Source organism: Streptomyces sp. NPDC043870 (assembly GCF_056435785.1).
Map to the genome: position 1 here is coordinate 255,272 of NZ_JBWKDT010000005.1, position 57,671 is coordinate 312,942.

General features: G+C 71.4%; 47 protein-coding genes and 1 tRNA gene (1 of these 48 cut by a window edge). 22 read left to right on the plus strand and 26 right to left on the minus strand.

Going from position 1 to position 57,671, the window contains the following annotated elements; translation table 11 throughout:
- Nucleotides 1-176: 176 nt before the first annotated feature.
- A complete protein-coding gene (locus AC0699_RS09385) occupies nucleotides 177-1,091 on the minus strand; it encodes a DMT family transporter (protein WP_478657948.1) in 915 nt (304 codons plus the stop codon).
- A gap of 57 nt (nucleotides 1,092-1,148) precedes the next feature.
- Nucleotides 1,149-2,090 carry an EamA family transporter gene (locus AC0699_RS09390; RefSeq protein WP_478657662.1) on the minus strand — a complete coding sequence of 314 codons (942 nt, stop codon included), beginning with the start codon at nucleotides 2,088-2,090 and terminating at the stop codon, nucleotides 1,149-1,151.
- A gap of 146 nt (nucleotides 2,091-2,236) precedes the next feature.
- Between AC0699_RS09390 and AC0699_RS09395 the strand changes: the two genes are divergently transcribed.
- A complete protein-coding gene (locus AC0699_RS09395) occupies nucleotides 2,237-2,749 on the plus strand; it encodes a MarR family winged helix-turn-helix transcriptional regulator (RefSeq protein ID WP_478657665.1) in 513 nt (170 codons plus the stop codon).
- A gap of 104 nt (nucleotides 2,750-2,853) precedes the next feature.
- On the opposite strand, the gene AC0699_RS09400 is transcribed toward AC0699_RS09395, so the two are convergent.
- Genes AC0699_RS09400 through AC0699_RS09410 form a run of 3 tightly spaced genes read right to left on the minus strand, consistent with a single transcriptional unit; the run spans nucleotide 2,854 to nucleotide 5,432 of the window.
- A complete protein-coding gene (locus AC0699_RS09400; RefSeq protein ID WP_478657668.1) occupies nucleotides 2,854-3,093 on the minus strand; it encodes a hypothetical protein in 240 nt (79 codons plus the stop codon).
- Between the two features lie 20 nt (nucleotides 3,094-3,113).
- Nucleotides 3,114-5,243, minus strand: a complete 2,130-nt coding sequence (gene malQ / locus AC0699_RS09405; protein ID WP_478657670.1) for a 4-alpha-glucanotransferase — start codon at nucleotides 5,241-5,243, stop codon at nucleotides 3,114-3,116.
- Nucleotides 5,244-5,432: a hypothetical protein gene (locus AC0699_RS09410; RefSeq protein WP_478657673.1), complete on the minus strand. Its 189-nt coding sequence runs from the start codon at nucleotides 5,430-5,432 to the stop codon at nucleotides 5,244-5,246. It lies immediately after the preceding gene.
- Nucleotides 5,433-5,683: 251 nt separating this feature from the next.
- Between AC0699_RS09410 and AC0699_RS09415 the strand changes: the two genes are divergently transcribed.
- Nucleotides 5,684-8,626, plus strand: a complete 2,943-nt coding sequence (locus AC0699_RS09415; protein WP_478657675.1) for a beta-N-acetylglucosaminidase domain-containing protein — start codon at nucleotides 5,684-5,686, stop codon at nucleotides 8,624-8,626.
- A gap of 616 nt (nucleotides 8,627-9,242) precedes the next feature.
- Here AC0699_RS09415 and AC0699_RS09420 read toward each other — a convergent pair.
- Entirely contained in the window at nucleotides 9,243-9,779 is a 537-nt protein-coding gene (locus tag AC0699_RS09420; protein WP_453663718.1) for an HNH endonuclease, read from the minus strand.
- 246 nt (nucleotides 9,780-10,025) lie between these two features.
- Here AC0699_RS09420 and AC0699_RS09425 point away from each other — a divergent pair, with 246 nt between their 5' ends.
- The 14 genes from AC0699_RS09425 to AC0699_RS09490 all read left to right on the plus strand — a co-directional run bounded on the left by AC0699_RS09425 (nucleotide 10,026) and on the right by AC0699_RS09490 (nucleotide 29,563).
- The gene (locus tag AC0699_RS09425) at nucleotides 10,026-11,081 is read left to right on the plus strand and encodes a mechanosensitive ion channel family protein (protein ID WP_478657679.1); all 1,056 of its coding nucleotides are present in this window, start codon (nucleotides 10,026-10,028) and stop codon (nucleotides 11,079-11,081) included.
- Nucleotides 11,082-11,311: 230 nt separating this feature from the next.
- Complete coding sequence (locus AC0699_RS09430; RefSeq protein ID WP_478657682.1) at nucleotides 11,312-12,529, plus strand: ROK family transcriptional regulator; 1,218 nt, start codon at nucleotides 11,312-11,314, stop codon at nucleotides 12,527-12,529.
- Nucleotides 12,530-12,601: 72 nt separating this feature from the next.
- Nucleotides 12,602-13,939 (plus strand): ABC transporter substrate-binding protein, encoded by a 1,338-nt coding sequence (locus AC0699_RS09435; protein ID WP_478657685.1) that lies wholly within the window; start codon nucleotides 12,602-12,604, stop codon nucleotides 13,937-13,939.
- A gap of 1 nt (nucleotide 13,940) precedes the next feature.
- A complete protein-coding gene (locus AC0699_RS09440; protein ID WP_478657687.1) occupies nucleotides 13,941-14,921 on the plus strand; it encodes a carbohydrate ABC transporter permease in 981 nt (326 codons plus the stop codon).
- Nucleotides 14,922-14,927: 6 nt separating this feature from the next.
- The gene (locus AC0699_RS09445; RefSeq protein ID WP_478657689.1) at nucleotides 14,928-15,842 is read left to right on the plus strand and encodes a carbohydrate ABC transporter permease; all 915 of its coding nucleotides are present in this window, start codon (nucleotides 14,928-14,930) and stop codon (nucleotides 15,840-15,842) included.
- Between the two features lie 9 nt (nucleotides 15,843-15,851).
- On the plus strand, nucleotides 15,852-17,159 hold the full coding sequence (locus AC0699_RS09450; protein WP_478657692.1) for a 6-phospho-beta-glucosidase: 1,308 nt from the start codon (nucleotides 15,852-15,854) through the stop codon (nucleotides 17,157-17,159).
- Complete coding sequence (locus tag AC0699_RS09455; RefSeq protein WP_478657694.1) at nucleotides 17,150-18,181, plus strand: N-acetylglucosamine kinase; 1,032 nt, start codon at nucleotides 17,150-17,152, stop codon at nucleotides 18,179-18,181. Before AC0699_RS09450 ends, AC0699_RS09455 begins: the two co-directional genes overlap by 10 nt.
- Before the next feature lie 224 nt (nucleotides 18,182-18,405).
- Nucleotides 18,406-19,857 (plus strand): hypothetical protein, encoded by a 1,452-nt coding sequence (locus AC0699_RS09460; protein WP_478657697.1) that lies wholly within the window; start codon nucleotides 18,406-18,408, stop codon nucleotides 19,855-19,857.
- Nucleotides 19,858-19,868: 11 nt separating this feature from the next.
- Nucleotides 19,869-21,014, plus strand: a complete 1,146-nt coding sequence (locus tag AC0699_RS09465; protein WP_478657699.1) for a glutamate ABC transporter substrate-binding protein — start codon at nucleotides 19,869-19,871, stop codon at nucleotides 21,012-21,014.
- Nucleotides 21,015-21,156: 142 nt separating this feature from the next.
- Nucleotides 21,157-22,443 carry a hypothetical protein gene (locus AC0699_RS09470; RefSeq protein WP_478657702.1) on the plus strand — a complete coding sequence of 429 codons (1,287 nt, stop codon included), beginning with the start codon at nucleotides 21,157-21,159 and terminating at the stop codon, nucleotides 22,441-22,443.
- 197 nt (nucleotides 22,444-22,640) lie between these two features.
- Nucleotides 22,641-25,289 (plus strand): serine/threonine-protein kinase, encoded by a 2,649-nt coding sequence (locus AC0699_RS09475; protein WP_478657950.1) that lies wholly within the window; start codon nucleotides 22,641-22,643, stop codon nucleotides 25,287-25,289.
- Between the two features lie 85 nt (nucleotides 25,290-25,374).
- A complete protein-coding gene (locus AC0699_RS09480) occupies nucleotides 25,375-26,760 on the plus strand; it encodes a protein phosphatase 2C domain-containing protein (protein WP_478657705.1) in 1,386 nt (461 codons plus the stop codon).
- A gap of 83 nt (nucleotides 26,761-26,843) precedes the next feature.
- Nucleotides 26,844-28,202 (plus strand): vWA domain-containing protein, encoded by a 1,359-nt coding sequence (locus AC0699_RS09485; protein WP_478657708.1) that lies wholly within the window; start codon nucleotides 26,844-26,846, stop codon nucleotides 28,200-28,202.
- 80 nt (nucleotides 28,203-28,282) lie between these two features.
- Nucleotides 28,283-29,563, plus strand: coding sequence for an FHA domain-containing protein (locus AC0699_RS09490; protein WP_478657710.1), 1,281 nt, complete (start codon nucleotides 28,283-28,285; stop codon nucleotides 29,561-29,563).
- A gap of 99 nt (nucleotides 29,564-29,662) precedes the next feature.
- On the opposite strand, the gene AC0699_RS09495 is transcribed toward AC0699_RS09490, so the two are convergent.
- Nucleotides 29,663-30,691, minus strand: a complete 1,029-nt coding sequence (locus AC0699_RS09495) for a methyltransferase domain-containing protein (protein WP_478657712.1) — start codon at nucleotides 30,689-30,691, stop codon at nucleotides 29,663-29,665.
- Between the two features lie 97 nt (nucleotides 30,692-30,788).
- Between AC0699_RS09495 and AC0699_RS09500 the strand changes: the two genes are divergently transcribed.
- On the plus strand, nucleotides 30,789-31,193 hold the full coding sequence (locus AC0699_RS09500; RefSeq protein WP_478657714.1) for a globin: 405 nt from the start codon (nucleotides 30,789-30,791) through the stop codon (nucleotides 31,191-31,193).
- Between the two features lie 97 nt (nucleotides 31,194-31,290).
- On the opposite strand, the gene AC0699_RS09505 is transcribed toward AC0699_RS09500, so the two are convergent.
- From AC0699_RS09505 to AC0699_RS09550, 10 genes are all read right to left on the minus strand, one after another.
- Entirely contained in the window at nucleotides 31,291-31,977 is a 687-nt protein-coding gene (locus AC0699_RS09505) for a DUF8010 domain-containing protein (protein WP_478657716.1), read from the minus strand.
- Nucleotides 31,974-32,414: an acyl-CoA thioesterase gene (locus AC0699_RS09510; RefSeq protein WP_469767693.1), complete on the minus strand. Its 441-nt coding sequence runs from the start codon at nucleotides 32,412-32,414 to the stop codon at nucleotides 31,974-31,976. Before AC0699_RS09510 ends, AC0699_RS09505 begins: the two co-directional genes overlap by 4 nt.
- Nucleotides 32,415-32,416: 2 nt before the next feature.
- On the minus strand, nucleotides 32,417-34,081 hold the full coding sequence (gene ettA, locus AC0699_RS09515) for an energy-dependent translational throttle protein EttA (protein ID WP_469767692.1): 1,665 nt from the start codon (nucleotides 34,079-34,081) through the stop codon (nucleotides 32,417-32,419).
- 224 nt (nucleotides 34,082-34,305) lie between these two features.
- Complete coding sequence (locus tag AC0699_RS09520) at nucleotides 34,306-34,854, minus strand: LppU/SCO3897 family protein (protein ID WP_478657719.1); 549 nt, start codon at nucleotides 34,852-34,854, stop codon at nucleotides 34,306-34,308.
- A gap of 112 nt (nucleotides 34,855-34,966) precedes the next feature.
- Entirely contained in the window at nucleotides 34,967-35,584 is a 618-nt protein-coding gene (locus AC0699_RS09525) for a hypothetical protein (RefSeq protein ID WP_478657722.1), read from the minus strand.
- A 344-nt stretch (nucleotides 35,585-35,928) separates the two neighbouring features.
- Nucleotides 35,929-36,477: a DUF1062 domain-containing protein gene (locus AC0699_RS09530; protein ID WP_478657725.1), complete on the minus strand. Its 549-nt coding sequence runs from the start codon at nucleotides 36,475-36,477 to the stop codon at nucleotides 35,929-35,931.
- Between the two features lie 320 nt (nucleotides 36,478-36,797).
- Nucleotides 36,798-38,204, minus strand: coding sequence for a Cys-Gln thioester bond-forming surface protein (locus tag AC0699_RS09535; protein WP_478657728.1), 1,407 nt, complete (start codon nucleotides 38,202-38,204; stop codon nucleotides 36,798-36,800).
- Nucleotides 38,205-38,416: 212 nt separating this feature from the next.
- Nucleotides 38,417-38,956: a single-stranded DNA-binding protein gene (locus AC0699_RS09540; RefSeq protein WP_478657731.1), complete on the minus strand. Its 540-nt coding sequence runs from the start codon at nucleotides 38,954-38,956 to the stop codon at nucleotides 38,417-38,419.
- A 199-nt stretch (nucleotides 38,957-39,155) separates the two neighbouring features.
- Nucleotides 39,156-41,237: a YfjP family GTPase gene (locus tag AC0699_RS09545; protein WP_478657734.1), complete on the minus strand. Its 2,082-nt coding sequence runs from the start codon at nucleotides 41,235-41,237 to the stop codon at nucleotides 39,156-39,158.
- Nucleotides 41,238-41,241: 4 nt separating this feature from the next.
- A complete protein-coding gene (locus AC0699_RS09550; RefSeq protein WP_478657952.1) occupies nucleotides 41,242-42,849 on the minus strand; it encodes a dynamin family protein in 1,608 nt (535 codons plus the stop codon).
- Between the two features lie 314 nt (nucleotides 42,850-43,163).
- On the opposite strand from AC0699_RS09550, the gene AC0699_RS09555 reads away from it, so the two are divergent.
- Nucleotides 43,164-43,236, plus strand: a tRNA-Arg gene (locus AC0699_RS09555).
- Nucleotides 43,237-43,917: 681 nt separating this feature from the next.
- Here AC0699_RS09555 and AC0699_RS09560 read toward each other — a convergent pair.
- Nucleotides 43,918-44,451, minus strand: a complete 534-nt coding sequence (locus tag AC0699_RS09560) for a GNAT family N-acetyltransferase (protein WP_478657737.1) — start codon at nucleotides 44,449-44,451, stop codon at nucleotides 43,918-43,920.
- 201 nt (nucleotides 44,452-44,652) lie between these two features.
- Between AC0699_RS09560 and AC0699_RS09565 the strand changes: the two genes are divergently transcribed.
- Together AC0699_RS09565 and pstS are read left to right on the plus strand one after the other, a co-directional pair.
- Nucleotides 44,653-45,024, plus strand: coding sequence for an ArsR/SmtB family transcription factor (locus AC0699_RS09565; protein ID WP_478657954.1), 372 nt, complete (start codon nucleotides 44,653-44,655; stop codon nucleotides 45,022-45,024).
- 261 nt (nucleotides 45,025-45,285) lie between these two features.
- Complete coding sequence (pstS, locus tag AC0699_RS09570) at nucleotides 45,286-46,431, plus strand: phosphate ABC transporter substrate-binding protein PstS (RefSeq protein ID WP_478657740.1); 1,146 nt, start codon at nucleotides 45,286-45,288, stop codon at nucleotides 46,429-46,431.
- Between the two features lie 221 nt (nucleotides 46,432-46,652).
- Here the strand turns inward: pstS and AC0699_RS09575 are convergent, their stop codons facing one another.
- Complete coding sequence (locus AC0699_RS09575) at nucleotides 46,653-46,967, minus strand: ArsR/SmtB family transcription factor (protein WP_478657743.1); 315 nt, start codon at nucleotides 46,965-46,967, stop codon at nucleotides 46,653-46,655.
- A 104-nt stretch (nucleotides 46,968-47,071) separates the two neighbouring features.
- On the opposite strand from AC0699_RS09575, the gene AC0699_RS09580 reads away from it, so the two are divergent.
- A complete protein-coding gene (locus AC0699_RS09580) occupies nucleotides 47,072-47,485 on the plus strand; it encodes an arsenate reductase ArsC (RefSeq protein ID WP_478657746.1) in 414 nt (137 codons plus the stop codon).
- A gap of 71 nt (nucleotides 47,486-47,556) precedes the next feature.
- Here AC0699_RS09580 and AC0699_RS09585 read toward each other — a convergent pair whose 3' ends face one another.
- The 7 genes from AC0699_RS09585 to AC0699_RS09615 form a co-directional block, all read right to left on the minus strand.
- Nucleotides 47,557-47,922, minus strand: coding sequence for an ArsR/SmtB family transcription factor (locus tag AC0699_RS09585; RefSeq protein ID WP_478657749.1), 366 nt, complete (start codon nucleotides 47,920-47,922; stop codon nucleotides 47,557-47,559).
- A 73-nt stretch (nucleotides 47,923-47,995) separates the two neighbouring features.
- A complete protein-coding gene (gene arsM, locus AC0699_RS09590) occupies nucleotides 47,996-48,784 on the minus strand; it encodes an arsenite methyltransferase (protein ID WP_478657752.1) in 789 nt (262 codons plus the stop codon).
- A gap of 123 nt (nucleotides 48,785-48,907) precedes the next feature.
- Entirely contained in the window at nucleotides 48,908-50,242 is a 1,335-nt protein-coding gene (locus AC0699_RS09595; protein ID WP_478657957.1) for a polysialyltransferase family glycosyltransferase, read from the minus strand.
- A 9-nt stretch (nucleotides 50,243-50,251) separates the two neighbouring features.
- Entirely contained in the window at nucleotides 50,252-51,217 is a 966-nt protein-coding gene (locus tag AC0699_RS09600) for a glycosyltransferase family 2 protein (protein WP_478657755.1), read from the minus strand.
- Between the two features lie 238 nt (nucleotides 51,218-51,455).
- Nucleotides 51,456-54,200, minus strand: coding sequence for a YfhO family protein (locus tag AC0699_RS09605; protein WP_478657758.1), 2,745 nt, complete (start codon nucleotides 54,198-54,200; stop codon nucleotides 51,456-51,458).
- Between the two features lie 527 nt (nucleotides 54,201-54,727).
- Nucleotides 54,728-55,387 carry a response regulator gene (locus tag AC0699_RS09610; protein WP_478657761.1) on the minus strand — a complete coding sequence of 220 codons (660 nt, stop codon included), beginning with the start codon at nucleotides 55,385-55,387 and terminating at the stop codon, nucleotides 54,728-54,730.
- Complete coding sequence (locus AC0699_RS09615; protein WP_478657764.1) at nucleotides 55,360-56,652, minus strand: sensor histidine kinase; 1,293 nt, start codon at nucleotides 56,650-56,652, stop codon at nucleotides 55,360-55,362. The genes AC0699_RS09610 and AC0699_RS09615 overlap by 28 nt, the downstream gene beginning before the upstream one ends.
- A gap of 81 nt (nucleotides 56,653-56,733) precedes the next feature.
- Here AC0699_RS09615 and AC0699_RS09620 point away from each other — a divergent pair, with 81 nt between their 5' ends.
- Nucleotides 56,734-57,671: the 5' portion of an AfsR/SARP family transcriptional regulator gene (locus tag AC0699_RS09620; RefSeq protein ID WP_478657767.1), read on the plus strand. 19 nt of this gene lie beyond the right edge of the window; the window shows 938 of its 957 coding nt (coding positions 1-938); it begins with the start codon at nucleotides 56,734-56,736; its stop codon lies beyond the right edge, outside the window.

Consider the following 57,671-nt stretch of genomic DNA (forward strand, 5'->3'; position numbering starts at 1 on the left):
CGACCACCCCGCCTAGACGCCGCGGGCCATGGGCACGCCCCCCCCCCCCCCCCCCCCCCCCCCCCCCCCCCCCCCCCCCCCCCCCCCCCCCCCCCCCCCCCCCCCCCCCCCCCCGGTGCCTGGGGCCGGGGGACGGCCGGTCACCGCCCCGCACCGCTCTCAGGCCCCGTGCCGCCTCACCGCCCCCGCGCAGCGCCCAGCGCCACCCCGCCCAGGATCAGCGCCAGGCACAGTGCCTGCACCGGCCCGAACGGCTCGTCGAGGATGACGAAGGAGAGCAGGGCCACGCAGACCGGCTGGAGGTAGTAGACGACGCCCGCGCGGGCCGCGCCGATCAGGGCGATCGCCTTGTTCCAGGCGAAGAAGGCGACGGCGGAGGAGAAGACGCCGACGTACACGAGCGGGCCGACGGTTTCCGCCGTGGGTTCGAAGCCGCCCTGTACGGCGAGGCTGATCGCGTAGGCGGGCAGCAGCATCAGCGCACCGAGCACGAACGTGCCGAGGAGGAAGGTGCGTCCGCCGAGTCCGGCGGGGCGGCGCCTGAGCAGGGCACTGTACGAGCCGAAGCAGACCGCGCCGGCCATGACCCACAGGTCGCCCGCAGCGAAGTCCAGGGAGCCCTTGCCGACGAGCAGCAGTACGCCGGCGCAGGCGATCAGCGTTCCGGCCACGCGCCGGGCGCCGAGGCGGGCGCCGCCGAGGCGTTCGTACACGGCCATCAGGGCCGGTGAGGCAGCCATGATCATGCCCATGTTGCCGGCGGTGGTGGAGACTCCCGCCTGGTTGACGAGGGTGTTGTAGACGGTGACGCCGAGCAGCGAGGCGAGGGACACGAAGCCCAGATGACGGCGGATCAGATGCCGCTGCCGCCAGGTCTCGCGGGCCGCGAACGGGGCGACGGCGGCGACAGCGATGATCCAGCGCCAGAAGGCGTGCTGTACGGGCGGGACGGAGTCGTGCAGGGCGCGGGAGGTGACGAAGCTGCCCGACCAGACCACCGTCGCGACGACCGCGAGGAGGATGCCGAGGCCGGAGGCCTGCTTCACCCTGCTCGCGGTGGTCGTCGCCTCACTGCTGCGGACGCGGTCCAGGACTGCCACGGTGTATCCCTCGCCTCTCTCCCCGGATGGGGATCTCGGTTGCGGGACCTACCGTCGCACCGCCCGAATACCCAGGTCCATCGAATCTTTTCGAGAATTCCTTTCAGCAGAACTGAATGGTTCGGAGGGGCGTGGAGCGATCTGGCCGACGATCGTGGCGGTGAACGCGATCACCATGCCGAGCAGCTGCACCGGTGTCAGGTCCTGGCCGAGCGCCGCCCAGCCGATGACGGCCGCGGTGATCGGCGAGAGCGGGCCGAGCAGCGTGACGGAGGTGGCGGTGAGCCGCTCGATGCCGCGGAACCAGAGCCAGTAGCTGACGGCGGTGTTGGCGAGCGCGAGATAGAGGTAGCCGGCGACGCCGCGGCCGTCGAGCGCGGGCGGGGCGCCCTCGACGAGGAAGGCGAACGGCGCGATCAGCAGTCCGCCGGCGGTGAGCTGCCAGCCGGCCATGACGAGCGGGCCGACCCCCTCGGGCCGGCCCCAGCGCTTGGTGAGCACGATCCCGGCGGACATCGACGCGGCGGACGCGAGCCCGGCGAGCACACCGACCAGATCGAGCGCGGCGCCCGCCTTGAGGACGACCAGGCTGACGCCGAAGGCCGCGGCGATGGCGGCGAGCAGCCCGCGTACGGTTGGCCGGTCGCCCAGCAGCAGGGTCGCGAGGCCGATGACGAACAGCGGCCCGACCGAGCCGACGACGGCGGCGACCCCGCCGGGCAGCCGGTACGCGGCGAGGAAGAGCAGCGGGAAGAACGCCCCGATGTTGAGCGCGCCGAGGACCGCCACCTTCCCCCACCAGACGCCGCGCGGCAGCGTGCGGGTGAGCGCGAGCAGGGCGAGACCGGCGGGCAGGGCGCGCATCACTCCGGTGAACAGGGCGCGGTCGGGCGGCAGGAACTCGGTGGTGACGACGTAGGTGGTGCCCCAGGAGACCGGGGCGAGGGCGGTGACGGCCGTGACGGCGACGGCGGCGTTGCGGACGGACATGGCAGCCCCTTCATGGGCGGCGGACGCGAACGACGAACAACAAACAACGAACGCGAGGTGGCTTGTCGCTAAGTAGCTTAGGGCTAAGCCACTTAGATGCAAGTCACTTGCTTGCCAGCAACCATGTCTGGGCCGAAACTGTTCCCATGACCTCCACTCCCGCCCCCACCCCGGATCCCGTGGACGCGATCATCGCGCAGTGGGCCGTCGTACGACCCGAGCTCGAAACCGTCCCGATGGCCGTCTTCGGGCGGATCTACCGCCTGGCGAACGCGATGGCCCTGCTCCACGACAAGGCGTACAAGCCGTACGGCCTCTCGCGCGGGGAGTTCGACGTCCTGGGGACGCTGCGGCGTTCCGGGGAGCCCTACACGCTCTCGCCCCGCCAGCTGTCCCAGACACTGATGCTGACGACAGGCGGGATGACCGGCCGGCTGGACCGGCTGGAGAAGGCCGGGCTGCTCAGCCGCAGCCCCGATCCGCACGACCGGCGCGGATTGCGGGTGACGCTCAGCGAGCGGGGCCGCGAGCTGGTGGACGGGGCCGTGGAGGCAGGGCTCGCGGCGCAGCGGGAGGCCCTGGGCTCGGCGCTCGACGAGGACGAGGCGGAGCAGCTCTCCGGGCTGCTGCGGAAGCTGCTGAGCTCGATGGGGGCCTGAGCCGCTCCCCGCCGGGGAACGCGTGAGGGCGCCGCACGGTACCGGGACCGTGCGGCGCCCTCACGAAGAGCGTGAAGAGTGCGTACTCGGGAAGGAGTGCGCGCTCAGGCCTGCTTCTTGGGCCTGTCGGACTTGTCGAGGACCATCACCAGGCCCACGATCACCAGGAACAGGACGATCGGCAACACGACGTACAGGCCGAGCGTCTCGGCCACACTCAGGCCGGGGCCCGGGTCGTCGCCGTCGTCGGGCATCAGCGCGAGCGCGGGGGACGACATGAGCAGCATCATCAGCGTCGTACCGGCCGCGACGGTGCCGGCGCGCAGGGCGTTCTTCTTGTCCACGGTGCAAACGTAGCGAACGGCTAGGAGGGGCGCGCGCCCGGGGTGCCCGTACGAGCTGCGGACGCCGGACGGAAGACCTCCATCAGGGCGTGCAGCCGGGGCGACGCGGCCAGCTCCTCCAGCGTCAGCGGGCGGCCCTCCGCGTCCCCGACGGGCAGCCGCCAGTTCGGGTACTGGTCCCAGGTGCCCGGCAGGTTCTGCGGGCGCCGGTCCCCCACGGCGTCCGGCAGCCAGACGCCCACCATCCGGGCGGGGGTGCGCAGCAGGAAGCGGTAGACGGCGCGGATCTCGCCCTCCTCGTCGCGGGTGCCCTCGGGCAGCAGTCCGAGCCGGGTCAGATACGCGAGCCACTCGGCGACCTCCGCGGAGTCCTCCCTACGCTCCTGCTCCAGCGGCCGGGTGAGCAGCCCCAGCCGGTGGCGCAGCGCCACGTGCTCGCCGGTGAGGCGGGCCGCGGTGGACGGCAGATCGTGGGTGGTCGCCGTGGCCACACAGCTCTCGCGCCAGCTCCCGGGGGCCAGCGGGCGGCCCGTACCGTCCCAGTCGCGCTCGAACCAGAGCACGGACGTGCCCAGCACCCCGCGGCGCGAGAGGACCTCGCGCACGCCCGGCTCGACCGTGCCGAGATCCTCCCCTATGACGACGGCGCCCGCGCGGTGCGCCTCCAGCACGAGGACGGCGAGCATCGCCTCGGCGTCGTACCGGACGTACGTGCCCTCGGTGGCCTCGGCGCCGCTCGGCACCCACCAGAGCCGGAACAGGCCCATGACGTGGTCGAGGCGCAGCGCGCCCGCATGCCGCAGCAGGCCGCGCAGCAGCCCGCGGTACGGGGCGTAGCCGGAGGCGGCGAGGACGTCCGGGCGCCACGGCGGCAGCCCCCAGTCCTGGCCGCGCGCGTTGAACGCGTCCGGCGGTGCGCCCACCGACATCCCGGCGGCGAACGCGTCCTGCTGCGCCCAGGCGTCCGCGCCGCCCGGGTGCACCCCGACGGCGAGGTCATGGACGATGCCGACGGCCATTCCGGCGTCGCGCGCGGCCGTGGACGCCGCGGCCAGCTGCTCGTCGGTCAGCCAGGCGAGCCGGCAGTGGAAGTCGACCCGGTCCATCAGCTCGCCGCGGGCCCGGGATGTCTCGGCGGAGCGCGGATCGCGGAGTCCGGCGGGCCAGGAGTGCCAGTCCGAGCCGTAGACCTCGGCGAGGGCGCACCAGGTGGCGTGATCGTCCAGCGCCTGGCCCTGCGCGGCGAGGAACGCGCAGTACTCGGCCCTGCGACCGGGTCCGAGCGGGACCCGCTGCACGAGCTCCAGGGCCTGGAGCTTGAGCTCCCAGACGGCGTCGCGGTCGATCAGCGCGCCCTTCTCCAGGACGGAGACCCGCAGCCCGGCCGCCTTCTCCACGAGCGCGTCCAGCCGGCTCCGGTCCTGGCCGATGACGTACGCGTACTCGGGGATGCCCTCGATCCGCAGATGCACCGGATCCGGGAAGCGGCGCGACGACGGGCGGTACGGGGAGGGATCGGTCGGCACGCCGGGCACCGCCGCGTGCAGCGGGTTGACCTGGACGAACCCGGCCCGGAGATCCCGGCCCGCCCAGGCGGCCAGCTCCCCGAGGTCCCCGAGGTCCCCCATGCCCCAGGAGCGGCCGGACAGCAGCGAGTAGAGCTGCACCAGGAATCCGTGCACCCGGCCCTCGGGCTGCGGCACCGCCTCCGGCGCGACGACCAGCGTGGCGCGCGCCTTCCGCCCGCCGGGCGTGCGCACGTCCAACCGGTGCACTCCGGGCGGCAGTTGGGCCCACTCGTGCCGCGCGGTCTCCCGAACGGCCTCGGCCGGGGCGACGACCGCACGCTCACGCCACTCCAGCGAGCCGCCCTCCTCCAGCCGCACCCGCACACGGGTGCGCTCCGGGAGGGCCACGGGCGGCTCGGCGGCCGGGAGCCAGGCCACGACCGTCGGCGGGAGCAGACGCTCCGCGGCTGCGGCGTCCGCCGCGGAGAGGGCGGCCAGGACCGCGTCCGGGGTGGCGGCGTCCACGCCGAGCGCGGCGAGCACCGCGACGACCGTGGAGTCGGGGACGGGGACGGTGACGCCCGCCGAGGGCGAGTACGAGGTGGCGACACCGTGCAACGCGGCCAGCCGGGCCAGGCCCATTCAGACTCCTGGGGACTCCGTGCCGCCGGCGGTGCCGGGGGCGGTCGGTTCGCTGGTGAGGGGGGCGGCCACGGCGAGCGGCGGCTCGCTGGTCAGAGGTGCGGCGTCGGCGAGCGGCGGCTCACTCGTGAGGGGACCGGGCACCTGTTTGGACAGGGCGGGGAGCAGCAGCTGTGCGGATGCGGCCACGGGGGCCTCCTAAGGTGGGCAACAGGACATTGCAGGCCTACCCAGTGGGCACGGCCGCAGACGTACGCCTCTCGTCAACGTGTTCCGTGTCACATTCTGCTCCACGCACGGAAGTTGAGCGGACCGTTGCACGGTCCTGCGCGCCGATGGGCAAATACGACACAAGCGGCACCCGCATTGACACGTTCACCACACCGGTGGTGGGCTCGAATCCGTTTCGATGGACACGGGAGCCTGGAGGGGAGCCGGACGTGCGGTTCGGGCGCAGGAAGCAGACGGCGACCGCCGTCGCCGTCGCCGTGATCGGCGGCCTGTTCGGCAATGCTCCAGGAGCCGTCGCCGCACCCGACGTGCCCGGTTCGGCCACCGCCACCGTGCCCGACCGCGCGGACGGCACGGGGCTGCCCGCCGTCTGGCCGCGCCCGCAGACGCTCAAGGCCGGCGGCCGTGCCGTACCGCTCGGCGAGGAGGCGACCCTCCTGGTGGCCCCCGACGCCGATCCGTACGCGGTGGAGACGGTCCGGGACACCCTGCGTGCCGCCGGTGTGCGCACCATCCACACCGCGCTGCCCGGCCAGGGGCCCGTGGTCCGTCTCGGCGGCAGTGGCGCACTGGACGCGCTGCGCGCCCTGCGCGTACCCGAGCGCGTCGATCTGCCCGCCGGCGGCTACCGCATCGCGGCGGGCCGCGTCGCCGGCCGGGACACCGTCGCCCTGGACGGCGTCGGAGGCGACGGGCTGTTCCACGGGGCGCAGACGCTCCGGCAGCTGGTCAGGGACGGTTCGGTCGCCGGGGTCGTCGTACGCGACTGGCCCGGTACGGCCGTGCGCGGGATGACGGAAGGTTTCTACGGCCGGCCGTGGAGCCGTGAACAGCGCCTCGCACAGCTCGACTTCATGGGACGCACCAAGCAGAACCGGTACCTGTACGCGCCGGGCGACGACCCGTTCCGGCAGGCCCGCTGGCGCGAGCCGTATCCCGCGGACCAGCGCGCCGAGTTCCGCGCGCTCGCCGAGCGGGCCCGCGCCAACCATGTGACGCTCGCCTGGGCCGTCGCCCCCGCCCAGTCCATGTGTCTGGCATCGGACGACGACGTCAAGGCGCTCAAGCGCAAGATCGACGCGATGTGGGCGCTCGGCGTACGCGCCTTCCAGCTGCAGTTCCAGGACGTCAGCTACAGCGAGTGGCACTGCGGCCGGGACGCCGACACGTTCGGCTCGGGGCCCGAGGCCGCGGCGAAGGCGCAGGCGCGGCTGGCCGGTGAGGTGGCCCGGCATCTCGCCGACCGCCATCCCGCGGCCGCCCCGCTCACGATCATGCCGACGGAGTTCTACCAGGACGGCGCCACCGAGTACCGCACGGCGCTCGCCTCGCAGCTGGACAGCCGCGTCCAGGTCGCGTGGACCGGAGTCGGCGTCGTCCCGCGCACCATCACCGGGCGGGAACTGGCCGGGGCGCGCGAGGTGTTCCGGCACCCGCTGGTCACCATGGACAACTACCCGGTCAACGACTACGCGCAGGACCGCATCTTCCTCGGCCCGTACACCGGCCGGGAACCGGCCGTCGCGACCGGGTCCGCCGCGCTGCTCGCCAACGCGAGCGAGCAGGCGACCGCGTCCCGCATCCCGCTGTTCACCGCCGCCGACTACGCGTGGAACCCGAAGGGTTACCAGCCGCAGGAGTCCTGGCGGGCGGCGATGGACGACCTCGCCGACGGCGACCCGAAGACCCGGGAGGCGCTCGGCGTGCTCGCCGGGAACCATGCGTCGTCCCTCCTCAACCCCAACGAATCCGCGTATCTGCAGCCGCTGCTGGCCGAGTTCTGGCGGTCCCGTACGACCACCGACGCGGCCGCCAGGGACGAGGCCGCGAGGCGGCTGCGGAACGCGTTCACCGTGATGCGGGAGGCGCCGCAGCGGCTGGGACCGGTCCAGGATCAGGGAGCGGGGTCCGGGCACGCGAGCCTGGCCGCGCTGGACGCCGAAGTGCGGCCGTGGGTGGACCAGTTGGCGCGGTACGGCCGGGCCGGCGAGCTCGCCGTCGACATGCTGCAGGCGCAGGCCCGCGGCGACGGCGCGGCGGCGTGGCGGGCCTCTCTCGCGCTGAATCCGGTGCGTACGGCGATCGGCCGGCAGCAGGTGACCGTCGGCAAGGGGGTCCTCGGCCCGTTCCTGAGCCGGGCGGCGAAGGAGTCCGCGGCGTGGACGGGCGCGGCCCGCGCGGCCGGGTCCGTGACCCGTACGGCCGACGCGTACACGGTACGGCTGGGCCGCGCCCGCTCCGTCGCTGCCGTGACGGCGATGACCGAGCCGGGCCAGGACGGCGCCACCGGCGCGCTGGAGGCACATGTGCCGGGCGAGGGGTGGCGCCGGCTCGGCGCGCTCACTCCGTCCGGCTGGACCCAGAGCCCGACGGAGGGGCTGCGGGCGGACGCCGTACGGATCACCGGCGCGCCGGGGGTGCACGCGCTCGTGCCGTGGTTCGACGACGAGCCGCAGGCACGGCTGGATCTCGCCCGGGGCGAGCTGGACACCGAGATCGGCGGCGGGCCGCAGCGCTTCGACGCGTTCGTCTCGGCGCAGCGCCCCGACGAGGTGCGCGGTGCACTCGCCGCGAGGACGCCGAACGGCATCCGGGTGACGGTGCCGCCGCAGACACGCGTGCCGCGCGGCGCCCGTACGGCGGTGCCCGTCGAGGTCACGGTCCCCGCGACGACGCCGGCGGGCGAGTACCAGGTGCCTTTCACCTTCGGCGAGGAGGAACGCACGCTGACGGTGCGGGCCTACCCGAAGACCGGCGGGCCCGATCTGCTCCGCACCGCCACGGCCTCCTCCTCGGGCGACGAGACACCGGACTTCCCTGCCTCCGCGGCGGTCGACGGGGACCCGGCCACGCGCTGGTCCTCCCCCGCGGAGGACGGCGCCTGGTGGCAGGCCGAGCTCTCCGGTCCGACCCGGGTGGGGCAGGTCGTCCTGCACTGGCAGGACGCCCACGCCACGAAGTACCGCATCCAGGTCTCCGCCGACGGCCGCACCTGGCGCACGGCGGCGACGGTCCGCGACGGCCGCGGCGCCCGCGAATCGGTCCGCATGGACGCGCCGGACACGCGCTTCCTGCGCGTCCAGGGCGACGCGCGGGCGACGCGCTTCGGCTACTCGCTGTGGTCAGTGGAGGCGTACGCGGTAGCGGACTAGGCCCTCACGGGCCGCGGGTACTTCCCCCAGCCCCACCCCTTCCCGAAACTGGGGGCTCCGCCCCCAGCCCCCGCGGCAGCTCCGCGCCGCACAAACACCCGACCCCGCACCCGATGACCGGCCGGGGCCGAACCGGCCCCCTCACCCACGGCCCGCACCCGGCATCCGAGCCGGACCCGGGCCGAACCGGAACCCACCACCCACGACCCACAGTCGGCGGACGGTCCGGGGCGGGGCCGTGCAGGGTCGGCCCCGCAGGGACCGGCGGAAGCACCGGGTGATCCCGCGGTACCGGGCAACCCGCCGGTCCCGAGGAGTCGAGCCCGGAGGGGCCCCGCCCCACCACCCACCGGCACACCCCGAGCCCGTCCGGCGCTTGAGGACGGACACACCGGCCGCGCCCACGGCACCGGCCACACCGACACCGCACCCCCGCCACCCACCGGCAGCAGCCACACCAAGCCCGTCCGGCGCTTGAGGACGGACACACCGGACGCCGCCACGGCACCGGCCACACCGACACCGCACCCCCGCCGGAGGCGCACCCAGCACACCGGGCACACCGTCACCTCACCCCCGCCGGAGGCGCCCCCGCACACAACAGAGGCCCGGATCCTCAGGCAGAAATGCCGTCGATCCGGGCCATCGCGTCGTCCGCGCCGTACGGCTGCAGGTATGGCAGCCAGCGCGGGTCCCTATGCCCCGTGCCGATGATGCGCCAGGCCAGGCCGCTCGGCGGGGCGGGTTGGTGCCGCAGCCGCCAGCCCAGCTCCCGCAGGTGCCGGTCGGCCTTGACGTGGTTGCAGCGGCGGCACGCGGCCACCACGTTGTCCCATACGTGCTGACCACCGCGACTGCGCGGAATGACGTGGTCGACGCTGGTTGCGACGCCACCGCAGTACATGCAGCGGCCCCCGTCGCGGGCGAACAGCGCGCGGCGGGTAAGAGGAACGGGCCCCCGGTAGGGGACCCGGACGAAGCGTTTGAGTCTGACCACGCTGGGCGCGGGCAGAACCCGGGTCGCACTGTGCATCAAGGCGCCGGACTCCTCGAGACAGATGGCTTTGTTCTCGAGGACGAGGACGAGCGCGCGGCGGAGCGGTACGACGCCGAGGGGCTCGTACGACGCGTTGAGGACCAGGACATGCGGCACGGATGCCTCCTTGTACGCCGGCGGCGCGTGGCTCGCGCCGGGACGATCTGCTCTCAGTCTCTCCTCATGCCTGGTCGAAGCGCCACTACGTCCTCGTAACGGGCCGGAAGGATTTTGTGTGCGCTCGACCACACCAGGAAGTTCCCCGGGTGAGCCTTGTCTCTCCCTCGAACAGAACAACAAGGGCACGGCGTGTGCCCCGTTAGTGTGGTTGGACCGCCGATGTAAGCCCTGGAGGTATCCGTCGTGTCCCTGGCCGCCGATCCGTCAGCCCCGCCCGTCACCCTCGACGAGGCCGCGGAGAAGGCCACCAACGCCGCGGGCTGGGTGGAGCAGAACTGGTCCACCTGGCTGAGCGTCGGCCTCCGGATCCTGCTGATCGTGGTGATCGCGGTGCTGCTGCGGATCGCCATCCGCCGCGCGCTCACCAGGCTGATCGAACGGATGAACCGCAGCGCCCAGGCAGTGGAGGGCACCGCCCTCGGCGGTCTGCTGGTGAACGCGGAGCGCCGTCGGCAGCGCTCCGAGGCGATCGGCTCGGTTCTGCGCTCGGTCGCGTCGTTCGTGATCCTGGGCACCGCGGGGCTGATGATCCTCGGCGCGCTCAACATCAATCTGGCTCCGCTGCTCGCCTCGGCGGGCGTCGCGGGCGTGGCGCTCGGCTTCGGCGCCCGGAACCTGGTCACCGACTTCCTCTCCGGCGTCTTCATGATCCTGGAGGACCAGTACGGGGTCGGGGACAGCATCGACGCGGGCGTCGCGTCCGGCGAGGTGGTCGAGGTCGGCCTGCGCGTGACGAAGCTGCGCGGCGACAACGGTGAGATCTGGTACGTCCGCAACGGCGAGGTCAAGCGGATCGGCAACCTCAGCCAGGGCTGGGCGACCGCCTCGGTGAACGTGACGGTCCGCCCGACCGAGGACATGGACCGGGTGCGCGAGGTCATCGAGGAGGCCGCCTCGTCGATGACCAAGGACGAGCCGTGGAACGAGCGGCTGTGGGGTCCGGTCGAGGTGCTGGGCCTGACCGAGGTGCTGCTGGACTCGATGACGGTGTCGGTCTCCGCGAAGACGATGCCGGGCAAGGCCCTCGGTGTGGAGCGCGAGCTGCGCTGGCGGATCAAGCGCGCCTTCGACCAGGCGGGCATCCGGATCGTGGGCGGTCTGCCGCAGCAGGCCGACGGCGAGCAGCCGGTCAAGGACCCGACGGCGGGCGTGGCGGCCCCGTCGGCGTACTCCTCGTCGACGTCGCCCCAGTCGATGGCGGCCTCCCCGATCACACCGCCGCCGGGTCTGTCGAAGTAGCGGCGCGCACAGCACAAAGAAGGGGCGCCCCCGCCATGACGGCGGGGGCGCCCCTTCGCATCAGCGTCCCCGGAGCGGCGCGTAACGCTTTGGTTGCCGCGTGCGCGGCGTGCCTCGAGAGGTATTGACGACCCGATGACGGGGCACTTACGTTCTCGACATCGAATAGGAAACTTTCCTAACAGTGCACGATACGGTGCTCTGTTGCTTGAAGGTGAGGTGCATCCGTCGTGGCGGGTACTACCCCGGGGACGCCGCGCGTACTCCGCGCCATGAACGACCGGGCCGCGCTCGATCTGCTGCTGGAGCACGGGCCGCTCTCACGGACCCGCATCGGGAAGCTGACCGGGCTCTCCAAGCCCACCGCCTCCCAGCTGCTGGCTCGGCTGGAGGCCGCCGGACTGGTGGTCGCGACCGGCACGACCGAGGGGCGCCCGGGCCCCAGCGCGCAGCTGTACGCGGTCAACGCACGCGCCGGGTACGCCGCCGGGCTCGATGTGACGCCGAAGCGCATCCGTGCCGCGGTCGCCGACATCACCGGGGCCACCGTCGGGGAGTTCGTCCTCGGGACGCCGGGGCGGCGCGCCGACAGCGTCGTGCGGCAGGTGACCGAGGCTCTCGACGGGGCCGTGAAGGCGGCCGGGATCACCCGGGACGAGGTGCACCGGCTGGTCATCGGGACGCCGGGCGCGTTCGACCCGTCGACGGGGCGGCTGCGGTACGCGTCCCACCTCCCCGGCTGGCACTCGCCCGCGCTGCTCGACGAGCTGGCGGCCGCACTGCCCATGCCGGTCGAGTACGAGAACGACGTGAACCTGGTCGCCGTGGCCGAGCAGCGGCTCGGTGCGGCCCGTGGTCACGAGGACTTCGTACTGCTGTGGAACGAGGAGGGCCTCGGCGCCGCGCTCGTCATCGGCGGCCGGCTGCACCGCGGCTTCACCGGCGGCGCCGGTGAGGTCGGATTCCTGCCGGTGCCCGGAACGCCCCTGGTGCGGCAGGTCGCGAAAGCCGGCAGCGGCGGCTTCCAGGAACTGGCCGGTGCGCAGATGGTCCCCCGGCTGGCCCGGGAACTCGGCATCGAAGGCGTCGGGCACGGCCCGCACGCCGACGTGGCGTCGGAGCTGCTGCGGCAGGCGGCGGCAGCGGTGACGGCCGGGGACCGGGGACCGTACCGCACCCTGCTCGACACCTTCGGGACCGGGCTGGCCACCGGTCTCGCCTCCATGGTCGCCGTACTCGACCCGGAACTCGTGGTGCTCTCCGGCCGGCTGGTCCTCGCCGGCGGGGAGCCGCTTCGTGACCGGGTCCAGGCGGAACTCGCCGAACTGGCCGCCTCCCGGCCCCGCCTGGTCATCGGCGATGTACAGGAACACCCCGTGCTGCGCGGGGCGCTGGAGAGCGCCCTGGCAGCGACCCGCGACGAAGTCTTCGACACCTCCGCACGCTGACCTCCTCAGCCCCCGGCCCTGTCCCGCCCGTTACTCCATCAGACCGTCAGACCGTCACAGGGAGATCCCGTCATGCCCGGAATCCGCCGGAAAACGGCTGTCGCGCTGGCCGCGACCGCTTCGACAGCCCTGCTCGCCACCGCCTGTACGGGGTCGAACGACACCGGTGCGAATGACGACCCGAACGCACGGACCACGCTCACCTTCTGGCACGGCTGGAGCGCTGCCGGCGAGGTCAAGGCGATCGAGGAGAACATCAAGGCGTTCGAGGACAAGCACCCCAACATCAAAGTCAAGGTCGTCAAGGGCATCACGGACGACAAGCTCAACCAGGCGCTGCGCACGGGCGGCTCGAACGCGCCGGATGTGGTGTCGTCCTTCACCACGGACAACGTGGGGCGATTCTGCTCCTCCAAGGCGCTCACCGACCTGAAGCCGTTCCTGGAGAAGTCGAAGATCGACCCGGAGAAGACCTTCCTGCCGCAGATGGCCAAGTACACCGAGCACGACGGCACCCGCTGCGCGGTGCCGCTGCTCGGGGACGCGTACGGCCTCTACTACAACAAGAAGGCCTTCGAGGAGGCCGGGATCAAGGCCCCGCCGAAGACGCTGTCCGAGTTCGACGCGGTCGCGAAGAAGCTCACCAAGACCACGGGCGACGGCTTCGAGCGGCTCGGCTTCATGCCGCTCTACCAGGGTTACGAGACCACCGTCGAGCACTACGGCAGCCAGTTCGGCGTCAGGTACACCGATGGGAACGGCAAGTCCGGCACGGCCCAGGACCCGGCGGTCACGTCCCTGTTCACGTGGCAGAAGAAGCTGGTGGACGATCTCGGCGGGTTCGAGAAGCTCAACAAGTTCCGCACCGGGCTCGGCGACGAGTGGGGTCCGAAGCACCCCTTCCACACCGGCCAGGTGGCGATGCAGCTGGACGGCGAGTGGCGCGGCAAGATGGCGTCGGACGCCAAGCTTCCGTTCGAGATCGGCGCGGCGCCGTTCCCGGTGCCCGATGACCAGGTCGCCGACTACGGCAAGGGCTATCTGTCCGGCACGATCCTCGGCATCGCGAGCAACAGCCCGAAGAAGAACGCCGCCTGGGAGCTGGTGAAGTACCTCTCCACCGACACCGACGCGGTCGTCTCCTTCGCCAACGCCATCCACAATGTGCCTTCGACCGTCGCGGCGCTGAACTCGCCGAAGCTGAACAACGACCCGCTGTACCGCACGTTCGTCGGCATCGCCCAGCACCCCAAGAGCTCGCACGCCCCCTCGTCCGTCAACGGCGGCGCCTTCCTGCTGACGCTCCAGGACAACGGCCTCGCGTACGAGAAGGGCGCTCAGAAGGACCTGGACGCGCTGCTGAAGAAGAACGACGCGCAGGTCGACAAGGACAACGAGCAGGCCGGCTGACATGGCCACCGCTCCTGTGTCACGGGGCCTGAGGGCGAAGCGCACACGCGGTGCCCCGCGTGCGAAGCGCGCCCGACAGACACTTCGGACCCTCGGCTTCCTCTCCCCCTGGCTGGTCGGGTTCAGCGTCTTCTTCGCGTACCCCCTGATCTCGACCGTCTACTTCTCCTTCATGGAGTACGACGGGTTCACCGCGCCCACCTGGGTGGGCCTGAAGAACTGGGCGTACGTCTTCCAGGACAACCCCTTCTTCTGGCCGTCCCTGCGCAACACGCTCTGGCTGGTGCTGGTGATGGTCACGCTGCGCGTCGTCTTCGGGCTCGGGATCGGGCTGCTGATCACCAAGATCAAGACCGCGGCCGGGCTCTTCCGCACCCTGTTCTATCTGCCCTATCTGGCGCCGCCGGTGGCAGCGACGATGTCGTTCGTCTTCCTGCTCAACCCGGGGACGGGACCGACGAACACGATCCTGGGCAAGCTCGGCCTCGGTGAGCCCGAATGGTTCAACAGCCCCGTCTGGTCGAAGCCGTCGCTCACCCTGCTCGCGCTGTGGTGCGTCGGCGACCTCATGGTCATCTTCATGGCGTCGCTGCTCGACGTGCCGAAGGAGCAGTACGAGGCGGCCGAGCTGGACGGCGCGAACGCCTTTCAGCGCTTCCGCTACGTGACGCTGCCCAACATCTCGCCGATCGTGCTGTTCGCGGTGATCACCGGGGTGATCGCCACGATGCAGTACTACACGGAGCCTCTGGTCGCCGCGAAGGTGGCGAGCGGTGTGATCGGCGGTTCCGGGCAGCACTTCGAACCCGGCTATCCCGACAAGTCCACGCTGACCGTTCCGCAGGTCGTCTACAACCTGGGCTTCCAGCGTTTCGACACCGGGGCGGCGAGTGTGGTGGCGCTGGTCCTGTTCGTCCTGGCCATGGTGTTCACCGTGTTCCTGATGCGCAGGCGCAGCGGCTTCATGGCGGCGGAGGACTGATCGACGATGACCCGGACGACACTCTCTCCCGCGCGTGCGGCCGTTGTGCCGGCGTCCACGGCGGCGAGCAGCACGGCGGCACGGCAGGCGGCGCGGCGCAGGGCGGCCCTGGAGTGGATCGCGGTCCATTCGCTCGCCGTCGCCGCGGCCCTGTTCTTCCTGCTGCCCTTCGTGTTCGTGTTCCTCACCTCGGTGATGAGCGACGACCAGGCGCTGACCCGCGATCTGTGGCCGCACAGCTGGGAGTGGAACAACTTCGCCGAGGTGTGGAACACGCCGGGGTTCCTGACCTGGTGGCGCAACACGCTGCTGTACGCGGGGCTCGGTACGGTGCTGGCCGTGGCGAGCAGTCTCCCGGTGGCGTACGCGCTCGCGAAGTTCCGCTTCCGCGGACGGAACGTGATGATGATGCTGGTGATCGCGGCGATGATGCTGCCGCCGCAGGTGATCATCGTTCCCATGTATCTCTTCTGGGCCAAGCAGCTGGACCTGGCGGGCACGCTGTGGCCGCTGATCATCCCGTTCGCGTTCGGCAACGCGTTCACGATCTTCCTGATGCGCCAGTTCCTGCTGACGATCCCCCGCGAGTACACCGAGGCAGCGAAGATCGACGGCTGCGGCGAGTTCCGCACGATGGTCAAGGTCGTCCTGCCGATGGCCAGGCCCGCGATCGCGGCGGCCGCGCTGTTCCACTTCTTCTACTGCTGGAACGACTACTTCGGACCGCAGATCTACGCATCGGAGAACCCGGCGGCGTGGACGCTGAGTTACGGCCTGGAGTCCTTCAAGGGCGCACACCACACGGACTGGAATCTGACGATGGCCGCGACCGTGCTGGTCATGGCCCCTGTGATCGTCGTCTTCTTCTTCGCCCAGAAGGCGTTCGTCGAAGGCGTCACACTGACCGGAGTGAAGGGCTGACAACACACCATGCTGCATTCCATCGGGGGACAAACCCCGAACCCCCGGCAGACAAAGATCGCAGTCGTGGGTGGCGGATCGACCTATACGCCTGAACTGATCGACGGCTTCGCCCGGTTGAGGGACACCCTCCCGATCAGTGAACTGGTCCTCGTCGACCCGGCGGCGGGCCGGCTGGAGCTGGTCGGCGGCCTGGCCCGGCGGATCTTCGCCAAGCAGGGCCACCCGGGGACCATCACGACCACCGACGACCTCGACGCGGGCGTGGCCGGCGCCGACGCCGTACTGCTGCAGCTGCGCGTCGGCGGGCAGGCCGCCCGGGAGCAGGACGAGACCTGGCCGCTGGAGTGCGGCTGCGTGGGGCAGGAGACGACGGGCGCCGGCGGGCTCGCCAAGGCGCTCCGCACGGTGCCGGTCGTCCTCGACATCGCCGAACGGGTGCGGCGCGCCGCCCCGGACGCCTGGATCATCGATTTCACCAACCCGGTGGGCATCGTGACGCGGGCCCTGCTCCAGGCGGGTCACAAGGCCGTCGGGCTGTGCAATGTGGCCATCGGCCTCCAGCGCAAGTTCGCAGGGCTCCTGGGTGTGACACCGGGCGATGTGCATCTGGAGCATGTGGGTCTCAACCACCTCACCTGGGAGACGGGTGTGCGGCTCGGCGGCCCCGAGGGGGAGAACGTCCTGCCGCGGCTCCTCGCCGAGCACGGCGACGCCATCGCCAACGACCTGAGGCTGCCGCGCGAGATCGTCGACCGGCTCGGCGTCGTCCCCTCGTACTACCTGCGCTACTTCTACGCGCACGACGCGGTCGTACGGGAGCTGCGGACCAAGCCGTCACGGGCGGCCGAGGTCGCCGCGATGGAGAAGCGACTGCTGGAGATGTACGGCGACCCGGCGCTCGACGAGAAGCCGGAGCTGCTCGCCAAGCGCGGCGGCGCCTTCTACTCGGAGGCAGCCGTCGATCTGGCCGCGTCGCTGCTCGGCGGGGGAGGCAGCCCGTTCCAGGTGGTGAACACGTACAACAACGGCACGCTGCCGTTCCTCCCCGACGACGCCGTCATCGAGGTGCAGGCCGCCGTCGGCACCGAGGGCGCCACGCCGCTCCCCGTTCCGGCCGTCGACCCGCTGTACGCGGGGCTGATCGCCAATGTCACGGCGTACGAGGACCTGGCGCTGGAGGCCGCGCTGCGCGGCGGCCGCGACCGGGTCTTCAAGGCGCTGCTGTCCCACCCGCTGACCGGCCAGTACGAGTACGCCGAGGCACTCACCGACCAGCTGATCGCACACAACCGGGAGCACCTTTCGTGGGCGTGAACGCATGGGGCCCGGCGGACCGGGAGCACGGGTCGAGGCCCCACGTCCTCGCGATCGACGCGGGCAACAGCAAGACCGATGTGGCGGTGGTCGGGGCCGACGGATCGGTGCTGGGAACGGGCCGCGGGGGCGGTTTCCAGCCGCCGGCCGTCGGCATCGAGAGGGCCGTCGGCGCGCTGGCCGACCCTGTGCGGCACGCGCTCGCGGAAGCCGGCGTGGGAGCCACCGCCCATGTCTCGGCCTGTCTCGCCAACGCCGATCTCCCGGTCGAGGAGCGGGAGTTGGCGACGGCGCTGCGGGCCCGCGACTGGGGCGACACCACGGAGGTGCGCAACGACACCTTCGCGATCCTGCGCGCCGGGGTCGACGAGCCCCGGGGCGTGGCCGTCGTGTGCGGCGCGGGCATCAACTGTGTCGGCATGCTGCCGGACGGCCGCACCGCCCGCTTCCCCGCGATCGGGAAGATCTCCGGGGACTGGGGCGGGGGCGCGGGGCTCGCGGAGGAGGCGCTGTGGTTCGCGGCGCGCGCGGAGGACGGGCGCGGCGAACCGACTGAGCTCGCGCGCACGCTGCCGGGGCACTTCGGGCTGCCGACGATGTACGCCCTGATCGAGGCGCTGCATCTGGGGCAGATCCCGGGGTCCCGCAAGCATGAACTGACCCCGGTCCTCTTCGCGACGAGCGCGGACGGCGACGGGGTGGCCCGCGCGATCGTCGACCGGCTCGCGGACGAGGTGGTCACTCTGTCGACGGTCGCGCTGGGCCGGCTCGGACTGCTGGACGAGGAGGCGCCGGTGGTGCTCGGCGGCAGCGTCCTCGCCGCCCGCCACCCGCAGCTCGACAACAGGATCACGGAACTGCTGGCCGCACGCGCCCCGAAGGCGACCGCGTCCGTGGTGACCTCCCCGCCCGTCCTGGGCGCGGCACTGCTCGGCCTGGACCGCCTCGGCGCCCCGGAACACGCGCACGCGAGGCTGCGGGCGCACTACGAGCAGCAGGGCGGGGCCGGCCTCGCGTCCTAACCCGAGGTAAGCCGAGGTGAATGGGAACCGATCCAGGCCGAGCGGCGTATTCATGGTGGGGGCGCGGGAAACAGGGGGCGGCATTGACGCAACAGGCGAGATAGCTCAAGATCCAGTCAATCCTGGGTGTGGATGTCCGCCCCTGCGGCCATACTTCTGGCCGGAAGCCGTCCCCCGACCCGCCGGGAGGCGGGACGTCGTCAGTGACCGAGGGGGAGGTCCACGTGACACACACGCCGAGCGCGGCAGGCCCGCCCGCGCCTCCGGTGCCGCAGGTCCCGGCGCAGCCGGGGCACTCGGGACCGCTGCCGGGCCCGGGGTCGCGGCCGTCGGGAGATCAGTCGGCGTCGCCTCCGGGGACTCCCGCGCGGCGCAGCGCCTGGGCGGAGACGACGGCGCGGTTGCGCGCCGCGGCGACGACGGAGCCGGGGCGGCTGCGGATCATCGGTGCCGTACTGGCCGTGCTCGTCGTGGCGTTCGGTGCCGTGACCGCCTTCGAGATCGCCGACCGCGCGTCCGCCGCGGACGACGTGGTGAGCCAGAGCCAGCCGCTGAGCGCCGACGCGGCGAGCATCTATCGCTCGCTGGCCGATGCCGACACAGCTGCGGCGAGCGGCTTCCTCACCGGTGCGCAGGAGCCCGCCGCGGTCCGGGAGCGCTATCGCAAGGACATCGCGAGCGCTTCACAGCTGCTGGTGAAGGCCGCTGCGAACACGGACAGTTCCAGCGAATCGGGCCGCTGGATAGCCACGCTCAACGAGCAGCTCCCCCGCTACACGGGCCTGGTCGAGCGCGCCCGTGCCAACAACCGCCAGGGTCTCCCCCTCGGCGGCGCCTATCTGCGGTACGCCAACCAGCAGATGACCACCGAGCTGCTCCCGGCCGCCCAGAAGCTGTACGACGCGGAGACGGCCCGTCTCGAGGACGACGACGGTGCCGCCCGGCTGTGGCCGTTCCTGTCGCTGGCCATCGGCGTGGTGGCGCTCGGCGGGCTGTTCTGGGCCCAGCGCCGCAACTACCACCGTACGAACCGGGTGTTCAACCACGGCCTCCTCGCGGCCACGGCGGCGTCCACGGTCGTCCTGCTGTGGCTGGGCGTCGGGCACACGGTCGCCAGGGCCGAGCTGAACAACGCCCGGGCGCACGGCCAGGAGTCCCTGAAGGTCCTCAACGACGCCCGGATCAACAGCCTGAAGGCCCGGGCCAATGAGAACCTGACGCTCGTCGCGCGGGGCGCCGTGCTCACCCCGGACGGCAAGAGCGACAAGTACGAGACGGACTACACGGCGGGCATGAGCAGGCTCCGTACCTCGCTCGGCCGCGCGGAGGGGCTCGCCGACGACGGCGAGGGCCGCGCCCCCGTCGAGGACGCCGTCTCGGCGGTGTCCGAGTGGAAGACCCGGCACAAGTCCGCCAGTGACACCGACAAGGCCGGTGACTACGAAGGAGCGCTGGCGAAGGTGATCGGCAGCAAGGACTCCACGGGGCAGTCCTTCGACCGGGTGGATGCCGCGCTGGAGAAGGCTCTGGCGCATGAGCAGGCCGAGTTCACGAAGTCGGCGGAGGACGGGCGGGGTGCGCTCACCGGTCTGCCGGTCGGCGCGGCGGTGCTGGCCGTGCTCGGCGCGCTGGGTGCGGTCCTGGGCATCGGCCGCAGGCTTTCGGAGTACCGGTGAGCGGGGGAGAGATGAGCGACGGGATGCCGCACAGGACTCCGGACACGGCACCGCACGGGGACATGGCCCCGGGCACGACACCGCAGGGGCACACGGCCGCGGGCGCGACAGCACCGGGGCACTTTGCCGCGGGCACGACACCGCTGGGCGGCCGGCCGCGCCGGCTCGCCCGCAGGCTCCGCGGCTGGGGCGGCGTCGCCGGGATGGCGACGGCCTGTGCGCTGACCGCCACGCTCACCCTGCTGCCGCTGTCGCACGGCGGCCCGTCCTCCGGTTCGGTGGCGGGCGCGAGTTCGGCCGCCGTGCTGCCCGAGAAGGCCGCCGACTGCGTCAGCCCGGAGTCCTCGCTGCGGCCCTCCTCCGCGGACGGCGCGGCGGTCGCCGAGATCAAGCAGCGCGGCAAGCTGATCGTCGGCGTCGACCAGAACAGCTACCGGTGGGGTTACCGCAGGGCGGACGGCAAGCTGGAGGGCTTCGACATCGATCTGGCCCGGGCGATCGCGGAGGACGTCCTCGGGGACCCCAACAAGATCATCTTCCGGGCGATCCCCACCAACCAGCGGATCGCGGCACTCAACAACGGCACGGTCGACATCGTCGTACGCACGATGACCATCAACTGCAGCCGCATCAAGCAGGTCGCCTTCTCCACCGCGTACTTCCAGACCGGGCAGCAGGTGCTCGCCCCCAAGGAATCCGCGATCACCGGCTACAACGCGACGCTGGCGGGCAAGAAGGTCTGCTCGGCCGAGGGCTCCACGGCCTTCGAGGCGCTGCAGAAGGAGTCCTACGGCGCGGTCTTCAAGGACGCGGACGACGGCGGCCCGGGCGACAAGGACCAGTTGACCGTCTCCAACCAGCTGGACTGCCTGGTCCGGCTCCAGCTCGGCGAGGTCGACGCGGTGGTGACGGACGCCGCCCTCGCGGCCGGCCAGGCGGCACAGGACCCGGCCGTCGAACTGAAAGGCGGCAAGCCTTTCACCACCGAGTACTACGGCGTGGCCGCCAAACTGGGCAAGAACGACCTCGTCCGCCGCGTCAACAAGGTGCTGGACGAGTACCGAAAGGGCCCGTGGACGCAGGCCTACACGAAGTGGCTGGAGGAGGACCTGCCCGGCATATCCGGCCCGCCGGCGCCGAAGTACCGGGACAATTGATCCTGTTGGAATGTGTACTGGGATGTCCGTCGGAGCCTCCGTCGGGGTCTCCGTCGGAATCTCACTCGGGATGACCGGCAGTGGTGGCAGAGCACGAGCGGAGAGGTGATCGATGGGCGTCGCGGGACCCCCCGGGCCGGTAATGGACCGGGACGAGGTGGACCGTGCGCTGGCGCGGCTCGGGGAGGAACACGAGGCGATCGAGACCTCGCTCCTCGCCCTGCAGGACCACGCGGGCCGCAGGCTCCTGGAGGGCGCGGAGCTGACGGGTGTCACCAAGGACCGCTGGGCCTCCGCCGAGCAGGCGATCACGCTGCTGTGGGGCTACTTCGACGCGTACACCGCGGCGCTGCACGGGGCGCGTGAGCTGAGGGCCCGGCGCCGCTGGCCGAACCGCGACGACCTGGTGGAGCTGACCGACCGGCTGCGCGGCCCCAGCGTCACCGTCGCCGGATCCGCCTCGCACTCCGCCCCGTCCATCACGGGCCCGGCCAAGCTCTCCGAGCGCTTCACGCTGGAGGGCCTGGTGAGCAGGATGAACACGCTGTATGCGCGCTCACTGGACATGGTCGTGGCCGCCGACACCGTCTGGTCCGCGCTGCCGGCCCGGATCGATCTGCTCTCCGCCGAGCTGCAGCGCACCCGCTCGCTGGCCCATTCGGTGGGCGTGCGGCCGGGTGAGCATCCGGCGGGCGACGACCTGGAGTCGATCACCCACGAGCTGTCCACGCTGCGCGCGCAGGTCGTGTCGGACCCGCTGGCGTTCTGGGCACCCGCGGCAGCCAGTTCGGCGCCCGGCGGGGGCCGTCCCGACACCGACCGCTACGACCGGGCGGCCCGCGCCCTCGAGGACGTACGCCGCGAGATCGAGGCGGTCCTCGCGGTGCGGCAGGACTCGGAGGAGCGGCTGATACGGCTGCGGGACGTGCTCTCGCGCGCGGACCGCACCCTCACCGAGGCGCGCGCCGCCCGCGGCGAGGTGCTGGCGAAGATCGCCGCCTCCGAGGTTCCGGCGGTCAGCGGCCCGCCGACGGTTCTGCAGGAACGGCTCGCCACGGCCGCCGAGTACCGCAGGCACGCCCAGTGGCACCGGCTCTCCCCGCTGCTGGAGTCCCTGGAGCGGGAGGCCGAGGACGAACTGCTGCGCGCGCGTGAGTCGTTGACGGCGGTGACCGCGCCGCTCGCCGTCCGCGCGGAGCTGCGTGGCCGCCTCGACGCGTACAAGGCGAAGGTCGCCCGCCACGGCATGGCGGAGGACCCGCTGCTGATCGAGCGGTACGACGCGGCCCGCCGGATGCTGTGGAGCGCGCCCTGTGATCTGCGCGCCGCGGAGCAGGCGGTGCTGCGCTACCAGCGGGCCGCGGCGGACGTCCTGGTCCCGCGGCAGTCGGGGCCCATGGACCGGAGAAGCTATGAGGGGGAACGGTGAGTGCGATGACCAAGTGCCGGCGTCCCGGCTGTGACGGCTCGTACGAGGACATGGGCGGCGGCGAGCTGTACTGCGGCACCTGCGGTCTCGCGCCCGAGGCCGAGCACGGCAGCGCACCGTCCTCACCTGCCACCGGTGGTGCGGGCGGGGTCGTTGCCGCCTGTCAGCGTCCCGGCTGTGACGGCTCGTACGAGGACATGGGCGGCGGCGAGCTGTACTGCGACACCTGCGGTCTGGCCCCCGTCGTGTCGGTGAACGGTTCGCTGTCGTCGCCGCCGACCGGGATCACGGGCGGCGGGAAGAGCGGCAACAGCGGTTCGGGCCGCGGCGGTTCGCGGTCCTCGTCCCGGTCGTCGTCCCGTTCCTCGCGCTCTTCGCGCTCCTCGACGTCGCGGCGGTCCGTTTCGGGCCGGCTGTCCCGTTCGCTGTCGGGCCGCAGCTCGGGCCGTTCGGTGTCGGTGCGCAGTTCGGGCTCGACGGCGTCCGGGTCCGGGCGCAACCGGCTGGGCGCGGGCCTGGTCGCGGTGCCGGACGTACCGCGTCCCGATCCGCGTTCGGCAGTCATGGAGAACCCTGAGGTCCCGGAGCGGAAGCGTTTCTGCAGCCGCAGCGACTGCGGGGCCCCGGTCGGGCGTGCACGCGGCGACCGCCCGGGCCGCACGGAGGGTTTCTGCACGAAGTGCGGCCACCCGTACTCGTTCGTGCCGAAGCTGCGTGCGGGCGACATCGTGCACGGGCAGTACGAAGTGATCGGCTGTCTGGCGCACGGCGGCCTCGGCTGGATCTATCTCGCGATCGACCGGGCCGTGTCCGACCGCTGGGTGGTCCTCAAGGGCCTCCTGGACACCGGCGACCAGGACGCCATGGCCGCGGCGATCTCGGAGCGCCGCTTCCTCGCGGAGATCGAGCACTCCAACATCGTCCGCATCTACAACTTCGTCGAACACCTCGATCAGCGGACCGGCTCCATGGACGGCTACATCGTCATGGAGTACGTCGGCGGCAAGTCCCTCAAGGAGATCGCCAACGGGCGGCGCGCCCCCGACGGGAAGCGGGACCCGCTGCCGGTCGAGCAGGCCTGCGCGTACGGGATCGAGGCGCTGGAGGCGCTCGGGCACCTGCACAGCCGCAACCTGCTGTACTGCGACTTCAAGGTCGACAACGCGATCCAGACCGAGGACCAGCTCAAGCTCATCGACATGGGCGCGGTGCGCAGGATGGACGACGACGAGTCGGCGATCTACGGCACCGTCGGCTACCAGGCTCCGGAGGTCGCGGAGGTGGGCCCGTCGGTCGCCTCGGACCTCTACACGGTGGCGCGCACGCTGGCGGTGCTCACGTTCGACTTCCAGGGGTACACGAACGTGTTCGTGGACTCCCTGCCGGAACCGGACCACATCGACGTGTTCCGGACGTACGAGTCGTTCTACCGGCTCCTGGTCCGCGCGACCGACCCGGACCCGGCGCGCCGCTTCGCCTCGGCACAGGAAATGGCGGACCAGCTCACCGGCGTGCTCCGGGAGGTCGTGGCCCTTCAGACGGGCCGCCCCCGCCCGTCTCTGTCCACGCTGTTCGGGACGGAGCTGCGGGTCACGGACACGGAGCTGTTCGCGGAACTGCAGGGCGAGGTCTCGGCACTGGGGGCGCGGACGGCCCCGGCGCGCGGCTTCCGCCGCCGCGGCGCCGCGGCGGTTCCGGCACCCGGCGCACCCGGCGCGCCCGGCATGACCGCCACGCCCGGCACGCCCGGTGGCGGGCAACTCGCCGCCGGACCAGGCGCGTATCCCCACGGCGGGGCCGGTGCGTCGGGCACCCCGGGCGCCGGAAGCCACGGGTTCGCGTACGCGCAGACGCAGGCCGCACTCCCCGCGCCCCGCACCGAGGTGCCGGCGGCCCAGTTGCCGCTCGGCGGGGAACCGCGTCTCGCCGGGCTCGACGCGCGGGCGACCGCGCTCGCGCTGCCCGTACCCCGGGTCGACCCGAACGATCCGAACGCGGGCTTCCTCGCAGGACTGCTGGCCGCCGCGCCCGCGGAGCTGATCGCCGCGCTGCACAGCGCCCCCGCGAGCTCCGTGGAGCTGCGCCTGCGCGAACTGCGCGCGCGGCTGGAAATGGGCGAGCTCATGTCCGCGACGACCTCGCTGGCCGATCTGGAGTCCCGGCACGCCGACGACTGGCGGGTCGTCTGGTACCGCGGCATCGCCGCGCTCGCGACCGGCGACGACGAGACGGCCGCGCTGTCCTTCGACGCGATCTACGACGCCTTCCCCGGCGAGGCCGCGCCCAAGCTCGCGCTCGGCGTCTGTGCCGAGGTGCTGGGCCAGTTGGACAACGCCGCGGAGTACTACCGCCTGGTGTGGGCGACGGATCCCAGCTATGTGAGCGCCGCGTTCGGCCTGGCCCGGGTGCAGCTCGCCGCCGGCGACCGCGTCGGAGCCGTCCGTACGCTGGAATCCGTGCCCGAGGCCTCGATCCACTACACGGCCGCACGCGTCGCGGCGGTCCGTGCCCGGCTGCGCCACCGCGCGGCGAACGAACCGCTGATCGACGATCTGACGGCCGCCGCCGACCAGGTCACCGCGTTGGACGGGCTCGGCCTGGACGCCGTGCGCCGTGAGCGGCTGTCCACGGAAGTCCTCGGGACGGCACTGGACTGGGTGCTTTCCGGCAGTCCCGGAGCACGACCGGCGAGCACGGGTCTGCTCGGCAGTGAACTGGACGAACGCGGCCTGCGCTTCGGTCTTGAGCGTTCGTTCCGGGTGCTCGCCCGGCTTGCCCGGCACGGCGAGGAGCGCATCGAACTCGTGGAGCGGGCCAACCGATTCCGCCCCCGGACGTGGGTGTGATGCTGTGCTGTCCCGGGGGCCGACCCCCGGCCCCCCGGACGCAGGACCGAGGCGCGCCCAGCATGTCAAGGCGAGGTGAAAGAAAGTGACGCCACAGATGCCCCAGCAGGCTGCTTGGTCGACGTGTCCCGGCTGCGAGGAGCCGCTGGAGTCCGGTGACCTGTTCTGCGGCGCGTGCGGGTACGACCTCTCAGTCGTACCCGAGCCGCCGCAGGACCACCCCACGATCGCGATCGGCTCCCCCGCCGGCCGTTCCCGTGCCGCCGGGACGGCCGACGCCGGCTCCGGCTCCGGCTCCGGGTCCGGGTCCGGCGTGCCCGGGCCGGTGCACCGGGCCGGTGAGCTGTCGGGCACGGATCAGGGCGGCCGCCAACTGCCCGAGCCCGCGGTCCGCTTCGACGCCCGTGCTGCGGACGGCCCCGCCCCCGCGCCGGGAGCTGCGGGCGCGACCACCGCCGGCTCCGGCGACTTCGAGCTGGCCGCGCCCGACCCTCGCGCCGCCGTACCCGCCGCACCCGCCGCGGAGCACACGCCCACGCCCCCGGCCGGCACCAAGCTCTGTGTGGCCTGCCGCGCGGGCCATGTCGACACCGACGGCTACTGCGAGAACTGCGGCCATGCCCAGCCTCGCGAGCGCGACCACATGGAGCAGGAGCTGGGTGCGGTCGCCGCGGTGAGCGACCGGGGTCTGCGCCATCACCGCAACGAGGACTCGTTCGCGGTGTCGTCGACGGCACTGCCCGACGGTTCCCCGGCCGTCATCGCGATCGTCTGCGACGGGGTGTCGTCGGCGACCCGCCCCGACGACGCCTCCGCCGCCGCCGCCAGTTCGGCCAACGAGTCGCTGCTGGAATCGCTGCCGCGCGGCACGCATCCGCAGCAGGCGATGCACGAGGCGATCCTCGCGGCCGCCTCCGCGGTCAACTCGCTGGCGGCCGAGCCGGGTCAGGCCATGGAGCACGATCCGCACCGCCATCAGAATTCGCCGGCGTGCACCCTCGTGGGCGCGGTCGTGGCCGCGGGTCTGCTGGTGGTGGGCTGGGTCGGGGACAGCCGGGCGTACTGGGTGCCCGATGACCGCAGCGGTCCGCCCGCCCGGCTCACCGAGGACGACTCATGGGCGGCGCAGATGGTCGCGGCGGGTCTGATGAGCGAGGCCGAGGCCTACGCGGACGAGCGCGCCCACGCCATCACCGGCTGGCTCGGCGCCGACGCGTACGAGCTGGAGCCGCACACCGCGTCGTTCAAGCCGGACCGGCCCGGTGTGGTCGTGGTCTGCACGGACGGCCTGTGGAACTACGCGGAGGCCGCGCAGGAGATGGCGCAGGTCCTGCCGCCCGATGCGGCGGCCCGCCCGCTGCACGGGGCGCAGGTGCTGGTCGGACACGCGCTGGACGGCGGCGGCCACGACAACGTAACGGTGGCCCTGCTCCCGTTCGCCGTACCGCAGCAAGGGGCAGGATCGGCCTGAACAAGGCTTGAGCCCCCTTCGCCCGTCCGGCACCCCCTTTGTCATTTCTGTCTGTTACGTGGAGCCTCAAGGAGCCAGATCAGATGGCGAACTTCTCGAAGTCGACCGTGCCGCAGTTCTCCGTCGAGGTGTACCAGAACGAGTTCCTGCCCGAGGGCGGGCGCGAAGTGAACGCGATCGTCACGGTCACTTCCACCGGCGGCGGCACGAGCCGTGGCGTCCCGCTGTCCGTGACCTCCGCCTCCCCTTCGTCCGTACCGGGGCAGCGGACGGACGCCGCCGTGGTGATCATGGTCGACTGTTCGGGCTCGATGGACTATCCGCCGACGAAGATGCGCAACGCGCGCGATGCCACCGCCGCGGCCATCGACACTCTGCGCGACGGCACGGCCTTCGCGGTGGTCGCGGGTACGCATGTGGCGGCGGAGGTCTACCCGGGCGGCGGCCGGCTGGCCACCGCCGACGCGTCAACCCGGGCGCAGGCCAAGGAGTCGCTGCGCAGACTGAGCGCGGGCGGCGGCACCGCGATCGGCACCTGGCTGCGACTGGCGGACCGGCTGCTGAACTCGGCCGATGTCGCCATTCGGCACGGCATCCTGCTCACCGACGGCCGCAACGAGCACGAGTCGCCGGAGGACCTACGGGCCGCCCTGGACGCGTGCGCGGGCCGGTTCACCTGTGACGCCCGCGGTGTGGGCACCGACTGGGAGGTCAAGGAGGTCACCGGCATCGCCTCGGCGCTGCTGGGTACCGCCGACATCGTCGCCGATCCGGCCGCCCTCGCAGCGGACTTCACGCAGATGATGGAGAACGCGATGGGCAAGGAGGTCGCGGATGTGGCACTGCGGCTGTGGACGCCCGTCGGTGCGGAGATCAAGTTCGTGAAGCAGGTGGCGCCGACGGTCGAGGAGCTGACCGGCCGGCGTACGGAGGCGGGCCCACGCGCCGGGGACTACCCCACCGGCTCGTGGGGCGACGAGTCCCGCGACTATCACGTCTGCGTACAGGTGCCGCACGCGGGCATCGGCCGGGAGATGCTGGCGGCCCGGGTGTCACTGGTCCTTCCCGACCCGGCGAGCGGTGCCCCGCAGACCCTGTCACAGGGTCTGGTCCGGGCGGTGTGGACGGACGACATGGCGGCCTCCACATCGATCAACCCGCAGGTCGCGCACTACACAGGACAGGCCGAACTGGCACAAGCCATCCAACAGGGGCTCGATGCGCGCAAGTCGGGAGACTTCGACGGGGCGACCGCGAAACTCGGCCGCGCGGTGCAGCTGGCGGCTGCTTCGGGGAACGAGGACACTGCGAAACTGCTTGCGAAGGTGGTGGACGTCGTCGACGCGGCGACGGGTACTGTGCGACTGAAGGCGAAGGTCGCGGAGGCGGACGAGATGACCCTCGAAACGCGCTCCACCAAGACAGTTCGCGTCAAGAAGTAAGTCAATAAGTGACGAGAAGCACCAACAAGTAGTACGTGTCCGGCACACCGGCCGGACGAAGGAGAGGGGGAAGCGCCGACATGCCCACCTGCCCGAACGGACACCAGTCGGGTTCCGACGACTGGTGCGAGGTCTGCGGCCATCGCATGGCCGGCGCGGGGGCTCCTGCGGGCGCGGTCCCGCCGCCTCCTCCTCCCCCGCCGCCGGCTCCCTCGCCGCCCATGCCGGGGTACGGATACCCGGGCCCCGGTGGCCCCGACGCCACGGCCCAGGCGGAGCTGTGCCCGCAGTGCCGTACGCCGCGCGAGGCGATGGCGCCGTTCTGCGAGGAGTGCCGCTGGAACTTCCTCACGAACACGGCGACGTCGTACACGCCCGTGGCCCCGCCCGGCAGGCCGGGTCCGGGTGGTCCTGGCGGTCCGGGTGGTCCTGGCGGTCCCGGTGGCCCTGGTGGTCAGGTGCCCGGTCTGAATCTGCCGCCCGGCTTCCAGGCCCAGCAGCAGCCGCCGCGCCCCCCGGACCCGTACGAGTACCAGGGCTCACGGCCCTCACAGATGAACCGGCCCGCCGAGCCCTTGACCGGCGAACCGTCGGGCCCGCGGCCCCCGCAGCCCGGGCCTCCGGCTCCTCCCGGGTTCCCGCAGCCGGGGCCTCCGGCTCCTCCCGGGTTCCCGCAGCCGGGGCCGCCCGCGCCGCCGGACTTCCCGCACCAGCCGGGACAGCCCGAGTTCGTCCAGCCCGGCCCGCCCGCACCGCCGCAGGCGTTCCAGCAGTCGGGTCCGGCCGCGCCGCCCGTCCAGCCCGGATTCCCGCAGGCCGTCCCGGCTCCGCCGCAGCAGCCTCAGCCCCCGCAGCCGCAAGGCGGCGGGGACGACTGGATGCTGCCGCCGCCTTCGCAGTCACAGGCACCACAGCCACCGGCGCCGCAGCAGCACATGCCGCAGCAGCAGACTCCTGCGGGATGGACGGCGCTCATCGCGCCCGACCGTGAGTACTTCATGGCGATGATGCAGCGCAGCGGTCCCGAGGCGACCGGACTGAATCTGCCCGCGTACTCCCCGGAGCAGCAGCTTCCGCTCTCCGGCAATCAGATCACCATCGGCCGCCGCCGGCACTCCACCGGCGAGTCCCCCGACATCGATCTGTCGGTCCCGCCGGAGGATCCGGGCGTCTCGCACCAGCACGCGGTCCTGGTCCAGCAGCCCGACGGCACCTGGGCCGTGGTCGACCAGAACTCCACGAACGGCACGACGGTCAACGGCGCCGAGGACCCGATCCAGCCCTACGTTCCCGTCCCGCTGAAGGACGGCGACCGGGTCCACGTGGGGGCCTGGACGACGATCACCATCCGCCGGGGCTGATCCGGCGGGACCGATCCGGAGCCGATCCGGAGCCGATCCGGAGCCGACCCGAAGCCGGTCCGAAGCCTGTCCGGTGAGCGTGGCCCGGCAGGGCTCCCCTCACCGGTCGGCGGGGCGGGGAGCGTCCAGGGGCCAGGCGTACGGCCCTTCGGCGTCGTCCAGCCATGCCCACTGACGACCCTCGCTGACCGTGACACCGAAGCGCTCCCGCTCCGGCCGCTGCTCGCGCTGCCAGAGCGAGAGCGCTTCGTGCGGATCGAGGCTGCCCTCGGTCAGGGTGAGCAGGAACCGGAACAGTTCGCTCTCGACCACCCGGCGCGGCAGCCCGCCGAGATGCGGGATGTGTGCGCGTACGGGCGCTCCGCCGCGCAGCGGGACGAAGTACGCGGCGGTGTGCAGGAAATGCCCCTCCGCGTGGTCCGCGTCGCGCACCCGCAGCAGGATCAGCCCGGTCGCGAGCGGGGCGAGGATCAGGGCACCCGGGCGGCACTGCGCCGGCCAGGCCGGCGGTACGGACGACAAGGTGCAGGTCGCGATGATCCGGTCGAAGGGCGCCCGCCCCGGGCAGCCGCGTACCCCGTCGCCGGTGATCACAGCGGGGTGGTACCCGGCCGCCGCGAGATGGCTCCGCGCGGACTCGGTGATCTCCGGGTCGAGATCGACGGTCGTCACGAGCGAGTCCCCGAGCCGGTGGCACAGCAGGGCCGCGTTGTAGCCGGTGCCGGCACCGATCTCCAGAACGCTGTGCCCGTCGCGTATCTCCAGCACGTCCAGCATCCGGGCCATGAGGGACGGCTGACTGCTGGACGTGACGAGTTCGCCGTCGCGCACCCGCGTGGCGAGCGGCCCGTCGGCGTACGCGCCCCGCAGCCAGCGCTCGCGCCGGTCGGGGGCGGAGTCGCCGGACCACAGCCTCTCGTACCCGGCGAAGGTGGACACGTAGTAGTACGGCACGAACAGATGCCGGGGCACTTCCTCGAAGGCCGCCCGCCAGGCCGGATCGTCGAGCGCGCCGGTCGCGGCGATCCGCCGCACCAGCGCCCGCCGCACCTCGGCGGCGGCAGCGGCATGCGGATCGTGCGCGTCAGGCGGCTCATGAGCCGCTTGCGCGTCCCGTTGTGCACCCATACACCCACTTTCCTGCGTGCCCGCGCGGGAGGCGAGCACTTCCGGGAAGAGTCCTAGGGCCCGGGTCCTCGGCCGGTCCGTCTGAGACCATGTACCGGTGAACGAGATTCCACGGGGCACACTTCAGGAGCAGACCTTCTACGAGCAGGTCGGCGGCGAGGAGACCTTCCGCCGTCTGGTGCGGCGTTTCTACGAGGGCGTCGCCGAGGACCCGCTGCTGCGTCCGATGTACCCCGAGGAGGATCTGGGCCCCGCCGAGGAGCGGCTCGCGCTCTTCCTGATGCAGTACTGGGGCGGCCCCCGCACCTACAGCGACCATCGCGGCCACCCCCGGCTGCGGATGCGGCATGCGCCCTTCACCGTCGACAAGGCCGCGCACGACGCCTGGCTGAAGCACATGAGGGCCGCGGTCGACGAGCTCGGGCTCTCGGAAGAGCACGAGCGGCAGCTCTGGAACTACCTCACATACGCGGCCGCATCGATGGTGAACACCGCGGGCTGACCGCGCCTGCCACCCCCGCCCCGCACTCAGGGTCACCACGCGCTCACTTCAGGACGCCCGGAGTTCGTCTGCCCGCTGCGACGGAGACCGAGCGGGGTCAGGCGTGGGTGACGGGGTGCGCGGGGGTGACGGTCAGCCCGCCGAGCCCGGCCTTGCGTACGGCGATCGACCCGAAGGGCGTACGCAGCCGGAGCCAGCCGCCCGCGGCGAACAGTGCCGCGCCGGGAGCGTCCTGTGGCGTCGGGCGCAGAAAGCCCAGGGACTGGGCGGCGTGCACGGCCCGCAGCGGCAGGTCCGTGTCGCCCAGCGTGCGGGACCAGATCTCGCGGCCGATCCGGTCGCGCTCGGCGCGGCTGCGCCGCTCCTCGGGCAACGCCTCGTCCCGGGAACGGAATTCGGCGACCGCGGCGGCCACCGCACCCCGCATCTGCCCGACGCCTGGCAGTCCCGGCAGCTCCCGCCAGCCGCCGCGAGGGGGCAGCATGCCCGCCCACGGCGGTCCGGTGACGGCAGCGGGCACGGCAAGTGCCGAGCCCTCGACGGATTCCAGCAGCTCTCCCGCCGAGACGGTGGCATCCAGCTCGGCGGGCTCCGCGAGCCTGGCCGTACGGATCGCGAGGACCTCGAACGACGGCGGCCGGCCGAACACGGCGAGTGCGCCCCCGCCCGCCTGCAGCCGGACCGCGGCGGCCCGGTCGTAGTGGATCAGCCGGCCGAGGAAGGCGGCGAGATCCGCCGCCTCCCTCGCGTCGGCGAACCGCAGGGTCTGCACAGGCGCTGTCATGCCGCGAGCGCGTCCTTCACACCCTCGTCCAGGTACTCCCGGAGGAAGGACTTCTCTTCCGCGCTGATGCGGCGCGGACGCGCCTCCGCCAGGTCATAGGGCACGACGACGGTCGAGGCCCGGACATACACCTGGGCCGGGCCCTCGGCGTCCTTCACCTCGTACGCGATCGTCAGCGACGCCGCGCCGATCTTCGTCACCCATGACTCGACGATCACCGGCTCGTGCCGGTGCACCAGCGGACGTACGTAGTCGATCTCGTGGCGGGCCACGACGGACCCTCCGGAGAACGACGGAGAACCGTCCCCCGGCGCCAGCCGGAACATGAAGTCGATGCGGGCCTCTTCCAGATAGCGGAGGAAGACCACATTGTTGACGTGCCCGAAGGCATCCATGTCCGACCAGCGCAGCGGGCAGCGGTAGATGTGGCGTGCCAAGATCAGCCCCGGGTGAGCTTCTTGTAGGTGGCACGGTGCGGACGGGCCGCGTCCGGGCCGAGCCGCTCCACCTTGTTCTTCTCGTACGACTCGAAGTTGCCCTCGAACCAGAACCACTTGGAGTTGCCCTCGTACGCCAGGATGTGCGTGGCGACCCGGTCCAGGAACCAGCGGTCGTGGGAGACGACCACGGCACAGCCGGGGAACTCGAGCAGCGCGTTCTCCAGGGAGGACAGCGTCTCGACGTCGAGGTCGTTGGTCGGCTCGTCGAGGAGCAGCAGGTTGCCGCCCTGCTTGAGGGTGAGCGCCAGGTTGAGGCGGTTGCGCTCACCACCGGAGAGGACCCCGGCGGGCTTCTGCTGGTCCGGCCCCTTGAAGCCGAACGCCGACACATAGGCGCGCGACGGCATCTCGACCTGGCCGACGTTGATGTAGTCCAGCTCGTCGGAGACGACGGCCCACAGCGTCTTCTTCGGGTCGATGTTCTCGCGGCTCTGGTCGACGTACGAGATCCTGACGGTCTCGCCGACCTTGATCTTGCCGGAGTCGGGCTCCTCGATGCCCTGGAGCATCTTGAACAGCGTGGTCTTGCCGGCGCCGTTCGGACCGATGATTCCGACGATGCCGTTGCGCGGCAGGGTGAAGGAGAGGTCGTCGATGAGGACCTTCTCGCCGAAGGCCTTGTTGAGGTTCTCGACCTCGACGACGACGCTGCCCAGACGCGGGCCCGGCGGGATCTGGATCTCCTCGAAGTCCAGCTTCCGCATCTTGTCGGCCTCGGCCGCCATCTCCTCGTAGCGGGCCAGACGGGCCTTGGACTTGGCCTGGCGCCCCTTGGCGTTGGAGCGGACCCACTCGAGCTCTTCCTTGAGCCGCTTCTGGCGCTTGGCGTCCTTCTGGCCCTCGACCTTCAGACGCGAGGCCTTGTTCTCCAGGTACGTGGAGTAGTTGCCCTCGTACGGGTGGGCGCGGCCGCGGTCGAGCTCCAGGATCCACTGGGCCACGTTGTCGAGGAAGTACCGGTCGTGGGTGACGGCGACGACGGTGCCGGGGTACTTGGCGAGGTGCTGCTCCAGCCACTGCACCGACTCGGCGTCCAGGTGGTTGGTGGGCTCGTCGAGGAGGAGCAGGTCGGGCGCCTCCAGCAGCAGCTTGCAGAGCGCGACGCGGCGCCGCTCACCACCGGAGAGGTTGGTGACCGGCCAGTCACCGGGCGGGCAGCCCAGGGCGTCCATGGCCTGCTCGAGCTGCGTGTCCAGGTCCCACGCGTTGGCGTGGTCGAGGTCCTCCTGGAGCTTGCCCATCTCCTCCATCAGCGCGTCGGAGTAGTCGGTCGCCATCAGCTCGGCGACCTCGTTGAAGCGGTGGAGCTTGCCCATGATCTCGGCCGCGCCGTCCTGGACGTTCTGCAGGACGGTCTTGGACTCGTCGAGCGGCGGCTCCTGGAGGAGCATGCCGACGGTGTAGCCGGGCGAGAGGAAGGCATCGCCGTTGGAGGGCTGCTCCAGACCAGCCATGATCTTCAGCACAGTGGACTTACCGGCGCCGTTCGGGCCGACCACACCGATCTTCGCACCAGGCAGGAAGCTCAGCGTGACGTCGTCAAGGATCACCTTGTCGCCGTGCGCCTTGCGCGTCTTGCGCATGGTGTAGATGTACTCAGCCAAGAGAAACCGTCCGGCAATCAGTGAGTGGGCAGATACACCCCATCTTGCCTGACCGCCACCCCCAGGCGGAAACCAGTACCTCGGGGCCCCGCTGACCTGCGACTTCCCGGGTCACCCTGGTAGCCGACCCGTCACTGTCGGTCCCCACCGGTCACCTCTGAGCCCCACTGAGCCCCCAGAGAGAAGCCCCGGGCGGCTCTGGCCCGGGGCGCTCGCGTCCTCGGCTACTTCTTCTTGAGCTCGTCGAGGCAGAGCACGAACTGCTTGCCCGAACTGCGCCGCCCACCGCGGGTCTGCTCGAGGTAGCCGACGTCCGCCTTGCCCTCGCACTTGGTGGTGTCCAGCGTGTCGGGGATCACCTCGACCACCTTGTACATGGCCTCGGTGCCACCACAATCCACCACCTCCAGGTCAGGAGACGCCGTGGACCCGCTGTTCTTGAGGCAGTCCCCGGCCTCCGCGTGGTCGGCATCGTCCTGGCTCGCGAAGTAGGCCACCACGATGATGATGAGGGCGACCACGATGCCGATGCCCTTGAGGATCTTCATGATGCCTATGCCCCCGCTCCGGGACGGCGGCGAGGGCTGCGGCGGCGCGGTCCACTGCTGCTGTTGAGGCGGCGGCTGCATCTGCATGTGCTGCTGGGGCGGGTACGGCTGCTGCTGTTGCGGGTACCCGTACCCCGGCTGGGGCGGGTATCCCTGCGGTGGCTGCTGTGCGTACGGGCCGGGCTGACCGTACGGGCCAGGGCCTTGCTGCGGCGGAAAGGTCATGTGGAGTCCCCCGTGAGCGCGTGTGATGTGCGTCTTTTGACGCGAGCACGCTATAGCAACCGACCACCACCCCCTAAATGCGGGAGCATTGCGGCAGCGAGAGCCCAACTCCTCAGCGACGCTTCCCGATGACGTAGGCGAGGCCCCAGGCCGCTGCGGCGGCGACCGCGAGACCGAGCAGGGAGAGCCACTCGGTGTCGCTCTGGCTGCCCCACCAGGCCTTGGCCGGAATGAAGGGGTCGGCCTCCATCATGTCCCCGATGGCGGGGACCCCTTGGCTGTCGGCGATGATGAGCGGAATGGCGTTGGTGTAGCCGAAGAAGGCACCGAGCGGGGCGATGACGGCCCCGCTGATCTGGGCGCCGGTGCTGCGGCGGCCCACCATGCCGATCAACGCGCCCACCGCCGCTCCGTTGAGGAGGCCGTGAAGCACGTAGAGGGTCTGCGCCGTATCGGCCGACTGTTCCTTGTAGGTGGCCACCGTGAGGCCGCTGTAGATCACCGAGACGACGACCGAGGCGAGGAGCCCGAGGAAGAAGGCGCCGACGGGGTGGCCGCGCCTCGGCTGCTGCCCGAAGGGCGCGGGGTGCGCGGGGTAGGGCAGGCCGGGCTGCATCTGCGGCTGCTGCTGCCAGGGCTGCATCGGCGGTTGCGCGGGGGGCATCGGTGGCTGGCCGGGCTGCTGGCTGTACGGGTTGTACTGCGGCGACTGGAACTGAGGCTGGCTCATTGATCCCCCGTTGAGCAAAGAAGGCAGGAGGAGCAAAGCTATCAACGAGCGATCGGCCTTCTTCACGCATGGGGGTGACGATGCAGGCCAGTTGAGGCCCGGTGGCGTGGGATCCGGCGGAGCGCCGGACACCCCCGCCCCCGTCAGCACACTGTGTGCACGGTCGAAGGGACCGGCCGCGGTGGCGGCTGCTGAGCGAGATGGACACGGGCGCCCGCAGGACGCACGCGACGGGCTCAACTCGCTCTGGTTCAACGCCGGCCGTGTCAACAACGCTGCGGGTCGATACAACCAGGGCCTGTCCGGCGGACCTTGCCGGACAGGCCCCTGGTCCCGGGGAGGGCTCAGCGCTTGAGCGTGAAGGTGAAATCGCCGGAGAGCTTGCCGCTCAGCGGGACTGCCGAAACGAGATTCCCCTCCGTGATCAGCCTCTCGACCTCGGCTCGCGAAAGACCGCAACCTTCAGCGATCAGTCGCACCGGCCGGACAGGGATCCGCGCCGCGAAGCGCACCGAGACGTCGATCACCTCGCGGTCCAGGTGATCCGATCCGCCGGTGTCGAGGCGCCAGGCGTTGTCCCAGTCGAGGGCGATGCGATTACGGCGCCGCACGACCGGATCCTGGAGCAGCTCAGCTGTCAGGCCAAGGTCGTTGTCATGCAGCTGGTCCAGCAGCTCAGGTCGTACGGAGCGCACATTCATCCGCTCCAGGACCGTGAGCTTTGCAGTTTCCCCGCAAGCGGTGCAGAGCGCGAGGAGCCAGGCGTCGATGAGCTTGTGGTTTGCGTTGACGCGAAATTTACCGCTTGCCCGGAAGCGCTCGGACGCGCACGCGTGGCAACGGCGGAGAACGAGCGGCAGGCAGGTGGGCACGACCACCCAGTTTTCGAGCACAGAAGTACACCGGTTTCAGTGAGAAGTCCGCAGCAAAAAGCAGCGCGGCGCACATGTGCGACGCGCGACGAATCAGCGCTCGGGAGGTCTCACAGGGTGTACAACGGCACTTCCTTGCCTGGACGACGTGGTTCGGCAGCACGGTAAAGGCGCACAGCGGCGCTGCTCCACTGGTTTTCGAGCGCCTCACCGCCAGGTTCTGTCCGGCAGATCACGGACGGAGCCATAGCCGGATCGCGGCGACGCCGACGGCCCCGGTGCCGGCAGGCGATCCCGGGGCCGTCGGCTGCGCACTGTCACCAGCGCTCACCGTTCGTCGCTCACTCGTCGGTGGAGGGTGCCTTCTTCTTGCGTACGAAGAGGACGGCGGCGCCGCCGACGAGGACGAGAGCGATCGCGATGCCCGCGATCACCGGGGTGGCGTTGGAGGCACCGGTCGCGGCGAGGTTCTCGTCGATGCCTGCCGAGGTACCGCCGGCCGAGGCCGGGCTGGGCTGCGAGGACGGCTCCTCGATGACCGGTCCCGCGCTGCCGGTGGTCTTGCAGTCCAGCACACCCTTGAAGTTCTTCGAGAACCCGCCGGGGCCGGTGATCGTGAAGTCGTACGCCTGGTCCTCGGGGACCGGGACCGTGACGGTCCGGGACTCACCAGCGGCAATGGAGTGCTTGAAGCCCATCAGCTCGAAGGTGAACGCCTCGTCGCCCTTGTTGGTGGCGGTGATGTCGATGCCGCCCTCGGCGCAGTTCTTCTCCGCGGAGAGCGCCGGGATCGGGCCGCTCTTGGCCCAGGTGGCGGACGCGGTCGCGGAGACCGTGGACTGGCTGGACCCGGCGAGGATCTGGGTCTGGCTCTTGGTCACCCCGGCGAACGCCCGGCCGACTGGCACGGAGGTGGTCGCCTGTACGCCGAGCCCGGCCGAACCGTCGGGAGTCCCGGAAGGTACGTCGAAGTACAGCCGGCTGCCGTTGACCGCGGTCGTGACGGGCTTCCCCGCCTGGTCCGTCACCTTGACCCCGCTGGCGGCGGAGTCGGCGGGCGGGGTCACCGTCACACGGTCGGCGTCGGTACGGACCGTGACGGGCCCCAGCCGGCCACCGGCCTTCCCGGAGACGGCGTTCGGTTCCAGGCTCAGCGAGGCACGGGGCTCCTCGACGTTCTGTGCCTTCTTCTCCAGCCAGTCGGCGAGCTTCTCGGCCGCCGGGTCGAGCGCCTCGACCTCGGCGCCGTCCGAGTAGCGCCAGATCGCCACCTGGGTGCCGGCCGCGGCGGTCCGCTCGCTGAGCGGCCCGGTCCCGGCCCGCTCGGCGAGCCCCATGAGGTCGTCGACCTGGGGGTAGGAGTGCTGCAGGATCCAGCGGATCCTGCCCGCGTCCTTGTTGGCGCCGAGCGAGGTCTGGTCCCAGGGGGTCTCCAGGTACTTGGCCTGCTCCTGGGTGGGGTTGTGGAGGTCGATGCAGTACGTCTTGAGCTTGCCGCCGCCGTCGACGGTCATCTCGAACAGACCGGCGGGCAGTTCGTGCTCCTGGCCACCGTCGCGCAGCACGGCGCGGTCGAAGGTGGTCAGGCCGTCGAGGGTGGCGGACGCGCCGCCCTGGTGCTGGGGGGTCTCGTCGGCGACCGCCGGCCCCGCGGTGGCTATGGCTCCCGCCGCGAACAAGCCCGACGCCAGAGCCGCCACGGCAAGCCGGGCGGCTCCACGCCCACGTACAGAGAACGCAGAAAACACAGAATTCCCCTCCGGGCGAGGCGGTTTCGCGTGGGATGCGTGGGGGGAGTGCCTCGCCTGCAAACTCAAGTGCCCCGTGAGTACTGGGGAATCCTAGGGACGCGGCGCGACGTGATCCCCCGTCATGCCGTCAGATAACCATTCCGAATCAGAATTGTTATCGCGGCTCACGCGTCCCCCGTTCAGTATCGACAAATCTCCACAACCGCAGGTCAGGGAGCGGCGGCGGGGACCACGTCCGCGGGGGTTGCGGGGGCGCGGTCGTCCGGGCCCGGCGGGTCGGGCGAGCCGGTGGCCGGGTCGCTTGGCGCAGCCCGCCCGGACGCTTCGGCCGCGTCAGGCACGCCGGGCACGCCGGGCCCATCCGGCGCACGGCCCGTCAGGTGTACGTCTCCCCTCGTCACTCGCCGGAACGCGGACGTGCCACGGGTCATGTCGTGCCCGACGGCCATCGCATCGATGTCGACGGACGTCCTGCGCTGTCCTTCCCGCTCCTCCTGCCGCACCCTCAAGCGGCCGTGCACCACGAGTGGTTCACCGACGGCGACCGACGCCGCGAGATTCAAGCCCAGCGTCCGCCACGCCCACACCGTGTAGAAGCTGGTGGGCCCGTCCGCCCACAACTCCCGCTGCCGGTCCCAGCGGCGGGAGGTCACGGCGAACCGGAACCGCGCCCATCCCCCGGTCGCCGATTCCCGGTACTCCACGGCGGTCGCGACATTGCCCACCAGCGTCACCAAGGTCTCGTTCATGACGGATCCCCTCCCGCTTCCCGCTTTCCACACTCCGGCCGTTGCCCTGACTGATCTCATGCTGAGCCTGCGGGCCGATTTCCGTCGCCGCCTGTGGAAGCGCGTGCGCATGTGGAAAACCCCGCCACCCTCGCGGGTGGCGGGGCACTCCCGGAGACGTCCAGGAGGGATGCACGGGCCGCGTCCGGGCGTCTCGGCGTCAGCGTCTGAGGGACACCGTCGCGTACTGTTCCCGCACTTCGCGGTAGCGCAGCAGCTCCGCCGCCATCGGATCGAGCACCATCGCCCGCCCGCAGCCCGCGGCCGCCTCCCGCAGGCGCCGTTCCGCGTCCTGCCCGTACCGCCTGGCGGGCCCCTTCGCGGCGGTTGCGCACCACCACTCCACCAGCGGGCCACCGATGATCCCGCCGAGCATCATCAGCGCCGGCGGTACCAGCCCGGGCTCCAGCACCCCGATGATCTGGCCGACCAGCCACAGTCCCCCGTAGATCTGCAGCAGTGTCATGGCGGCCTGCGCCAGCACGGCCACCGGCCACCACGCGGGCCGCGGCGGACGGCTGCTCGGCGTACCCAGTTTGACGGCGAGCTCGTCGAGCGCCTCGGGCAGCCCCTCCGCCCCCCGCACCGCCGCCTCGCGCACAGCCTGCGCCCAGGGTGTGGGCAGCCCGTGAGCCGCGTCGTCCGCGACCGCACGTACCGCCTGCTCGACCCGCTGCCGCGCCGTGAGCTCCTCCTCCACCGGCCCCGGAGGCTGCGGCATCCCGCCGCCGGGAAACCGGACGCGCTCGTACCAGCGCCACAGCCGCAGCCAGGGCGTTCCGCAGGCGCGGCCCGCGTTCCTGCGCCACTGGCGTTCGGCCTCCTCGCCGACCGCGGTCGCCCCGACCGCGCCCGCCAGCCGGGCCGAGAAGTCCTCGCGGGCCCGCTCGCCGAGCCCGGACCTGCCGTCGGCGACGTACATGGAGCGCAGTCGTGTGGCGGCCGCGTCGACGTCGGCGGAGATGCGCCGGGCGGCGGCCGTCTTGTCCTGAACGAACCGCCCGAGCAGCTCGCGCAGCTCGCCCACGCCCTCCCCGGTCAGCGCCGACAGCGCAAGGACGGTTGCGCCGGGCTCGCCGTGCTCGCCGAGAGCCATGCCGTCCTCGTCGAGGAGCCGGCGCAGATCGTCGAGCACCTGGTCGGCGGCTTCGCCGGGCAGCCGGTCGATCTGGTTGAGGACGACGAAGGTCACCTCGGAGTGCCCGGCGAGCGGGCGCAGATAGCGCTCGTGGAGGGCGGCGTCCGCGTACTTCTCGGGATCGACGACCCAGACGACCGCATCGACGAGCGCCAGGACCCGGTCCACCTGGTCCCGGTGCACGGTCATCGCCGAGTCGTGGTCGGGCAGATCCACCAGGACGAGGCCCTGCAGCGCTTCGTCACCGCTGCCGCCCGCGAGGGGCCTGCGGCGCAGCCGTGGCGGGATGGCCAGCCGGTCGAGCAGCCCGGCGGCCCCCTCGGACCAGCTGAGGGAGATCGGCGCGGAGGTGGTGGGACGGCGCAGCCCGGTCTCCGAAATCGGTACGCCGGCCAGGGCGTTGAACAGCGTCGACTTGCCGCTGCCGGTGGCGCCCGCGATGGCGACGACGGTATGCCGGTGCGACAGCTGCTGACGTGCCGCCGCCTCGTCGAGCACTCGGCCCGCCTCGGCGAGCGTCTTCCCGTCGAGGCGGGTACGGGACAGGCCGATGAGCTCGCGCAGCGCGTCGAGGCGGGTGCGCAGCGGGGCGGCGTAGGGGCCTCCGATGGGGACGTGCGGATGGGCGTGGACGAGCGAGGCGTCGCCCGCGGCGAGGGCCGAGGGGTCCGAGGCGCGGCGGGCGATGAGGCCGTCGTCCCAGTGGCCGTCGGCGGGAGCACCGGCGCCCTCGCCGCCTCCTTCGCCGCCCCGGTCCTCGCCCCTGGATGCGGCCGAGGACGCGGAGGCGGACGCGGAGACGGAGGCGGAGGCGGAGGTGGCTACGAACGCGAGCGGGCGCTGTGCCGCGGACTCGCCCCCGGCCTCGACGGCAGACTCAACTGCGGACTCGGCTGCGGCCCCGGCCACGGACTCATCGCCGGAGGTACGAGTTTCAGCGGACGACTGTCCGTCGGCGGCTGCGTTCTCCGTCCCCGCGGCCGCCTCGCCGGTCCCCCGGGCATTCCCCCCGCCCTCCCCGAGAGCCCCCTCACTCCGCTCCTCGCGTGCCTCCCCCGGACCGGTCTCCGGCCGGCCCTCGGTCTCCCCAGTGACAGCAGCCACCCGGTCACCTCTCCTTCTGCAGTACGGACAGCGCGGCGATCAGCTCGGCCTGCGGTTCCGGGCACAGTTCAAGAGCGTCGAGCGGTGCGAGCCGCCGGTCGCGCTCCTCGTTCAGTACGCGTTCGACGTACGACGTCACCAGCTCACCGCCCTTGTCGCGCAACCGCAGTGCGCCCTGTGCCCCGATCCGCTCGGCAAGCCGCTCCCCCGCGATCCGGGCCCGCCGCCCGCCGAGCAGGGCGGTGGCGAGCAGTGCGGCGACGGTCTCGGGGTCGGATGCGGAGGAACGTTGTTCCAGTCCGCGTACCTCTTCCTCGGCGAGTTCCTCCAGGACGCGCCGCCAGCGCCGTACAGCCATCCCGATGTGCTCGGACGCCTCCCGGTCGAGCCGCGCGTACTGCGCTTCGACGCCCTTCGCGGCCGGTTCGCGCCGCCATGCCTCGAGGAGCCGCTCGTCGGCGGCGGCCACGGCGCACTGCAGCAGTGAGATGAGGCTGTCGGCGAGCGCGTCGAGGAGCTCGACGGCCGAGCTGTCGCGCGGATAGCCGCGCCAGCGGGTGCGCGCGTCCCCGGTGAGCACCGCGCCGCGCTTCAACTGCCCCCGCACCCGCTCCGCCTCCTGCGCGTACACCGCCTCGACGGCGCCGGCGAGGCGTACGGCGGCGGCGTGCTGCGCGGCGACGGCGCCCGCCAGCTCCGGCATACGGGCGTTCAGCGAGTCGATGACGCCGGCGGCGGTACGGACGACGGTCTGTTGCCGCGCGGCGGGGTCCAGCGCCCGGTGGGCCAGCCAGTCGCGGAGCGCCGCGACGGCGCTGTCCGGCAGCAGGCCACGGCCGGCGCCGGCGGACTCGGGCAGCTCCGGGATCGTGAACCGCGGTACGTCCCCGAGCCCGGCCTTGGTCAGCAGCGCCGCGTACTGCCGGGACACCTCCGCGATCACCTGGTGCGGCACCCGGTCGAGCACGGTGACGAGCATGGCGTCGTACTCCTTCGCCGTACGCAGCAGGTGCCAGGGGACGGCGTCCGCGTACCGGGAGGCGGTGGTCACCAGGACCCACACGTCCGCGGCGCAGATCAGCTCGGCGGCCATGATCCGGTTCTCGACGACGAGCGAGTCGATGTCGGGCGCGTCGAGCAGGGCGAGTCCGGGCGGCAGGGACGCGGCCTTCTCGATCCGCAGCGCACTGTCCTTGGGCGGCCGCCGCCCGGCGACGCCCGGCATCGCGGACTCCTCCTGCTGCGGCAACGAGACGCGGGTGAAGTGCGGCAGCACGCGCAGGTCCGCGAACCAGTGGTGATCGTCCGGGTGGCATACGAGCACGGGCGTACGCGTCGTGGGCCGCAGTACCCCGGCCTCCGTCACCCGCCGTCCCACAAGGGAGTTGACCAGCGTGGACTTCCCGGCCCCCGTGGACCCGCCGACCACCACGAGCAGCGGTGCTTCGGGGTCCTTCAGCCGGGGCACCAGATAGTCGTCGAGCTGCGCAAGCAGCTCGGCTCTCGTCTGCCGCGCCCTCGGAGCGCCTGGAAGGGGGAGTGGAAGGCGCACGGCAGCGACCCGGTCGCGCAGGGCGGAGAGTGCGTCGATCAGCTGAGGCCGTACTTCCATGGTCACCACATGCGAAGAATGCCCAATTTTGGCGCCTTTTTGAAGCGTATAGACGTCCCTGCGTGCCGATCATTCACACGGAACAGACGGGACGAGTGGGGCGCAGGCATAACGAGTGCACAACACCCGAGCCGTGAGACGAAAAAAGCGCTGCGAGAATCGCACCTGCCTGCGATTATCGGTTCGCTTCACCGAACCTCCACATCGTGCCACGCAGGTGAAGCAACCGGGTCAAGGCGATCGGAGCCCTATCCTTGTCCCGGCAAGGTCACGGACGACCCACCAGGGGCTCCAGGCCACCGAGGCCACATCCGGCCCCCGTAGCTCAGTGGATAGAGCAGGCGCCTTCTAAGCGCTTGGCCGCAGGTTCGAGTCCTGCCGGGGGCGCACAGTCCGTGCGATCGGTCGGCCCTCCGCCCAGGAGGGCCTTTTTGCTGTTCAGGGGCACCCTAGCGGCGCGGGCGTAGCGGTTGCGTAAGCGCCGGCCCCCCTCCGCCTTGGTGTGGTCGCGGAGGATGCGGGTGAGCGCCGGACAGCACGGCAGGGCACAACACAGGTGCCGTCCTGCCGCGCTCGCTACGGACCGGTGGGCGACCGGTTGCCCTGCGGCCGGGCCGAAGGCTTCACCGCGGTGTGCGGCGGACACCAGCGCGGAGCGGAACGAGTCGGCCGGGACGTCCGGGGCGGCCGGCGCGGAAGTCCCGAACGTCTCGCGGTGCGCCTTGCCGGCGACCACCCGGCGCACGGTGCATTTTCGGATCACCAATCACGGCCGGTGAAGAATGGATTAACCCATAGCCGTGGGCAACGGGGCACTGTGAATCAGGGTTCCGCATCAGCGTTCGTCCGCTTACGAGAGTCACCCAGTTCCGTGAGGAAGAAGTTTTCCAGCTGGTCTTGCTGGCGACTGATGCCACCTTCATTGATGTGGACGAGCCGTCCGGTCCCAGCCCGGTCTTGCGCAGAAGGCGTCAGTCGCCCCGTCCGGCGGGCGCCTGCACCGCCGTGGACAAGCCAGGTGTCGAGCGGTAGCGGTTCGCGAGCACGACCGGCCGGTGGCCTCGCGCGTCACCCCTGGAATTCGGTGAGGTCGATGGCATGGACGCGCAGCGGGACGCCGTGGACCGGATGCGTCGTCTCGCGCTCCGGCGCCATGCCGAGCTTGCGCATGACGTTCTCCGAGGCGTCGTTGCCGATCCGGGCGATGCTGATGACCCTGTCCAGGCCACGGTCCTGAAGTGCGAACTCCAGGGCGGCGTGGGCGGCTTCGGAGGCGTACCCCTGGCCCCAGAACGGCCTGCCGAGGCGCCAGCCGATCTCCACGGCGGGCAGCACCTCCGGCAGGTACTCCGGCACGGACAGACCCGCGAAGCCGATCAGCTCACCGGAGGCGATGAGCTCGACGGCGAAGAGGCCGAAGCCCTCCTCGTCCCACTCCTCCTCCCACCGCTCGATGTCCTCGGCCGTCTGCTCCAGGTCGCGGACCGAACCGTCGTCGACCCAGCGCATGACCACGGGATCCGCGTTGATCTCGGCCATGGGGACAAGGTCGTCATCGGTCCAGCGGCGGAGGATGAGGCGGGGCGTGCGGATCTCGGGCATGGCACCCATCCTGTCGAACACAGCCCCGCGACGGTAATCGGCGGCTGCCACCCGGGGAGCGCCATCGGGAACGCCACCGGGGAGCGCCATCGCCGATGACGCGCTACGCACACGGCGGCGGGCCGCTGGGGGCGGGCGGCTGGGGCGAGGGCGCCCACGGCGGCCCTGGGTGCTTGGTTCGACGTGTGTCAACATAGATGTATATCGAATACGGAGGTGCTGCCGGTGCTCGAACCGGAGGTTCCCCAGGCCGTGGCGCCCTGCTGCCCGCCGCTGACCGAACGCCCACTGACGGCGGACGAAGCCGTGCGTACGGCCGCGATGTTCAAGGCGCTGGGCGATCCGGTACGGCTGCGCCTGTTCTCTCTCGTCGCCGCGCACGAGGGCGGCGAGGCGTGCGTCTGCGACATCTCCGACGTCGGCGTCTCCCAGCCCACCGTCTCCCACCACCTGAAGAAGCTGAAGGAGGCCGGCCTGCTCGCCTCCGAGCGGCGGGGCACCTGGGTCTACTACCGAGTCGAGCCCTCTGTCCTGGCCACGATGGGGCAGATGCTGCGGCACTACAGCGCCTGACCTGACCGGCCACGCCGCTCCGGGCTCGCGTCCGGGCCACCGATTTGGCTCCTCCTGGGCGCGCTCGTACCGAAAGCGCAACTGTGAGGCCGGTGTCACGACACCAAGTGTTCGCCCAGGCTTCGCCCGAGAACTCCGAATATCGCTGACCATCTATCCAACTGGCGAGAGGCGCCGGTGTGCCACTCGGGCCGACACCTCGGCGACGGCGGTCGCCTGCCATCGCAGTCCGCCGCCATCGGAGAAGACCGGGAGTGCAGGGTGCAGCATCGGCGCAAGAACCGAAGACGCTTCCTGCCCGTCGGGGCGGCTGTCGCCGCGACCGCGTGCGCGGTGACAGGCGCTGTGGTGGTAGCGATCGGCCGGCTCGACGATTCCGCCGACAGCAAGGATCGCGCCGTCACCCTGCCGCCCCCGGCCCGGATCGCCTGTGCCCAGGAGGGGAAGGTGCCCGGTTCCGGGTCGACGGCACAGAAGAACGCGATGGAGCACTGGATCAAGGAATACCAGCGGGCCTGTCCGTCGGTGCGGATCGCCTACCACGCTATGGGTTCCGGCGCGGGCGTGGCCCAGTTCATGCGACAGGCAACGGCTTTCGGCGGTACCGACGGTGCTCTGAAGCCCGCGGACGTCGAGCTGTCGAGGAACGCCTGCCCGGGCGGCAAGGCGATCGACCTGCCGATGACCGGCGGCCCCATAGCCATCGGCTACAACCTCAACGGCGTGGACGATCTCGTACTCGACGCCAGGACACTCGCGAAGATCTTCGATTCCGAGATCACCAACTGGGCCGACCCGGCGATCCGGAAGCTGAACCCGGAGGTCGAACTTCCTGACTTGACGATTCAGGCGGTCCACCGGTCCGACGACTCCGGCACCACGCAGAACCTCAACGCCTATCTTGCCGGCGCCGCCCCACGGGAGTGGCCGTACCCGAAGGAGAAGGCCTGGCAGGGCAAGGGCGGCCATTCCGCGACCGGCTCCGACGGGGTGGCGGACAGTGTGCGCAACACCGAGGGGACGATCGGCTACTTCGAGCTCTCCTTCGCCACCGGACTGAAGATCCCTACCGTCAAGATCGATACCGGGGCCTCGCGGCCTGTCGCTGCCACTCCGGAAACAGCGTCGGCCGGTATCGCCGGCGCCGAAGTGGTCGGCAAGAACAACGACCTGTCCCTGAAGCTGAACTACGCAACACGCGCCGAGGGTGCCTACCCGATCGTCCTGGTCACCTACGAGATCGTCTGCGACGTGGGCAATCAGCCCGAGACGCTCCCCGCGTTGAAGTCCTTCCTGGCCTACACCGCCGGCGAGGAAGGACAGAAGATCCTTCCCGGCATTCATTACGCACCGCTTCCCGAAAATGTCGCCGCTCGGGTGCGTAAGGTCATCGGCACACTGTCCTGACCCCCACCGGCGCCGGCTCAGCAGATCATGCTCCGCGCCGGGGGCCGGTCTCGCCGCGCATGAAGATGACCGCCACCAGCGCCAGGCCCACCGCGGCGCCCCCGTCTCGCGGGAAGTGACTCCCGGGCCGCCGCGGCGGGCGGTCCACCACCCGGCCAGGGTGACGGCGGGGCAACGGGGGCAACGGGGGCGACGGGGGCGACGGGTGCGGCGGGGCGCGATCAGGGGCAGGCGCGTTTGACGTCGGCTTCGGCAGTGGCGCGGGCGGTGGCGGCGAGGTCGGTGAAGGCCCCGGCCAGTTCTTCGAGCACGTCCGGCCGAAGCTTGTAGTAGGTGAAGCGGCCGCACGGCTCGGTCTCCACGACGCCCGTCTCGCGCAGCACTCTCAGGTGGTTGGAGAGGTTCGTCTGCTTGGCGCCGGTCTCCTCGACGAGGTGTGTGGTGCACAGGGTCTCGCGGGCGAGGAGGGTGACGATCCGGAGCCTGAGCGGGTCGGCCAGTACTCGGATCAGTTCAGTGTCGACTGACGGCATCATGGGCTGATAGTGTCACATCAGCGATGGCTGACATCATCAGGTGCTGATGCCATGCGCACCTGATTCGTCGTGAGACATTCTCCATGCGACAAGAGAGACCTCTGATGTCCGAGAAGCCCTCCGTGCTGTTCGTCTGTGTCCACAACGCCGGCCGTTCCCAGATGGCCGCCGCGTGGCTGACTCACCTGGCCGGGGACCGCGTCGAGGTCCGCTCCGCAGGCTCGGCCCCCGCCGATCAGGTCAACCCCGCCGCCGTCGAGGCGATGCGCGAGGTCGGCATCGACATGTCCGCCGGGACACCGAAGTTCCTGACCATCGACGCGGTGAAGGCGTCGGACGTGTGCATCACCATGGGCTGCGGTGACACCTGCCCCGTCTTCCCCGGCAAGCGCTACCTGGACTGGACGCTGGAGGACCCGGCCGGCCAGGGCGTCGAGGCCGTGCGCCCCATCCGGGACGAGATCAAGAAGCTCGTCGAGAGCCTGATCGAGGAGATCGCTCCGAGGAAGACCGCGTGATCGCCCACGGGATCCAGCACGGCCGGGACGTCCTCGCAGAGGCTCCGGCCGCTGTCTGATCCACGTCCCGGTCAGCCGGCCGGGTCGAGGATCTCGCGGATGCGGCGCATACCTTCATGTCTCGCCGAGTACCAGACCCAGGTGCCGCGACGCTCACGGTCCAGCAGACCGGCCTCGGTCAAGACCTTCAGGTGGTGACTGATGGTCGGCTGACGCAAGTTCAGGGCTTCGGTCAGGTCGCATACGCACGCCTCCCCGGTCGGCGCCCGCTCGATCAGGCGGTACAGCCGGAGCCGGGTGGGATCGGCGATGGCCTTCAGCATGACGGCGAGCCGTTCGGCCTCATCGCGGTCGATGAGCAGGCCGGACAGCCCGTAGCCACACGCCTCCGCCGCATCCACCGCCGGATCCACGGCGCGGCGTGTAGAGATAGCCATCTATTCACCTTAGGGCCGCCCACGTGGCGTCCAGGCGTTCGAGCACTCCAAGGCCGCCCAATTGACCCAGGGTTCACTTTTCGCCCGCATCCACGGTCGGCTTCACCGCACGGACGATGGCGGAATGCATGCCGTCGGCGACCTGATGCGTCGGCGTGATCTCGACGCCGGTGAATCCGGCGGCCTCCAGCCCCTGCCGGTAGTCGGGCATCGACAGCGCACCGGCGACGCACCCCACGTAACTGCCGCGCTCGGCTCGCTGAGCGGGCGTGAGCCGGCCCTCGGCCACGACGTCCGAGATGCCGATACGCCCGCCGGGCACCAGGACCCGGAACATCTCGGCGAAAACGGCGGGCTTGTCGACGGACAGGTTGATCACGCAGTTGGAGATCACCACGTCGACGGTGCCCGCGGGCAGCGGTACGGACTCGATCGTCCCCTTGAGGAACTCGACGTTGAACGCCCCGGCCTTCCTGGCGTTGGCCCGGGCGAGGGCGAGCATCTCCTCGGTCATGTCCAGTCCGTACGCCCTGCCCGTCGGCCCGACCCGCCGGGCGGACAGCAGCACGTCGATCCCGCCGCCCGAGCCCAGGTCCAAGACCCGCTCCCCTTCTCGCAGTTCGGCGACGGCCACCGGATTGCCGCAGCCGAGGGAGGCCGCGACCGCCTCCGCGGGAAGCGAGTCCCGCTCATCGGCTCCGTACAGCCCCGAACCGAAGTCCTCACCGACCTCGACAGTGCCGGGGCCGCAGCAGGCCACTCCGCCCCGGCCGACTTCGAGCGCAGCCGCGGCGTAGCCGGCACGTACGGCCTCACGCAGGTCGTCGGGAGACTCACTCGTGACGGCGGGAGGTTCACTCATGACGGCACCCTCCTGATTCGACGCCTATAAATACAAGGCTCGACCCTGGATCGACATCTGTCAACATAGGGATCGATCGAATCAGACCGGGTCGAACTTCACCCCGCCCCTCGGTGGAGAGGGTCAGCCCCGCCCCGCCGGGATCAGGCTCCGGCGCAGCCGGGATGTGGGGCGCGGGGCGGTGCCGCCGGGGAGGGTGAGTTCGGTGAGGCGGTCCGGCTGGAAGTACCGGAAGTAGCGGGCGCCGTCGTCGCCGTGACGGTCGGACAGCAGTCGGGCCGTCTCGTCGCGCAGGTCGCGGTGGAGCTTCGGCTGCATGCAGTAGCCCACCGCCCGGACCAGCGGACCCAGGGTGTCCGGTGCGGCGCCGGGTACGGCGGGGGCAGCGCCCAGCTCCAGGTCCGGTACCAGGTGGTCCACGATGGTCAGCGGCATCCGGTTGCTGTTCTCGTACGGTGCGAGGCGCTCCAGGACCGTCCCGGTGCCCACCCGCGCGATCGGGATGTCGTAGTACACGGAGGCGGTGAACATCGCGGTGGAGAAGCAGCCGACGACGAGCTGCGGACGGCAGCGCTCGTAGAAGGTCTCGGCGAGCAGCGGACCGTCCAGGACGGTCAGCTCCACCCCGGCCTTCGCGGCCTCCTCGTTCAGGGCGAGCGAATAGCGGGCGGGCGCGGTCGGGTGCGGCTTGAAGATGACCGATCGGTGCCCGGCCGCCGCGGCACCGCGCAGCATACGGACGTGAAGGTCTTCTTCCTCGTCGGCCGAGAGGATGCCGAGCGCGGCGAGGTACTGGCCCAGCAGCAGGGCGGTGGGGGCGGCCTCGACCGCTTGCGTCACCTGACGGTCCCCGGCGGCCGATTCGGCGATCTCCGCCAGCACCTTGCGGAAGGCCCCGTCCGATACGAGCTCCGGCTGAACGTCGAACTCGGACAGCAGCAGCGGACGCAGCCCCGGGACCAGGTCGAGGTGGAGGAGCCGCTGAATGCGGCACGCGATCAGCTGCGGCAGCTCGCCGCGGGTCGGCCCATAGCTCATGAGGCCGTCGGCGTACACCTGGACGGGGCTCTGCGCGAAGATGCCGGCGAGCGCCTTGGCGGGGTTGACCTGGATGGACTCGACGATCAACTCGACCGGTCCGCTGCCCAGTCCCCATGCCGTCCGGAACGCCCGCTGCCACAGCGGGGTCTCCTCCGGACGCGGACCCCAGGAGCCCGGGTGATTGGGACGGATGGCCTCGTTCCAGTCGATCACGTCGTCGAACCGGGCGGCGATCCGGTCGTAGCCGGTCATCGCGGCGAGCCGGAGAGCGGTTTCCGGGATTTCGGCGTTGTTGGAGACCAGCAGGATCCGCCGGACGTCCTCGCGCGCGCCGAACTGCCCGGCATCGAGTGCCGCAGCCAGCGTGGCCGCTCCGTAGAGCGTCGACACCTGGAAAATCTGAGTGCGCTGGTGCATGTCCATGGCTCAGGCGGCCCTTCTCGTGTCGCGCAGACGCTGGAGCATCGTGCTGCGTGCGGTGTCCATCGTCGCCAGGGTCTGGTCCAGCACCTCCTGGGGCATACGGTGCAGCGCATCGGTCACATTGCGCTTGAGCCGCTTGGCCACGGCCGGCTCGTACTGGTCCGCCTTGTTCATATGGAAAGCGATCATGGCGCAATAGGTCCGTACCGCCTTCGGGAGAAAGCGTTCGGCCTCGGCGTCCTGGGCCACTTCTTCGAGCAATATGTCGTACGACGGGATGAAGTCCAGCTGACGGTTGTCCGTGATCTGCGTGAGGGACGTGGTGACACCGCGCCGGTAGAAGACCCCGTGCAGTCCGAGAGCCGCGTACGACGTCGCCTTCAGATGCAGGCGCCAGATCCACAACCGGTCTTCCGCAGTGCGCAGTTTCGTCTCGAAGCGCGACTCGCCGTTGTCGAAGAGGCGGCGGCTGTAGATGCCGAACGGGACGAACGGGTAGTCCACCATCGTCACCATGCTCGAGGGCGCGATTCCGTCCCGGGGATTCATCACCGTGTCGCGCAGTTTGGCCGGCGCGTAGCGGATGTGGCGTGACCTGCCGGTCGCCTGCACATGGTCGGTGCGGGCGAAGTCGCAGCCCAGCCTCTCGATGCCCGCCACCATGGCGCGCAGATGCCCGGGCGCGTACCAGTCGTCGCCGTCCAGGAACGTGACGTAGTCCCCGGTCGCCGCGTCCAGACCGGTGTTGCGCGCCTGGGCCACGCCCCGGTTCGTCTCGTGGCGGATCACCCTGGCGCCCGGAATCCGGCTCTTCCAGTGGTCGAGAACTTCCGGTGTGGCGTCCGTCGAGCAGTCGTCGATCAGCAGGAACTCGAAGTCCGGGTCCGCGTTGTTCGCGAGGCTGCGCATGGTGTCGGGAGCATAGATGCCGACATTGTGAAGTGGCACTATGACGGACAATTTCGGCACACGGAATCCAAACGCTCGAACACCAGTCTTTCCCGCAGAATATCCGGCCTGATACCCCGCCGGACGAGCCGAATTTGCACTGCGGGTGAATTCTTGTCGTCCTGCGAAGAAACCCGTGACGGCTTCGTCAGCCCGGTGCCTGAACCCTCGTTCCTGGGTCCTCGTACCTGGGTCCTCGTTCCTGGGTCCTCGTTCCTGATTACCCGGCCCTCAGCGCCCGGCTCTGAGCGCCCGGCCCTCAGCCTCCGGTCGCCGTCGAAAGCGTGCGCGGGCGGCGGTGCCGGAATCCGATGGCCACCAGGGAGACCAGAGCGGCGGCACCGACCGCGCCGCCCAGCCGCAGCCCCGGCGGCCGGAACGTACAGCTGATCGAGGTCGCCTCGCCGTCGAGCGGGACGGCCAGCAGACCCAGATACCGCTCGGCGGGTGCGGGAGCCGCGTCGCCCGCGGCACACGTCCATCCGGAGATCCGCGGTACGGCGACGACGGCGGTTCCGGTGCTGCCGGCCGGCAGCTCGGCGGAGATGGTGTGGCCGGAGACGCGGACGCCGGTGGCGCCGGTCTCCGTCAGCTGCCGCACGGCCGAGTCGAGCCGGTCCTGCACCAGACACCCGACCGGCTGTGGCGGCAGGACCGGCCCGGCCGAGGAGCGCGGGCCGGAGTGCGGGTCTGCGTGCAGGTCGATCCGCACCGAGCCGGACGCCGGGACGGTGCCGAGCGACTGCATGGCGCCCCGCACGGCCGGCAGCTTGCCGTCGAAGCTGACGGGCTTCTGTCCGTCCAGGGCGGCCGTGCCCTTGTACTCGGGTGCCCAGAAGTAGACGCGCGAGCCCGCGGTACAGGTGCCCGTGAGCGTGTCCGTGCTCGCGCCCTTGGCTGTGCCGTTGCCCTTGGTCTCGTTCGTACCGGTGCCCTTGCCCGGTCCCTTGCCCTTACCCGTTCCCTTGGTCTCGCTCGTCCGGGTGAGGTCGCCCGGCACGTCGTAGACCGTGGCGCCGAGCAGCAACTCCTGGTTGGCGAAGGCGGAGTCGCCGAAGCGCACCTGGTGGTCGGGGAGGCGGACGTCCGGGCGGACGGTGACCAGAGGAGGCACGGCCGAGTCGGTGGAGGTGATCGCGGCCTCGGGTCGTTCGTCCAGCTGTACCGGCGCCGAGGGCGACGAGTGCATACGGGTGCCGATGGAGAAGATCGCGTCGGTCACCGGGTTGTCCAGGCTGACCGGGTGCCGCCCCTTGGCGTAGTAGCCGAAGCCCAGGGAGGACAGCGTGCTGGAGTAGACGTCCGAGGTGAGGCTGCTGTAGTAGTCGGCGCCCTGTCCGCCGACCACCAGGACGTCGTTGCCGCCCGGAACCTCTCCGGGATCCGTGCGGTGCTGCGGCCAGGCGTCCTTCTGCGCGGTCGCCCGTTCCATGTCCTCGTGCCAGGGGCCCAGCCGCGGGGCCCAGGAGACCTTCTCCAACTGCTGCTGCTCGATACGGGTCCCCGTGATGGCGGTCTCACCCGCCTGGGCGGCGACGAGGAGGGCGACGGCCAGGACCGGCAGCACCCGGGCGCCGACGCCGTACCGCCTGACGAACAGGACGGCCGCGGCGGCGAGCACGGCGAGCGCCGTGGCGGCGACGAAGGCGGGATACGTCCACCGGTCGATGTCCGCGCTCCCGCGGGCCGCGAACGTCAGCACGGCCAGCAGCCCGCCGCCGCCCAGCAGCGCGGGCAGCCTCGGCAGCCCCTGGGCCGTGGACAGCCAGGCCGCGATCAGGAGCAGTCCGCAGAGCACGAAGGTCTGACGGTAGGGGATGCCGTTGGGAGAGGCTCCGGCGTGCCAGAGCAGATGGGTGGGCTCCCACTGCATGGACAGTGCCACCAGGCAGATCGTGGCCGTCCAGGCGACACGGACACGGGGCGCCAGAGCGCGGTTGAAGGGCAGGGTCAGCGCCAGCGCAAGGGCCGGGGTGCCGATGTAGAGGGCTGGCGTCGCCACGCTCGAGGTGGCCGGCAGCAGCCGTGCGAACACCTCCGCCCAGGCGACGGCCGAGAAGGTCACCTCGGGAGTCGGATCGGCGACGCGGGTGGCCGAGTAGATGATCACGACGAGCGGTGCGGCCAGGCCGATGCCCACGGCCACGCCCCGAGCGGCCCGCAGCAGGCCGGTCAGACGCCTGCGGCCGGTGTCGTCGGCCGTGAGCAGCCGGACCACCAGCACGACGGCAGCCCCGATGGTCGCCATGTAGGCGGTGTAGAAGTTCGCGACCCAGGCCAGTGCGACGACCAGCGGACCCAGCACCGGACGACGCCCGGCACGTGCCCACTCACCGACCAGGCACAGCAGCGGGAAGGCCAGCAGGCCGTCCAGCCACATCGGGACGTAGGCGCCGTAGTTGAAGGTCCAGCCGGACAGCGCGTACGCGGCCCCCAGCACGGCGGCCACCGGCCACGGGCCGCGGCGCAGCTTCAGCAGCAGGACCGACATCGCAGCACCGGCCGCGGTGATCTTGGCGACGGTGATGACGTAGAGGGCCAGTTCGGTCCGGTCCGCCGGGAAGAGCACGACCATCACATCGAACGGGCTGCTCAGATAGGTGCCGAAGTCGGCGAGGAAGTTCGAACCGAAACCCGAGGTCCAGTTGAGGAACATGTCGCCGTCGGCCTCGCCGAGCAGCAGTTTCCGCCAGTACGCGTGGTACGGCAGGTACTGCTGGCCGAGATCGACGATGTTGCGGGTCGTGGGCCCGAACGGGTAGCTGTCGGCCATCAGTCCGCCGAGGCAGAAGACGACGCCGGTCAGCACGGCGGCACCGACCGCCGCCCGCAGCCGCACGCTGCGCCGGAACATCGGCATCAGCCGCCGCACGAAGCCGGAGCCGCCCGGGGCAACGGGGCCACCGGGCTTCTCCCCCGCGGCCTCGTCCGCCGTCCCGGGTCCCTCGCCCGTGGTCCTCACGCGCTCGCCCTGGGCGGGCTCGGCCTCGGCAGCAGGGGGCACACGTCCTCCGGGGTGTCTCGCGCGGCGCGCGGATGCGCGGAAACGCTGGAACCCGGGGGTTGGTGTCACCGCTCGGGCTGTCGGCCATTACCGCCGAGCCGGGCGACCCGAATCCGAGCACCGGACGAGCTCTGGACGCACCGGAGGTGAACTCCGGGTGCCGACCGGACCGCGGTGCTGCAACCGGCCGCGGCCCGGCCGGGCGCCATCCCGCCCGGCCGGGCCGTTCGACTGTCGCGGTTCTGTCGATGCGGTCGCGGTTCGTCGGCGCGGTCCGCGGTCGCGGCTTTGTCAGCGCGGACCGCGGTCACGGTCATCTCGACGCGGTCCGCGGTCGCGGCTTGCTCCCGCGCGCAGAACTGGCGCGCACACGTGCGGCACCGCCGGACGCGTCGTCGTGAAGCACGCGGCCCGTCCGGTACACGCGGCCCTGCGCGGAGGCGCCCAGGAACAGCGGCTCCCGCCCCGAGGACGGCGGCCGCGGTGCCCGCCTCCCCGTACGGCGCCTGCGGGCCGCCCGTCCCGCGTCACGCGCGCAGGAACGCAAGCACCGCCAGCACCCTGCGGTGCGTCTCGTCCGCCGGAGGGAGGTCCAGCTTCGACAGGATGTTGCCGATGTGCTTGCCGACCGCCGCCTCCGAGACCACCAGCTCCTTGGCGATCGCGCTGTTCGACCTGCCCTGGGCGACCAGGGCCAGCACCTCGCGCTCGCGCGCCGTGAGGCGCTCGAGGGGGTCCCGGCGGCGGCGCAGCAACTGGCGGACGACTTCGGGGTCGACGACCGTCCCGCCCGCGGCGACCTCCTGGAGTGCGTCGATGAACTGCTCGATCTGACCCACGCGGTCCTTGAGGAGGTAGCCGACACCCGAGCCGTCCCCGGAGTCGAGGAGGTCGGAGGCGTACGTACGCTGCACGTACTGGCTCAGGACGAGGACCGGGAGCCCGGGGCGCTGTTCGCGGAGCCGCACCGCCGCGTGGAGGCCTTCGTCCTGGAAGCCGGGGGGCATCCGGACGTCCGTCACGACGATGTCCGGGTCGTGGTCGGCCACCGCCGCCAGAAGGGCCTCCGCATCGCCCACGGCCGCGACCACCTCGTGGCCGCAGCGGATGAGCAGGCCGGTCAGGCCCTCCCGGAGCAGCACGCTGTCCTCGGCCAGCACTACGCGGAGGGTTCGGTCCACTCGCAAGGAATCTCCACACGCAACAGGGTCGGTCCGCCGGGCGGGCTGGACAGGGCAAGTCTGCCATCCAGCACGGACACCCGGTCCGCGAGACCGGTCAGCCCGGTGCCTCCGTTCGCCGTGTCCGCGCCGCCGCGGCCGTTGTCCCGGATCTCCAGCGAGAGCCTGCCCTTGCTGTGACCGCCCGTCACCTCGGCGCGGCTCGCCCTGCTGTGCTTGGCAACATTGGCGAGTGCCTCGCAGACCACGAAGTAGGCGGCGGCCTCCACGGCCTGCGGCAGCCTGCCCGCGAGGTCCAGCTCGACGTCCACCGGGACCGCCGACCGGTCGGCGGCGTCGGAGACGGCCGCCGGAAGGCCGTAGTCCGCAAGGACCTTGGGGTGGATGCCGTGGATCAGCTCGCGCAGTTCGGCGAGCGCCTTTCCGGCCTCCTCATGGGCCTTGGTCAGCTGGTCGGCCAGTGGACCCGGCGGGGCGTCGAGCCGGGCCAGGCCCAGGGTCATGGTGAGGGCGACCAGGCGTTGCTGGGCCCCGTCGTGGAGATCGCGTTCGATACGGCGGCGCTCGGCCTCGAAGGCGTCGACCAACCGGACACGGGAGCGGCTGAGTTCGGTGACCCGGGCGCCCAGGTCATCGTCCTTGGGCGCGATCAGCAGCCGGGTCAGCTCGGCACGTGCTCCGGCGAACAGCCCGATCAGATAGAGCGCGACCGCCAGCAGGAGGAGTCCGAGCACGGCGATTCCGAAGGCCGTCGGCCAGGAGGTGATCGTCCATTCCTTGAGTACGGAGGCTTCCCGGCCCTCCCCCACGGTGGCCATCAGGACGGGTGCGGCGACCAGGCCCAGCGGTACGGAGAGACCGAGGCCGACCACGAGGGTGTCCAGCGGCCACAGAAGACCGGCGAGGAGCACCGCGTACCCCAGTTCGCGCCACGTGGCCTGTTCCCGGTAGCGGGTCCTGATCCAGGGCCACAGCCCGGTCTCGGCGGGTTCGTGGTGCGGGTCGCGGGCCGGGAACTCGTCGACGAGTCCCAGCCGTCGGCGTTCCACTCGGGCCACGGGCAGCCCGAACAGCCCGAGCAGGAGCAGCAGCGGAAGCCCCACCAGCACGATGGCCAGCGCTCCGACAACGGTGGTCAGCACCACGATCGACACGAGCGCGGCCGCTCCGGCCAGGGCGCCGGTGAGGAGATACGCGGCGGACCGCCAGGGCCAGGCCGAGCGGAGGTACGCCGGCTCGGCGAGTGCCTGCCACACATTACGAGAGCGCATGGGCTCACCGTAGAAGGCGGCCGGGAATCGGGGCCATCCGTCCAGACCGACGGTGCGGGGTATGGCCTGCCCTACCAGACGGTGCTCGCCACACTGCTGCTGGCACGCGGCCGCGTGGTCAGCGACGAACGGCTGAGTTCGCTGCTGTGGTGGTGGGAGCCGTCGGCCACCAGAACCGCCCAGATCCACACCTATGTCTCCCGGCTGCGGAAGCTGCTGGGACCGTCCGTGGAGCTGGTGCGCCGGTCGCCCGGCTATCAGCTCGTGGGTGAGGGTCTGCGGATGGACGCCGAGGAGTTCGAGCAGCTGGGCCGGCGGGGCCAGGCGGCCCTGCAGGAGCGGCTGTACGGGTCGGTGGCCGCGCTGCTGCGTTCGGCCCTCGACCTGTGGCAGGGACCCGCGCTGGCCAATGTCACACCGTTCCTGGCGGAGGCCGAGCTGCCCGGGATGGACGAGGCGCGGATCACCGCACTGGAGCACCGCATCGCGGCCGACCTCGCGCTCGCCCGGCACACCCAGCTGGTGCCGGAACTGACGGGCATCGTCCGCGAGTTCCCGGTCCGTGAGCGGCTGCGCGGCCGGCTGATGACGGCGCTGTACCGGTCCGGACGGCAGGCCGACGCCCTGCACGTCCACCACGAGGCCGCGGGGTGCTGGCCGAGGAACTGGGTGTGGACCCGGGCGCCGGGCTCAACGCCGTCTACCAGGCCGCTCTCACCGGCGAGTTGGGCCGACTGCCCGAGCAGGGCGATGCGCCGGCGCAGCTCGGCAGGCCTTCCCCGCGGCGGACGGCGGCCGGTGACCCCGCGCGGATGCTGCCGCCCACCGTCGACGACTCCACGGGCCGCGAGGCCGAACTGGCCAGGCTCCTTGGGTTGCCGCGAGGAGTTCCTGGAGGAGCTCGTGGACGCCTCGCTGCTGCACCTGGCCGGCATCGACACCGCCGGCCTGCCGCGCTACCGCTGCCATGCGCTGGTGCAGCTGACGCTGGAGACGCTGCCGGCCGGGTGCGGCGAGGA

Excerpts from the sequence above, each read along its gene's own strand:
- AC0699_RS09390 (WP_478657662.1), bottom strand. The coding sequence starts at position 2,090 with ATGTCCGTCCGCAACGCCGCCGTCGCCGTCACGGCCGTCACCGCCCTC.
- AC0699_RS09395 (WP_478657665.1), top strand. The coding sequence starts at position 2,237 with ATGACCTCCACTCCCGCCCCCACCCCGGATCCCGTGGACGCGATCATC.
- malQ (WP_478657670.1), bottom strand. The coding sequence starts at position 5,243 with ATGGGCCTGGCCCGGCTGGCCGCGTTGCACGGTGTCGCCACCTCGTAC.
- AC0699_RS09435 (WP_478657685.1), top strand. The coding sequence starts at position 12,602 with ATGCCCGGAATCCGCCGGAAAACGGCTGTCGCGCTGGCCGCGACCGCT.
- AC0699_RS09440 (WP_478657687.1), top strand. The coding sequence starts at position 13,941 with ATGGCCACCGCTCCTGTGTCACGGGGCCTGAGGGCGAAGCGCACACGC.
- AC0699_RS09445 (WP_478657689.1), top strand. The coding sequence starts at position 14,928 with ATGACCCGGACGACACTCTCTCCCGCGCGTGCGGCCGTTGTGCCGGCG.
- AC0699_RS09450 (WP_478657692.1), top strand. The coding sequence starts at position 15,852 with ATGCTGCATTCCATCGGGGGACAAACCCCGAACCCCCGGCAGACAAAG.
- AC0699_RS09465 (WP_478657699.1), top strand. The coding sequence starts at position 19,869 with ATGAGCGACGGGATGCCGCACAGGACTCCGGACACGGCACCGCACGGG.
- AC0699_RS09470 (WP_478657702.1), top strand. The coding sequence starts at position 21,157 with ATGGACCGGGACGAGGTGGACCGTGCGCTGGCGCGGCTCGGGGAGGAA.
- AC0699_RS09475 (WP_478657950.1), top strand. The coding sequence starts at position 22,641 with ATGGGCGGCGGCGAGCTGTACTGCGACACCTGCGGTCTGGCCCCCGTC.
- AC0699_RS09485 (WP_478657708.1), top strand. The coding sequence starts at position 26,844 with ATGGCGAACTTCTCGAAGTCGACCGTGCCGCAGTTCTCCGTCGAGGTG.
- AC0699_RS09490 (WP_478657710.1), top strand. The coding sequence starts at position 28,283 with ATGCCCACCTGCCCGAACGGACACCAGTCGGGTTCCGACGACTGGTGC.
- AC0699_RS09495 (WP_478657712.1), bottom strand. The coding sequence starts at position 30,691 with ATGGGTGCACAACGGGACGCGCAAGCGGCTCATGAGCCGCCTGACGCG.
- AC0699_RS09505 (WP_478657716.1), bottom strand. The coding sequence starts at position 31,977 with ATGACAGCGCCTGTGCAGACCCTGCGGTTCGCCGACGCGAGGGAGGCG.
- AC0699_RS09520 (WP_478657719.1), bottom strand. The coding sequence starts at position 34,854 with ATGACCTTTCCGCCGCAGCAAGGCCCTGGCCCGTACGGTCAGCCCGGC.
- AC0699_RS09525 (WP_478657722.1), bottom strand. The coding sequence starts at position 35,584 with ATGAGCCAGCCTCAGTTCCAGTCGCCGCAGTACAACCCGTACAGCCAG.
- AC0699_RS09540 (WP_478657731.1), bottom strand. The coding sequence starts at position 38,956 with ATGAACGAGACCTTGGTGACGCTGGTGGGCAATGTCGCGACCGCCGTG.
- AC0699_RS09550 (WP_478657952.1), bottom strand. The coding sequence starts at position 42,849 with ATGGAAGTACGGCCTCAGCTGATCGACGCACTCTCCGCCCTGCGCGAC.
- AC0699_RS09560 (WP_478657737.1), bottom strand. The coding sequence starts at position 44,451 with ATGCCCGAGATCCGCACGCCCCGCCTCATCCTCCGCCGCTGGACCGAT.
- AC0699_RS09575 (WP_478657743.1), bottom strand. The coding sequence starts at position 46,967 with ATGATGCCGTCAGTCGACACTGAACTGATCCGAGTACTGGCCGACCCG.
- AC0699_RS09580 (WP_478657746.1), top strand. The coding sequence starts at position 47,072 with ATGTCCGAGAAGCCCTCCGTGCTGTTCGTCTGTGTCCACAACGCCGGC.
- AC0699_RS09585 (WP_478657749.1), bottom strand. The coding sequence starts at position 47,922 with ATGGCTATCTCTACACGCCGCGCCGTGGATCCGGCGGTGGATGCGGCG.
- arsM (WP_478657752.1), bottom strand. The coding sequence starts at position 48,784 with ATGAGTGAACCTCCCGCCGTCACGAGTGAGTCTCCCGACGACCTGCGT.
- AC0699_RS09595 (WP_478657957.1), bottom strand. The coding sequence starts at position 50,242 with ATGCACCAGCGCACTCAGATTTTCCAGGTGTCGACGCTCTACGGAGCG.
- AC0699_RS09615 (WP_478657764.1), bottom strand. The coding sequence starts at position 56,652 with ATGCGCTCTCGTAATGTGTGGCAGGCACTCGCCGAGCCGGCGTACCTC.